This is a genomic window from Vibrio sp. A2-1 (assembly GCF_021728355.1).
GTDB classification, from domain to species: Bacteria; Pseudomonadota; Gammaproteobacteria; order Enterobacterales; family Vibrionaceae; genus Vibrio; species Vibrio splendidus_K.
In genome coordinates this window covers 230,144-271,524 of the sequence record NZ_JAKKCO010000005.1, presented here as the reverse complement: position 1 = coordinate 271,524, position 41,381 = coordinate 230,144, and the positions used below count along the sequence as shown (strand labels likewise).

The following is a 41,381-nucleotide window of genomic DNA, read 5'->3' as shown; positions in this document are numbered from 1 at the left end:
AGGGATGGCTGAGTGGTCGAAAGCACCGGTCTTGAAAACCGGCAACCGTTAATAGCGGTTCTAGGGTTCAAATCCCTATCCCTCCACCACCATTGAAAAGCCCGCTGAGAAATCAGCGGGCTTTTTTCATATTTGTCGTTTAGAAAAACAAAAAAGAGCACTAACGTGCTCTTTATCTGTGACTCCACACCGGCTTGTTATCACTTATAGATAACTAGTCTTGGAGGTATTTACCTTCAGCGACCTGCCAAAATGCTCTAATTAACGGATTTTCTAGCTGCGATCGCTTACAGCACACTCCCAATTCAAACGGATTGATGGGCTCTATTTTTAAGCGGTCGACTTTATCTCTCACAGGGCTGTTGTTGATTACAACGTCTGGCGCGATACCAACCCCACAACCAAGAGCAACCATACTTACGATCGCTTCATGACCTGATACCTGAGCGTAAATGTTGGGCTTTATCTTCATCTTTTTGAACCACGCGTTCGCACGTTCTCGTGCAGTACCTGCTTCTGGGATGATAAAAGGTACTTCATTCCAGTTTGGTTTATCTGATTGCAGCTGCTGGCTAAAACTACTCACACCGGATGGGATGATGACTGACAGTGGTATATCGCTGATGGTTTCGAACTCTAATCTTGAGGGAAGAATGTCTGGCTTCGCTGAGATAGCGATATCTGCTTCATCATTTAAAATTTTGTCGATAGATTGAGCCGGATCGCCTGTAGAGAGCTTAAATTCAATGTACGGATGAATAGCTCTGAATTCTGTTATGAGCTCAGGTAGGTGGCTGTAACTAGCCGTTACCGAGCAAAATATGCGAATTTCACCTTTAAGTTCTTGCTCACCACCTTTCAGGTGAAGATTGTATTGCTGCCACTCTCCAACGATGCTTAATGCTACTGGCAATAGGTGCTTTCCTGCTGGAGTGAGATCAACACTGCGGTTATCTCTGATAAGCAATTCTTGCCCCGTTTCTTCTTCAAGCTTTTGTACCTGACGACTAAGTGCTGAAGGACTGACGTGCATAGCAGCAGCGGTTTTGCTGAAACTTTTGCTATCACATAAATGTATAAATAATTGTAGAGATTTTATGTTCATGTTTTGCGATCGTTTCCATGTTGCATTTATTGCAATAACTAATTGTGAATATATCACTTTCAGCAACGGAGTGTCTGTTTTAGTATGAAGTCATTCGATAGAGAGATATCGACCTTACGGACTTATTTTTAAAGGAGTGCCCTAGAATGGCTAACTATTTCAATACATTAAACCTTCGTGAACAACTTGACCAATTGGGTCGTTGCCGCTTCATGGATCGTGAAGAATTCACGACAGAAGCTGAATATCTTGAAGGTAAGAAAATCGTAATTGTTGGTTGTGGTGCTCAAGGCCTAAACCAAGGTCTGAACATGCGTGATTCTGGCTTAGACGTATCTTACGCTCTACGCCAAGCGGCAATTGATGAAAAGCGTCAATCATTCAAAAACGCTGATGAAAACGGCTTTGTTGTGGGTAGTTACGAAACGCTAATCCCTCAAGCAGATCTAGTTATCAACCTTACTCCAGACAAGCAACATACAAACGTTGTTGAAACAGTAATGCCTCTAATGAAGCAAGGCGCTGCTCTTGGTTATTCTCATGGCTTTAACGTTGTTGAAGAAGGCATGCAATTACGTTCTGACCTTACGGTTGTTATGGTTGCGCCTAAGTGTCCTGGTTCTGAAGTACGTGAAGAGTACAAGCGTGGCTTCGGTGTACCAACACTGATCGCTGTTCACCCAGAAAATGACCCTAAAGGCGAAGGTTGGGATATCGCTAAAGCTTGGGCTGCTGGTACTGGCGGTCACCGTGCAGGTTGCCTAGAGTCTTCTTTCGTAGCTGAAGTTAAATCTGACCTTATGGGTGAGCAAACTATTCTTTGTGGCATGCTTCAAGCGGGTTCTATCGTATCTTACGAGAAGATGATTGCTGACGGTATTGAACCAGGTTATGCAGGTAAACTTCTACAATATGGTTGGGAAACGATCACTGAAGCACTTAAGTTCGGTGGCGTAACTCATATGATGGACCGTCTATCTAACCCAGCTAAAGTTAAAGCGTTTGAGCTTTCTGAAGAGCTAAAAGATCTAATGCGTCCGCTTTACAACAAGCACATGGATGACATCATCTCTGGCCACTTCTCTAGCACTATGATGGCTGACTGGGCGAACGATGACGTGAACCTACTAGGCTGGCGTGAAGAGACAGGTGAAACTGCATTCGAAAACTACCCAACTTCTGACGTAGAAATCTCAGAGCAAGAGTACTTCGATAACGGTATCCTAATGGTTGCTATGGTTCGTGCTGGTGTTGAGCTAGCATTCGAAGCTATGACAGCATCTGGCATCATCGATGAGTCTGCTTACTACGAGTCTCTACATGAACTTCCACTAATCGCAAACACAGTTGCTCGTAAGCGTCTTTACGAAATGAACGTTGTAATCTCTGATACAGCTGAGTACGGTAACTACCTATTCGCAAACGTAGCAACACCACTACTACGCGAGCAGTTCATGCCTTCAGTTGCAACTGACGTAATCGGTCGCGGTCTAGGTGAAACATCTAACCAAGTAGATAACGCGAAGCTAATTGAAGTAAACGAAGCTATCCGTAACCACCCTGTAGAGTACATTGGTGAAGAGCTACGTAGCTACATGAGCGACATGAAGCGTATCGCTGTAGGCGGTTAATTAGTCGCTTAGATACTGATAAATTTGCAGAAAAAGCGAAGCAGTATCACTAACTCCTTACAGGTTGGAGTTATAAATAAGCAACACAACATCTAATAAAAAGGCTTGGTCGCCGTTGACCAAGCCTTTTTGCTTTTAGTAACAAAGTCTTAAAAATCAATCAAATGAACATTGTTTGATCAGTCTTCGTCGACTTTTAGTTCTTGATTGATCTTCAGAAATACAAAAGGGTTGGTGCTTTCACACCAACCCTTTCAGTTTTCTTGCTTTACGCTTACTTGTCGGCAATCTTTGCTTCTAAGTCCGTTAGCTTTTGTTCCATTTCAGTCAGCTTTTGGCGAGTGCGCAGTAGTACTTGTGTTTGAACATCAAATTCTTCACGGCTTACAACGTCTAGCTTGTTCAGTTGGCCTTGGATAACCTGACGAACTTTTTGATCTACGTCTGAACCAAGCTCTTTTACTGGTTGAGGCATAGAATCGTGGATCTGCTTAGCAATCTGCTCTAGTTTTTTTGGATCAAACATATCAATTAAAACTCCTGAATATTTATCACTATTCTATTTAATCACACTTGAGATGTCGCCTATGGCGTACAAAAAAAGGCCACCGAAGTAGCCTTTTTATTGTTATTACGACTTAGTGATTACTTATTATCAGCTAATTCTCTGTGCGCTGCTTTTGCTTCATCGACGCGAGCTAGCTTTTCTAGGTCTTTGTCTTCAACAAATACAGGCAGAGGTTTGTGTTTTTCAGCCAAGTAGCTGTAAATCACAGGCAGTACAAATAGCGTGAAGATAGTACCAATCGCTAGACCTGCAACGATTACGATACCAATACTGAAACGCTGAGCTGCACCCGCACCACTTGCGTACATCAGTGGGATTAGACCCGCGATCATCGCAGCCGTTGTCATCAGGATTGGACGAAGACGAACCTTCGCCGCTTCCATTACCGCTTCAATACGAGTCTTGTGATTGTGTAGCTGTTCTTCTTTTGCTACCTCACAGATCAAGATACCGTGCTTGGTAATCAGGCCGACCAAGGTGATCAAACCAACTTGCGAGTAGATGTTCATCGTTGCCGCACCCCAAGCTAGAGCTATTAGGGCACCACAAATCGCCAGTGGTACAGATACCATGATAACCAGTGGATCTTTTAGAGATTCAAACTGAATCGCCAATACCAAGAAGATGATAGCCAACGCTAAACCAAAGGTCGCGTAAAGTGCGCTACCTTCTGTTACGTATTGGCGTGCTTCACCCATGTAGTCATGGTTATAGCCACTTGGAAGCTTATTGGCAGCTGTGTCTTCAAACCACGCAATTGCATCACCCATTGCAGCGCCTGGAGCCGGTACCGCACCAATCGTAGCCGAGTTCAATTGGTTGAAGTGAGGAAGAGAGCGAGGCTCTGCCACAACATCAATCGTAATCAAACTGCCTAGAGGAACGGCGTTACCATCAGCGGCACGTACGTAGTAGTTGTTCATTGACTCTGGGTTCAAACGGAATTTACGTTCAACTTGAGGAATGACCTCGTAAGAACGGCCATTCAAGTCGATACGGTTTACGTAGCCATCTGACATCATGGTACCGAGTGTGATACCGATATCTTGCATGGTCACGCCGTATGCGCCCGCTTTATCCTTATCAATGTTGATCTTCATGGTTGCTGAGTCGTAGTTCAGGTCGAGATCTGAATACACGAACAGTGGATTTGAAGAGACATCAGCCAGAATGTCTGTGGTGATTTGGAACAAGCTTTCAAAACTGTTTGGCGTTGTAATAACAAACTGAATTGGAAGACCTGAACCGGCACCTGGTAGTTCTGGCATTTGGAATGCAGTTACCGCCATTCCTGGAACGTCTTTCACCAAATTACCAACGCGGTTTGCTACTTCAGACTGGCTTGCTTCACGCTCACTCCATGGAACCATAGATGCGATACCAAAAGCTTGGTTTGCATTAGGCACACCTGTAAATACTTGCGCGTAAGCTACTTCTGGCTGATCAGACAGAATCTTGTTTACGTCGTTCATGGTGTTTTGCATGAAGTCTAAGTTCGCATTCGACGGTGCTGTACCCATCAACATGATTACACCTTTATCTTCTGAAGGTGCTAACTCACTAGGGATGAACTTGAACAACAACGGCAAACTTGCAAATACGATGATAGCAAAACCAATAAATACTGGACGATGTTGCATTACCGCACCAAGCATACGCTCGTAACGGTTAGTCATGCCATCCAGCACGCTGTGAACTTTCTGCTCAAACTTGCTCGGCTCAGCGTGAGCTTTTAGCATTTTTGAACACATCATTGGCGATAGCGTTAGTGCCACGATACCCGAAACAAAAACTGAACCAGCTAGGGTTAACGCAAACTCTTTAAATAGCGAGCCTGTGATACCACCCATCATCGCGATTGGAGCGTATACCGCACCTAGCGTTAATGTCATTGCAATAACAGGGATCGCAATTTCACGAGTACCGATAATTGCTGCTCGGAAAGGGGATTCCCCGAGCTTGATATGCCGGTCGACGTTCTCTAGTACTACGATTGCATCATCTACTACCAGGCCGATGGCGAGTACCATTGCCAGTAGTGTCATCAGGTTCCAAGAGAAGCCCATTGCCTGCATCACCATTGCCACACCAATCAAAGACAGTGGAATAGTCACGATAGGGATCAGTACCGCTCGGAATGAACCTAAGAACAAGGTAATTACGATCAATACGATTAATGCTGCTTCAAGGATGGTCTTAATAACCTCTTGAATTGATTCGTTAATCGCAATGGTTGAATCGTACATTACATTCATAGAGATGTTGCTTGGTAGGTTCTTCTCTAGTTGAGGAAGAAGCTCAAGTACATCTGCAGCGATGTTGATTGGGTTAGCACTTGGTGCCGCGTTAATAGCTGCAACAACCGCTTCTTGACCATTAGCACTTGCGCGGTAAATGTCGTGGCTTTTCTCTAGCGAAACCTTAGCGATGTCGGATAGGCGAATGATCTCACCTTCACCGCTCTTCACTACTAGGTTTTCTAATTCTTCAGTGTTTGATACCTGAGTATCTGCACTGCCGTTGTAAAGCACGAACTCACCGGTCGCTTGACCTGTCGCTGATTGGTAGTTGTTAGCGTTCAGTACCGTCATCACATCAGATGCAGTTAGGCTAACCGCCGCCATTTTTGATGGGTCTAGCCATACGCGCAGTGCGTATTTCATACCACCATATAGGTCAACTTTGGATACACCATTTACCGTAAATAGCTGCGGGTTGATTACACGCTCTAGATAATCAGTAATTTGGCTCGACACCAACTCGTCACTGGTAAAGCCAATGTAGAGTACCGCTGTCGTTGAACCCGTAGACATAGTTACGGTTGGATCTTCGGCTTCTTTAGGAAGCTGAGACCGTACCGAGTTTGTCTTGGCCAGTATGTCTGACAACGCCGCATTCGGGTCGGTGTTCAGCTTCATGTTTACGGTAATCGTAGAACTACCAAGTACAGAAGAAGAAGTCATATAGTCGATATTATCCGCTTGAGCCACAGCCTGTTCGAGGGGCTGGGTGATAAAGCCTTGGATAAGATCGGCACTTGCACCGTAGTAACTCGTGGTTACGGTTACGACGGTATTCGTCATTTCAGGGTATTCACGCACCTGCATTTTGAAGATTGCTTGTAAGCCAAGCAGAGCAATCAAAAAGCTGATGGATACCGCTAGAACTGGACGTTTAATAAAAACATCAGTAAAGCGCATTGTGCCTCCAGTTACAGCTTAGGTGTTTCAGATGGTGGAGTGATTGCATCACTTTCAACAACCTTAACTTTGGCACCGTTACTTAGACGTACTTGGCCAGAAGTTACAACTGTATCACCGGCTTTAACGCCTTCAAGGATGTGTGCGATCTCAGCTGTACGCTCACCTACTTTTACAACATGTTGAGCAACACGTTGAACGCCGTCTTCTTCCGTAAGGATGTAAACATTGTCACCATATAAAGTGAAAGTAATCGCTGTTTGAGGCAAGGTTACTTGGTTCTCTAGCTTAGGCAGAATGATGTTAGCGCGAGCGAACATGCCGCTACGAAGTTGGCCATCATTGTTTGGAATATCCGCTTGAACTTGAATAAGACCACTTTGGATACTTACCGCTGGTTCAATGGCACTGATAGAGCCTTCAAACGGTTTCTCCGGGTAAGCATCAACAAAGATGTCGATAGCCTGACCAACATTGATACGAGAGATATCTGTTTGAGATACAGTAAAGCGTAGGCGCATCACGCTGGTATCTTCTAAACGAACGATATCTGTACCTGATTGCAGGTATTGACCTAGGTACACGTTACGAATACCCACTTTGCCATCGAAAGGAGCACGAATTTCACGGCGTTCGATAGATGCTTTTAGGCTTTCAATATCAGCAGATAGAGAGTAGTAGTTTGCTTCTGCTTCATCGTATGCTTCTTTTGAAATAGAACCTTTCTTATACAGGCCTTGGTAGCGTTTGTATTTTGCTTTTGCCGCAGGCAGGCGAGCTTCAGAACTCTTTAGATTTGCCTTTTCTACGCCAGAATCAAGGCGAACAAGAAGTTGGTCATTTTTAACATCAGTACCAGAACCAAAGGAGATTTGGTCAATAACACCGCTGGTTTCATTCGCTAGCGTGACACCTTGGTTAGGTTCGATGAAGCCGATAGCTTCAATTACTGGAACCCAGTCGATCGGCTGAACTTCAGTAACCGTTACTGGAAACTCTGGTTCAGGGCGGTTGGCCATATACTCAGCAATTTTTTGTTGTTTGAACATGTTGAACCCAATAACGCTGCCGAAAAGAAGTACAGCGATGAGTAACATGAAGAAAGTCCACTTTTTCATTATGGTCAAAACTCCGATCTAGTGTTTAATTATTGCATCCCAACTGGCTTCTATTGCAGATTCTAGTTCTGCCTCGTCGAGTTGGTAAAATCCTAAAGAATGCTTTCGCGCTAGAGATACGCTAGCCGCTAAGCTCAAGCCACCTAATACTTCGTTATTAAGTGGTTTAAACAGTCCTTGCTCTTTACCTTCATTAAATAACAGCTCAACTTGGGCAAACATTTCACGTTCTAGTTCCCTGAAGTTGAGGCTATTTTTGATGGGTAGAGAGTCATACTGAACCCGATTTTTTATCGCGGCTAAGTTCGTTCCTGCTAAGTTCCATATGTTTAACCACATAGTACGATAGCGTTGCTTAATTGGATCCGAATCATTAACCCCTTCTTGAACAGCATCTGCTACCCGTTGAGTCACGAGCACTCGAACATCATCGATCAAGTGGTCTTTATCGTCGAAGTAGCGGTAGATAGTGCCTGCAGCCACTCCTGCTTCTTTTGCTAATTTTTGCATTGAAAGGCCTTGAAAACCGACCTCTGCAATTAGCTTTTCAGCGGCAGAAAGTATTTGTTGGCGTTTATCCTGAGGTGCATGAGTTGTCATCTTTCAATCACCAATGAATGAACGTTCATTCATTATAGCCCAAGAACCATACACATGTGCAACAAAGTTTTACACAAACGCCGTAAAAATCTTGTATAAGAGAACGTAGCATTCGTGCTATTGCAGCATTATTATAGGCGCGCAATTGAATTCGCCCCTCTAGACCAAATTGAGAATCAAATGAGACTGAACCCAAGACAAGATGAAGCCGTGAAGTATGTTTCTGGCCCCTGCTTAGTATTAGCGGGCGCTGGGTCGGGTAAAACACGTGTTATCACCAACAAGATTGCTTACTTGGTTCAAGAGTGTGGCTACAAGGCTCGTAATATTGCAGCGGTAACCTTTACCAATAAAGCGGCACGTGAGATGAAAGAGCGTGTAGGGCAGAGCTTAGGGAAAAATGAATCGAAAGGGTTGATCGTTTCTACCTTTCATACCATGGGGCTAACTATCATTCGCCGCGAGTACAAAGCTCTGGGCCTTAAAGCGGGCTTCTCGCTGTTTGATGACCAAGATCAGTTAGCTCTACTTAAAGAACTAACCGAAACACAGATCGATGGTGATAAGGATCTGCTGCGTTCTTTGATGAGTACAATCTCAAATTGGAAGAATGACATGCTGACGCCAGATCAAGCGAAAGCAAGAGCTCAAGGCGAACAAGAACAGCTTTTTGCATTCTGTTTTGAGATGTATCAGAAACAGATGAAGGCCTATAACGCGCTCGATTTTGATGATCTGATTGCGATGCCGGTATTGTTACTGAAAACCAATCAAGAAGTCCGTGAGCGCTGGCAGTCTCGCATTCGCTATTTACTGGTCGATGAGTATCAAGATACCAACACCAGCCAATATGAGTTGGTTCGTTTATTGGTGGGAGAACGTGGTCGTTTGACGGTCGTAGGTGATGATGACCAATCTATTTACTCATGGCGTGGCGCAAAACCACAAAACTTGGTTCTGCTAGGTGAGGATTACCCGAACCTACGTTTGATCAAACTAGAGCAAAACTACCGCTCGACCAGTCGCATCTTGCGAGCAGCGAATATCTTGATTGCCAACAACCCGCACGTCTATGAGAAGTCACTGTTCTCTGAGATCCCGGATGGTGAAAAGCTCAAGGTATTAAATGCTAAGAATGAAGAGCATGAAGCAGAGCGTATTACCGGTGAGATCATCGCTCACAAGTTTTTGAATCGCACAGAATACAAAGATTACGCAGTGCTTTACCGAGGTAATCACCAGTCGCGCTTGATTGAAAAAGCCCTGATGCAGAACCGTGTACCTTACAAGATCTCTGGCGGTACCTCTTTCTTTGCTAGAGCTGAGATTAAAGACATCATGGCTTACCTACGTGTGTTGGTGAACCCTGATGATGACAACGCCTTCCTGCGTATTGTGAATACGCCACGTCGTGAGATTGGCCCGGTGACTTTAGAGAAGCTAGGCAGTTACGCCAACATGCGTGGTAAGAGCCTGTATGAAGCAAGCTTTGAGATGGGATTGGAACAAACATTGACTGGGCGAGGTTTAGAAAACCTGCGTCGCTTCGGCGATTGGATTGTTCGAATTTCAGATAATGCTGAACGTGGTAATACAGTTGAGGCGGTTCGCTCTTTGGTTCGTGACATTAATTACGAAGATTGGCTCTACGAAACCTCTCCAAGCCCGAAGGCCGCAGAGATGCGAATGAAGAACGTGTCTGATCTTTATAGCTGGATTGTGGCCGACCTCGAAGGTGACAACTATGATAAAGAAGAGAAGACGCTACGAGAGGTTGTTCAACGTTTAACTTTACGCGACATGATGGAGCGCGGGGAAGATAATGACGATGCAGACCAAGTTCAACTAATGACATTGCACGCTTCGAAAGGCCTAGAGTTTCCGTATGTATTCTTGATGGGGGCCGAAGAGGGCATCTTGCCACACCAAACCAGTGTTGATGAAGGTAATGTAGAAGAAGAGCGTCGTCTTATGTACGTAGGGATTACGCGAGCGCAGAAAGAGCTGACTTTTACTAAGTGTCGTGAACGTCGTCAGTACGGTGAATTGATTAAGCCAACACAAAGCCGCTTCCTTGACGAGTTGCCGCATGATGATGTGGAGTGGGAAAGCGTTAAGAAACCACAATCCGCTGAAGAAAGAATGGAAAAAGGACAGGCACACATTGCTAATATTCGTGCGATGTTCAACAAAAAGTAGCGTCTGGTTCTGAAAGCATTAAATAGAGACAAATAAAAAGGTGACCATAGGGTCACCTTTTTTGAATTGGGTATTTTTAATTACAGATCGGTAAATTACAGACCAGCAATCATGTGCTCGATAGCATCTTTGATTTCGTCGTCTGAGCAGTCCATACATGAACCTTTCGCTGGCATTGCATTAAAGCCGTTGATTGCGTGGTTAGCTAGGATATCGCGACCTTGAGCAATACGAGGTCCCCAATCACCAGCATCACCTGTTTTAGGTGCGCCACTTACGCCAGATGCGTGACAAGCGATACAAAAGGTACCGTAAACTGTTGCGCCATCACGAGGGCCTGTTGGTTCTGCGGCTACTGGTTCGCTGCCGACTAGGTAAACTTGACCAACTGGTTTGATGCGTTCAGCAATTGCATCTTGCTCTGCTTCGCTAAGGCCTGAAGCCATTGCGCCAGTTGAAAAGGTTAAAACTGCGATGACAACGCTTAAAATTCGACGAGACATATCCATTAAACTCACTTTACATTCCCAAGGTAAGTACGTGCTTACCAATTTATAGTGTTGGAGGGTGTTTTGGCTTAACCAGCAAAGAGCAACTGTTAAACCAATGTAAATAATGGGTGATTATATCCCGATAAGTTGTTGCAATAAACAACAACTTATAAGCTGTGGCGGGTTGTAGTACTCAAATAAGGGGTTTATCACATATTAACTGTCGAAAAAGAGACCAAACAGAAAAAAAAGTTAAAAAAGTACTAGACGGCATTGGGTGATATACGTATTATTCCACTCCGCCGACAGGGCATGCGCCTGTAGCTCAGCTGGATAGAGCGTTGGCCTCCGGAGCCAAAGGCCGAAGGTTCGAATCCTTTCAGGCGCGCCATCCGGTCTCTTACTTCGGTAAGTGAGAAATTGGCAAAAAAGAAATAATGGTGGCTATAGCTCAGTTGGTAGAGCCCTGGATTGTGATTCCGGTGGTCGCGAGTTCGAATCTCGTTAGCCACCCCATTCTTTCTTTACAAAATATCGGTAGCTTCGGCTTCCAGTGTTGATTCATTATTCCCAAGAATCGATACAAAATTAGTCGGTGAATAGCGCAGCTTGGTAGCGCATCTGGTTTGGGACCAGAGGGTCGGGGGTTCGAATCCCTCTTCACCGACCACTATTTCAATAATCGCTTTTAAGCGGTTATATAAAAAATTAGTGGTGGCTATAGCTCAGTTGGTAGAGCCCTGGATTGTGATTCCGGTGGTCGCGAGTTCGAATCTCGTTAGCCACCCCATTAATTTTGGTAGCTTCTTTGAAGTTCCCAGTTTGAGAAATCAAACAAAACGTCTCGGTGAATAGCGCAGCTTGGTAGCGCATCTGGTTTGGGACCAGAGGGTCGGGGGTTCGAATCCCTCTTCACCGACCACCTTAAGAAGCCTCGTCAGAAATGACGGGGCTTTTTTACGCCTGGAATTTAGATAATTTGAGACCAGAGGGTCGTGGGCTGGATCGCCAGTCCGATCAAATCCCTCTTCACCGACCACCTTAAGAAAGCTCATCAGAAATGATGAGCTTTTTTTCTATCTGGAGAAAAGATAATGGTGTATTCGGGGGCTGGAAGCCCAGTCGCATCAAATCCTTCTTTACCGACCACCTTTAAGAAAGCTCATCAGAAATGATGAGCTTTTTTTCATCTGTAGATCACTAGGCTGGAACCCTAGTGGGGTTCGTCTGATGTTCAAAGAATCTCTCTTCACCGACTACATTAAGAAGCCTCAGTCGAAATACTGGGGCTTTTTTGCATCTGGGATTTATTTAATTTGGGACCAGAAGGCCGTGGACTTGCCGCCAAGCTGATAGATCGCCAGCTCGGTGGTTCGTCAGGCCGCAGGAAGCGCTTCCGCGCCGAATCTCTCTTTATTTACCACAATAGAGATTTCAGTCGAAAGGTTGGGATTTTTGACATCTGTCGTTTCAGTTATTCTTGATTTTGAATACTGAGAGCCTAAATATTTCAACGCCTTGCTTGATGTAGCCTTGGTAAAATCCATATTCTATATAAGGCGATCTCTTGCCTTTTTTCTAGATTATCGCGCCTTTCTAGAGGTGTCTGCTTTATTAAATGAGCTGATCGATATCTAATTTTATATAAAATTCACCGCCAATCATTCGACAAATTAATAGGTTTGGTCTAAAGATTTCTATGAAAAGTGAAATTTGACGCTAAATATGTTCCCTAAGGTCTGTATTTGACAGTTTTCTTTACATCAAGTCGCTCAAAATCGTCTCCATTTTAGTAAGTCTTTCGTTTCACTGGTTGGTATTCGCTGAAATGATGTGAGGGGTAATATATATGGCCAATATGCCTTCATCTGGTTGTTTTGTTTGCTTAAATGATAAAAATTAGCGTTTGTTTCTATAGTGTTAATTGTTTTTTGGAATAATTATTTGTTTTTATTGACTGGTAGTGAGATCTGCTTTTAACCATAGGTTTAACTCTACAAGTAAGTGGTAGTAAGGGGTTTGTGAGTATTTATTATCGACAATAGAATGTTGATTTTTATTACTATATGCTCTCTGGGTGAATAGTTATGTGGTGCTTTTGCTTGTTAAGCGTTTAATGTCGACTTTTTATCCTATTTTTGTTGCTTTTCTGTGAATTATTTGCCAAATTGTCAACCGTATAAAATATCAGAACAATATTCTGGTAAGAATGGATTCAATTTTGCAGACAGGGCAGAGAGCTGCCAAAGCAGTAGAGGTCTGGTAATGTCACTTTTAGAAGTAAAAAATCTTCGTATCGAATACCCATCTCGTCATGGAGTTCACGCAGCAGTAAAATCGCTTTCGTTCAACATTGAACGTGGTGAGATTGTTGGCGTTGTAGGGGAGTCTGGTGCCGGTAAATCAACAGTAGGCAATGCTGTGATCGATCTACTGAGCCCTCCTGGTCGCATTGCTAGCGGCGAGGTATTTTTGGATGGCGAAAAAGTCTCTGGCCTATCTCCTGAACAGATGCGTTCTGTTCGCGGCTCAAAGATTGGTTTTATCTTCCAAGACCCAATGACTTCTCTTAACCCTCTATTCACAGTAGAGCAGCAGTTAAAAGAAACGATTCATGCCAACATGAAGGTTTCGGATCAAGAAGCTTACCAACGCTCATTAGACTTGATGAACCAAGTTGGTATTCCGCAACCAGAAAACCGTTTAAAGCAGTACCCACACCAATTCTCTGGCGGTATGCGTCAGCGTGTTGTTATCGCGATCGCATTGGCAGGTGAACCTGACTTAATCATCGCAGATGAACCAACAACCGCACTGGATGTGTCTATCCAAGACCAGATTTTGGGTTTAATTCGCGACCTATGTATTAAGAAGAACGTAGGTTGTATGTTGGTCACGCACGACATGGGTGTCGTATCTAACGTTACCGATCGCGTAGCGGTTATGTATCGTGGTGATTTAGTTGAGTTTGGCCCGACGGCGAAAGTCCTTGGTACTCCTGAACACCCTTACACGCACAGTCTTATCTCAGCGGTTCCGCGTTCAGATCGTAAACTCGATCGTTTCCCTCTTGTGAGCTACATCGAAGAAGCGCACGAGATGGAACCACTTGATGTGAAAAACCACTGGTTAGGTCAAAGCCAAGATCACCGTGATTACACTGGCCCGTTGTTGAATGTTGAAAACGTCAACTTACGCTTTACCACCAAGGATTCTTTCTTTGAGAGTCGTCGTGAGTACGTTCAGGCGTCAAACAATGTGAGCTTTGAAGTACACGAAGGTGAAACTTTTGGTCTTGTGGGTGAATCTGGTTCGGGTAAATCAACGATTGCTCGTGTGATTGCTGGCTTGTACGCACCCAACTCAGGCAAAGTGACCTTTGAAGGTATTGACCTTACTGGGCTTAAGTCTGAGAAAGAGCGTCGCCCAATGCGTCGCCAAATGCAGATGGTGTTCCAAAACCCATACACATCAATGAACCCTCGAATGAAGATCTTCGACATCATTGCTGAACCTATCCGATTCCATAAGCTTACGCGCAACGAGAATGAAACTCGTCAGATCGTTCACGACCTGCTAGAGCACGTTGGTTTAGGCAAGATGGCTGGAGTTAAATACCCACACGAATTCTCAGGTGGCCAACGTCAGCGTATTTCTATCGCTCGCGCCTTGGCAACTCGCCCACGTCTTCTGATTTGTGATGAACCTACGTCGGCGCTGGATGTGTCGGTACAGGCTCAGATTCTTAATCTATTAAAAGACTTACAAGACGAGCTCAACCTAACCATGCTGTTCATCAGTCACGATTTACCGGTTATTCGTCAAATGTGTGATCGTGTTGGTGTGATGCAAATGGGAGAGCTATTGGAAGTAGCGCCAACAGAGCAGTTGTTCCAATCGCCTCAGCATGAATACAGCAAACACCTAATTTCTTTAATGCCTGAATTTACGGGTTTAAGAGAAGAAAAAGCAGTGGCAAAAGCCGCGATATAAAAATCAGCAGGCTGGAGTTTGGCTTGCTAAAAACAATAAACAGACGCAAATACAACAACTAGGGATCTGGATTCCCGCATGAAGGAGTTATGCAATGAAAACCATGAAAAGCAAATTAGCAGTAGCTTTAATGGCAGCTGGCCTAAGCTTTAGTGCAGCAGCAGCAGATATTACCGTTGGCTACGCAGCTGACCCGGTATCACTTGACCCGCACGAGCAGCTGTCTGGTGGCACACTGCAAATGTCTCACATGGTGTTTGACCCTCTAGTACGTTTCACTCAAGAGATGGATTTTGAAGGCCGCCTAGCATCTAGCTGGGAGCGTGTTGATGATACGACTTTCCGTTTTAACCTACGTAAAGGTGTGAAATTCCACTCTGGTAACGAACTGACTGCTGATGATGTTGTGTGGACTTTTGAACGTCTACAAGCTTCTCCAGACTTTAAGTCTATCTTCACGCCATACGAAAAAATGGTAAAAGTGGATGACTACACAGTTGAGCTAGTATCAAAAGCGGCTTACCCACTAGTACTACAAACAGCAACTTACATCTTCCCAATGGACAGCAAGTTTTACTCTGGTCAAACAGCGGAAGGTAATGATAAATCTGAGCTAGTTAAGCACGGTAACTCGTTCGCTTCGACTAACGTTTCAGGTACTGGCCCATTCATCGTAACTCAACGTGAGCAAGGCGTTAAAGTAACGTTCGAGCGTTTCAACGATTACTGGGACACAGAAACTGAAGGTAACGTAGACAAGCTAACACTTGTGCCAATCAAAGAAGATGCAACGCGTGTAGCAGCACTTCTTTCTGGTGACGTGGATATGATTCACCCAGTAGCACCAAATGATCACAAGCGTGTTAAAAACGCTAAGAACATCGATCTAGTAACGCTACCTGGTACTCGTATCATTACGTTCCAAATGAACCAAAACAGCAACGAAGCACTGAAAGATGTGCGCGTTCGTCAAGCAATCGTTCATGCGATTAACAATGAAGGTATTGTTAAGAAAATCATGAAAGGTTTCGCGACAGCTGCTGGTCAGCAAAGCCCAACAGGCTACGCGGGTCACAACGAAGATCTAGTTCCTCGTTACGATCTGAAAAAAGCGAAAGAGCTGATGAAAGAAGCGGGCTACGAAGATGGCTTTACACTAACTATGGCAGCGCCTAACAACCGTTACGTGAACGATGCGAAAGTAGCGCAAGCGTCTGCGGCAATGCTGTCTAAGATTGGTATCAAAGTTGATCTTAAGACGATGCCTAAAGCACAGTACTGGCCTGAGTTTGACCTATGTTCAGCAGACATGATGATGATCGGCTGGCACTCAGATACAGAAGATTCAGCTAACTTCAACGAGTTCCTAACGATGACTCGTAACGAAGAGACTGGCCGTGGTCAATACAACTGTTCTGGTTACTCAAACCCAGAAATGGATGCGATTGTAGAAGCTTCTAACACTGAAACTGACCCTGTTAAGCGTTCTAAGATGCTGAAAGGCGTTGAAGCAACACTTTACAATGACGCAGTATTCGTACCTCTACACTGGCAAAGTGAAGCGTGGGGCGCGAAATCTAACGTAGGTGCAGCAGACGTAGTAAACCCAATGGTTATGCCTTACTTCGGCGACCTAGTTGTAAAATAATCTAGCTTGCTAGAATCGAGAGCCTGAAGCTTTCAGGCTCTCAATATTATTAAGATATAGATTTAAGTTTCGGTATTTGGTCTTCCTTCAGTCTGGCTAAATACCTTTTTTAAGACTGAATTTTTTGTTGTCTAGTCGCGGATTTCGATTAGACAGTCATGGATAGATAAGGGGCAAGGAATGGTTACGTTTCTGGTCAAGCGCCTGTTTCAGGCACTGATAGTGATGTTTGTGATCAGTTTGGTGGCGTTTGCCATTCAGGATAACCTGGGCGACCCGTTACGTGAGTTAGTCGGTCAATCTGTTTCAGAGGCGGAGCGTCAAGCGCTACGCGATGAACTCGGCTTAAATGATCCCTTCGTTACAAAATATACTCGCTTTATAGGCGCAGCCCTACAAGGTGATCTTGGTACTTCATATTTCTTTAAACGCCCTGCTGTGGACGTAATTTTAGACAAATTGGTCGCGACGCTTGAACTTGTGTTCGGTGCTTCTCTGATTATTGTTTGTCTGTCGATTCCATTAGGCGTTTATTCTGCAATACACCCAAAAAGTTTCTTCACTAAATTGGTCATGGCGGGTAGTAGTATCGGCATCTCGGTACCTGTTTTCTTAACTGCAATCATGCTGATGTATGTGTTCTCTATTGAGCTAGGTTGGCTACCGTCATTTGGACGTGGTGATACTGCAAACTGGTTTGGTTGGGAGTCTGGCTTCTTAACGCTCGATGGCCTTGCACACTTGGTACTGCCGAGTATTGCTCTAGCATCTATCATGCTGCCTCTTTTTATTCGTCTAGTTCGTTCTGAAATGCTAGAAGTTCTAAGTTCTGAATACATTAAGTTTGGTAAAGCGAAAGGCCTAGCGCTAAACAAAATCTATTATCAACACGCATTGAAAAACACCATGCTACCGGTTCTTACTGTTGGTGGTGTTCAGATTGGTACTATGGTGGCATACACCATTCTTACTGAAACGGTTTTCCAGTGGCCTGGCACAGGTTTCTTATTTTTAGAAGCGATCAACCGTGTAGATACACCGCTGATTACCGCATACGTTATTTTTGTTGGTCTTATTTTCGTAGTGACTAACACGATTGTTGATTTGCTTTACGGTGTTATCAACCCAACCGTTAACATCACAGGGAAAGGAGCATAATCATGGAACAGACATCGACAGTGCCGTCTCGCTGGGAACGTTTTAAGCAATCAGATATTGTGTATTACTTCTTACGCGACAAAGTGGCAATGGTGAGTTTCGCCATTTTCTCAATCTTTTTAGTGATGGCATTAGCAGCACCTATTCTAGCGCCAACAGACCCGTACGACGTGACATCGATTGATATCATGGATTCAGAGCTGCCACCATCATGGATGGAAGACGGTGAAGAACGTTTCTTGCTCGGAACGGATGAGCAAGGCCGCGATATTTTATCTACCATGCTTTACGGTTCGCGCTTATCACTGACCATTGGTTTCTTAGCGGTAGGCCTACAACTGACGCTTGGTATCATCATTGGCTTGTCTGCGGGTTATTTCGGTGGCCGTATTGATAGCTTCTTGATGCGTTTCGCTGATGTTCAGCTTTCGTTCTCAACCATGATGGTTGCGATCATTGTCTCGGCTATCTTTAAGGCTAGCTTCGGCAGTGACTTCTATGCGCAATATGCCGTTGTTATGCTGGTGGTGATCATCGGTATTGCTGAATGGCCGCAGTATGCTCGTACGATTCGTGCATCGGTATTGGCTGAGAAGAAGAAAGAATACGTAGAAGCGGCACGTGTGATGGGCTTTAGAGCGCCTCGCATCATGTTCCGTCATATTCTGCCTAACTGTTTATCTCCAATTTTGGTTATCTCTACGGTACAGGTGGCAAATGCCATCATGTCAGAAGCGGCACTTTCTTTCCTAGGTTTAGGCCTTCCGGTAGACCAACCATCACTGGGTGCTCTGATCAGTACAGGTTTTAACTACATTTTCTCAGGAGCATGGTGGATCACAGCATTCCCAGGTGTGCTTTTGATAACATTGGTTCTAGTTATTAACCTATTAGGCGACTGGTTACGTGACGTGTTTAACCCTAAAATTTATAAAGGGTGATAGCTCTGATTGATTTTTAGATAAAAAAGTCACTAAATTAAGAGCCGTAAGCAATTACGGCTCTTTTTTTGCTTAATGGATCTGGAACTTAGTATCATTGATAGTGTCAATAATACTTAAAATGGAATTCATGTTTTATCGACATAGATTCGGTAATAATTAGCCCGTGAGGGTTTAAGTGGTGGTTATGAAATTGACAATGAATGCTGTATGTCGTGCTGTGACGAGAAATTATCGTATGGGGCTTATCGCTGCATCCCTTTTGGTCTCGAGCCAAGTGAGTGCAGAGTCGGTTCTATGTGATGCCACTCAAGCAAGCACTAACCAATTACCACAGCTAGAGCAATCATGTCCGATCGGCAAGGGTGTTTGGGGAAGTAAGGCGCCTAAACGTCATTCAGATAACGAGCTGTTTTGGGTTCAATGTGGCCTGCTGAATAAGCCTTTGTCACTGAACCGAGCAAAGCCCCTATATGAGAAGATCTCGACCAACGTCTGGATGAAGCCTGAAGGCGGAGACTATCGTTGCTTAATCGGACCTTATTCTACCTTCTCTGATGCGAGAAAAGACTTAGCTCAGGTGCGCAAGGTTCCCGGTTATGGTGAAGCCTTTATTCGCATGGTCGATAAGTCGAAAACCTCATCACAGCCTATCGTTGCAAAACCGGCAGAGCCAAAAATGGTTAAGCCTAAGGCCCCTGTAAAACCAAAACCTGCTCCGAAACCTGTGGCTGCGAAGCAAGCGGCAGCGGTAACGAGTGCTGCAGCTATTCAGACGCTACCAAGCGGTAACGCGAATTCAGACAACGATTTGGAAATCGAAATCCGTGTGACAGCCAATGTTGCGGGTAGCCAATATGCGATTCCTTACCTTCTAGACCATCAGCAGCAGTTCTATATGGAACAAGGCAAGCCTTGGAGCCGTCTAGATTACGATAGCGCTGAGTTGGTGTGTAATCAGGTCAACATGAAACTGATGACTGAAAAGCAATGGCAGAGCATCTTGAGCTCAAAGGTTATGGAAAAACAGAACTGGCCAATGCATCTCCCTTATTGGGGCACAGATAAGAAAGGTCTGTTTACTAACGGTAACGTAAATCAATTGAAAGGTTCTTCATTGCTTAATGTGATGTGCGTGAAGTAGCGTTAAGAGTCTTGGAGTTACCGTAGGCCGAAAGGCACAGACAAAAGAAACCCCAGCGATGTGCTGGGGTTTTTTTATGTTAGTCAATTGACATCATTGGTAGGCTATTTACAATGCTGAACATTTTGTCTTTATCAATAGAGTACAGACCGTATTCAGGCGCTGATTGGTAGACTTGGCCTGGTACTTGACCTGGTTCACGGCTCCATTTCATACCGATGTAAAAATCTCCAAAATCACGACCGATATAACGGAAGCGAGTTTTGTAATCCGACATTTCACCCGTTTCTTGTGCTTGTAGTAGTGGGTTGTTTAAATCATCAGCCACTAGAGTCCACTCTCCCGGAGTATGGAAACCTTCTGGCATAACAGAGTCATAGTCATAAGTTGTTTGGTCATAGCTGTACTGGCCAAAACTGTATGTTAGCTGCGTGCTATCATCTTCACCTTCGCTTTCTACCATCAAATCAAATTCAACGATACCTTCGTTTACTTTATTCTCAACAGGCTGAATATGAGCGAATGGCATGTTTGTTGAGTCTAACCAGAACAGTTCATCAGTACCGATCTTTACAAGAATTTGATATTGGGTTTCGCCATTTACTTCCGTTTTCTTTTGGTAAAGCATTTCGTAGCGACTTTCGCCGTCATCTAGCTTTCCATCGCTCAGACTTACAGGCCAGCAATCTTTCTCTTGAGAATCTAAGTATCCAGTTGCATCATCAAGTTCGGACAGCATCTCTATGATTTCACTACCGTCGTCAAGACCTAATCCACTATTTCTGAAGCTATAGCCTATGTTCGCTTCATAAGGCGAATTGTCACCATTCGTTGCGCCCCAGCAGAATTTCAAACCACCAGTTGAGTCGTTCTTCATTAAACTAGCGTAAGCTATTTCACCGTCATTTGGAGCAAAACTACCCATCTTCCACTCTTGGTTGTTGAAGTGTGCTTCCGTAAATCCCAGTTCTGGTGCTGGTGGCTCTATAGGAGCTCCTTCTAATACGTGAGGCATAAGTAATAGAGATTCTTCAGACTCTGCACCATCATTGTCAGTAACAGAGATAGTAATCTTGCCAGCTTGGTTCCATGGGCGATCAGGTGTGCCAGAAATCGTAATGATTAGATTTTCTAGATCTGTATCGCTTGATAGGCCAGGAACGACACCGCCAAGCCCAACGCTTGTACGGCGAATATGACCATCAGCGTCAGTAAATAGGTTGCTAATGTCGATATCTTGAGAGAAAGCCTCCCCCTCTTGCAGGTACCAAGTATCTACTTCTTCCAACTGAAGGCGCGCTTGTTCTGCTTTGTTTAGGACAGGTGCTGTATTGTCCGCTTCAACCGTTACTTTTAGATTTAAAGGGTAAGACAGTGATTGATGAGAATCTTTTGCGAATATTTGGTAATTGAACTCACCTGCTGCTTCGGGCTTTCCACCAATAATACCAGTTGTACTATCAATGTTCAGACCATTTAACTTCCCTGTAAGCTCTTTTAGCTCATAAGTTAAGGTATCGCTTTCAGCATCACTAAAGTTAAGAGACGTATCGATAGGAGCCCAAGCATCACCTTTAATAATAACAACAGGGTTTAGGCTACCATTCTCTTGATCGTGTGCTGGGCGAGAGTTTGGTGTGACAATAGGTGCGCCACCATCTTCAGGTACTTCAACAACAGGAGAAAAATCTTCTAGGTTCTCGGTTGGATCATCGATAATCTTTTTCGTTTCTTCTGCGATAGAATTGGTTAGCTGTAGCTGTTGCTCAACAGAAATGGTTGAGTTGTCGACTAATGTCTCACCTATGACGTTAAGTGCTTCTGCTTCTTGTGATTCATCAGCAATGTAGTCACCAAAAATCAGAGTGTCAGACGCTTCAAGCCCTGAGTCAGTGATTGACTTCACCACATTCTCTCGAGATTGTTCTAGAGTAAGGCTGCTGTTTGCTTCCATTTGCTCAACAACCATATTGGTCATCGGGCTAACAACAGTAGCGCCAGCAGTTGTTGCTAATTCAAAGTCGGAGCTTACTAAGCCGCGAGTTTTATCGATAGTTTGACCAGCAATGGCTTTAATAAAAACAGCTTTGTCTTTGTACTCATTTGGAAGAGTAATTTCACCGTTTTCATTGGTGTTGCTATCAAGCTGTTTATCTTCTGAATCTAGTTTTAGGTTGCCGTTTGTATCAATCCAAACTTGTGCATTTTCTAAGTAACCATCGATGGCAGTAATCACGATACCGCCTGGGGTTGCTTCGTCAGATGAACCACCATCTGAACCGCCACAACCTGATAATGCAATAGCCACTGACGCTGCTAGTAAACTAACCTTCTTCATTCTTTCCATCCTTACCGAGTGAAATCTATTATTTTTTTGAAGTTATATAAAAACGGGCTAGTTTTTACAGCTTGTATTCGGTAGGTGCAAGATACGAAAATTAATAGAAAATCCGTAAAAATTGTCATTAAAAACAATTTGTGGAATTGGTTATTTGCAATGTGTATGTTCGGGGTTGATCGTATTGGTTGTGGGAATGAAAACCCCGCCGGAGCGGGGTATTGACATCAATGTGTTCCGTTAGTCTTTGTTAGAGATGCCTGTCCATTCAATGTTGAATTTAACTGCTTCTAGGTATTCGCTATCGCTGTCTTTTACCTTACCAATTACGCTGTATACGTTATTAACAGTTAGTGCTGGTAAGTCAAAGTCAACAGATGCATAGTTGACGCCGTTTTCTTCATTTGTGTAGCACTCAATCGGTGTGCTATTGAACTCTTTAGATTGCAGTGAATCAATATCTTCACCTGTGAAGTAAAAGCCTGAGAAGAATTCTTTAACGGTTTTACATGTAAAATCATTGTTTGGAACATCAAAGTATAAATTTGCGTCCATAGTACCTTCATCACCGTTACTTATATCTTCAGTTAGCGATAAAGTAATAACGCCAAGGTTGTAAGTTATGTCTGCTTCTGCTGGTAAGTAAGCGTTAAAGCCGCGCTCATCACCTGACATTTCAGATGTCACATTGATGCGCTTTTCGATGTCTGCTTTATTGCTGAAATATGTGTATCGTTCTGCTGAATCTTCAGTAGAGTCTTTCATTCGGTGAATGATTGTTTTAGCACCAGTAGAAATATCATCTGCGTCTTCAAACACTTCGACTTGGAAGGTTTCAACTAGGTTTTGTCCATCTTCTACGAACTCAAATGTCGCAAAAAGCTTACCGTCGATAACTTCGTAAGTTGCATTTTCAGTTTGAGTATCAGCAGCAGAACAGCTTGTTTTATTTGCGATGCTTCTTACGTTGCCTAGTACAATGCCGTCTTCAAACTTGATTGAATCACACCAGATGCTTGCGTAGTTCTGCTCATTTTCACCGTTTGAACTACCGTGCTCTAGCATGTACCAAGTCTTACCTTCTAGAGGGTGAAGGTCTGGTTCTGGAACCACACCTTCAGCGACTTTAGGTATCAACATTTCTTGGTAAGCTGCAGCGCCTTCGTTATCAACACCACCAACCATGAATGCTTCAGAAGCGTCAGCAGCCGTTGCTTTGGTTGGCGTACCCGAAATGGTAATGATTGGGTTCGTACCTTCTTGTGGAGATACAGTTAGCCCTGGGATTGTCATAGCACCAGTACGGTAAGAAACAATGTCACCATCTTTGTCTGTGAATAGGTTTACAATATTGATGGTTTGTTCGAATGGAACGCCAACCTCTAGCTGCCAGTTGCTAATTTCAGCTTGTAAAACATTATATTCCGCATGGTCAACAGTAGGAACTTGGTTCGCAGCTTCAATTTTAACGTTGAAAGTCGCGATCGCAGAGCCAACGACTTCCGGTGTTAAGTCTTTATCTTCTGCCGTTAAAGTAACTTCAAAGTCACCAGAAGCATTGATGTAATCTGATGCGAATAGAGTCAGAGTATTATCTGTTAGAGTGACAACAATACCGCTTGCTGCTGGGATGTTGTGAGTAACAACTGGTGTGATTAGGTTTTGGTCTTTATCAACAAATAAGCCCGTTATATCAAGAACGATATTTGATGAGCTACCATTCTCTTCTAGTATTGAGATTTTACCTTGCTCTGTTTCTAAAACGCTTGCTGTTACAACCAGCTTATTGTTGGCTACAACAACAGGGTCAAGATCGTCACCAGGAGCTGCATTATCTCCAATAACTGGTTTTAAATTGTTGTCTGCTAGTTGTGCTGGAGTTAGCGTATCAACGATCGCATCTGCTTTTTTTGCAAACTGCTCGGATTTTTCTACATAAGTAGTAGGGTTAGCCGCTTTCGATTCCGTTAGGATCTGTGCTGTTTTGTGTAGTTCAGCATTTGCATCAGCACCTGAAACGAAATCAGAGTAAGGGTCGATAGGCGCTTCTTCTGTGCCACCTAAAGCTGTGCTAACAATCGCTACTGCTTCTTCTTCAGTTACTGGCGCAGCGTCTGTGCCTTTTGCCATTTCAATCGCAACTAAATCGGTAATTGGAGAGATTACATCCGATGAAGTTGGAGCTCGGAACACAAGCTCATGAGCCATTGCTTGAGCTGGGTGATCCATATCGATTGTGTATTTGCCCGCGTATTTGCTGCTATCGTGGTTCGCAAGTGCAGTTTGCACTGCGCCGCTAGGTGTTAGTGTTTGAAGTGCTAGTGCACCTGAAACGTCGCCAGATATCTCAATTTGGCCTTGGTCGTTAGTAAGACCGAAAATAACGTCAGATCCAATGTCCAAAACGCCATTGTTGTTTTTATCATCAAACACAACCGCTTGGTTAAAGTAACCATCAAAACCTGTAATTGTTACACCGCTCGGAGAAGGCGAAGTTGAATCACCATCTGAACCACCACAGCCTGTTAGGGCGAAAGCCACTGACGCTGCTAGTAAACTAACTTTTTTCATGTCATATCCTTTGTAAAGAGCTCTAGCCAAGCTCTGTTTGCTTATTGTTTTGAGTTTTATATTTCCCTGGTGAATGTTTTACTGGGTATAGATCGTTTTATCAACACACGTAAATTCTGAAAAAATCCATAAAATATATTTGATTTTATTTATAGGTTTCGAGTTTACGACTGTCGTTATCAAGCGGATGTCGAAGGAACGGTGAGTTATGAAATGATGTAGGGGTTACATTGGGTTAGTATGCGGTGTTTGGTTATGAGAAACGCTTCCAATCGGATACTGAAACTGTGATGACCATGTATTGTAAAACCATGGTTGATGGAGTGTGTACAGATTACGTAACAGAACAAAAAAATGCGACCTTACCTGAAGCCGATACTTATATATTCAGTACCGGCTTACAGGCTCTTTGGAACTTCTAGGCGTTAGGGTCTAGATATTGAACATTGAGTTTGATCTCTTCGACTTTATGACGCCACTCAGTTTTAGGGCGAAGGATTATGCTAAAGACTTCCCCATGCTTGAATTCATCGAATTCGAGAAAGTCGACATCAAAGTAAGAGTATTGAAGGTTGCCCAATGGCTGCTCATCACACTCGATAGGTTCATAGGCCTCACCGATGGTTTGTCCGATGATCTCACCGTACACCCCTTGCCCGCCGATAGAATAGTGATCAAACTTGTTGAGTAAATCTTCGCAAATAACCGTTGTATTGTAAGACTGTATATTGAGGTCGCCATCCATCTTGTCCGGCCAGGTGGGGTCTTTTAGTTGGTAATTACCAATGTGCATGCCATACCAACCAAGGTAGTATTGGCCATCGTTGGCGAGATACATGTAGTTCTGCATAGTCATCTGCAGCGCTTCTAAGCCTGTTGTGGTATTTATACGCTGTTCTATTTGAGTTTTTGAGGCGAGCGTATAAGTTTCATAGTCATTGTTCATTTTCACTTGTGCCACATGAGCGGTGGTGAAAGTAGGGTGACTTGGGTACGTCTCTAAGATTTTCCAGCTCATGTCATTGTCAAATATTGACTGGGTGCTAGAGGCGATAATAGTGTCGTCATCAACATAATAACTCCCCACTTTCCTCAGTTCATATTCATTTGGGCAGGTGGTTAAGGTGTTCGAAGATGCGAAGAACACTTCATCATTGATGAACTTAAAAGCTTCGCAGTATACCTTTTCATAATTGTAAGTTTTGCCTGCAAATCGATGGCTGGTTTCCAGTCGATACCAAGTTTCACCAATCAAAGGGTGCAAGCCATCTTCCTCTAGCCCTGAAGAGATTGAAGGGAGAGAAAAGCTGGTCGTAACCCATGCATTCTCTTCTGAACCATGGTAATTATCTTTGGCGCGAGCAATAAGCTGAGTTGGCGCCTCACCTGCTTTCGGGGTGCCTTGGATGCTTGTCTTTCCACCGAGATTCGAAACAGAGAACTTCGGATGATTAACGGCGATTTGTGTCGTCAGTAGGTCATCATCAGGATCTTCAAATAGTCCTGTAATATCAACCGAGTGGTTAATCGGAGAGTTTTCCGTTAAGGGCCATTGATTGATTTCGTGTTGAATACTCTGTTGGATCGCTGAGTTTACTTGTGGTTTTTGATTGCGGTCTGTTCGTTCGCCTTCATTTGACACAATCAACGTTTGAGTAACAGTGTCAATTGGTATGGATTCTTCTCGTAAAAACTCAGGCTCTACGGTGGCAGTCAATGCAGAGGTAGCCACGACCTTGAGCGCCTGTTTTGGTTTACTTTCAATGAAAGTCTTTAGGGATGCTTCTGAATCATTCGATGGAGTGGAAGCTGCCTCGTTTGAGCCAGTCCTAGAGAACGCCGGGTAGGATAACGATGACTTGGTTTCTTTTAACAATGACTGAATGGACGGTTCTTGCGAAGCTAACCATGATGGAAGCCCAAACAAACTACTACACCCAACTAACACAGCAAGAGATACACGTTTTTTCATGCGTTATACCAATTTGCTCTGTAGCCAACAGCGAGAGAACTTAAGATCTTTCTCAATCAGGCTTGCACTACATTCTAGGAGCTCGCTGATCTCTCTATTTTTCAGACCCATTAAGTACTTGAGCTTGAGGGCTTGAGACTGCCGAGGATAATGAATACTGAAGTTATCTATCGCTTTATTCATGATCATTAATTGCTCGAACTTATCGTCTGGGCTGTCGCTTTGTATGGTTATCTGTTGGCGTTTTTTTGCCTGAAGGTGGCGAGCATTATCGATTAAAATCTGACGCATCACTTTTGCAACCATAAGGAAAAAGTCTTTTTTATTTTTGATCGATTGAAGGTCAGACGAGGAGATCTTCAAGTAAGCGTCATGAATCAAAGCAGTCGTGCTGTTCATGCTGTCGCTCAGTACTTGATTATTAGCACCATATTTTTGGGCGCTGCGAGACCGTTCTTGTTGAGCAATGTGTCTTAGTTGTAAATAAGCAAATTGATATAAATCGGTTTCGGCACTTTTATCGCCGGATTGCCATTGTTGGATGACTTGTGTGATATCTGGAGTTGCAGTAGCCATTAGCTGTTAGACCTCACCTTGGTAAATTCGGAAACGGATAAGGTGCTGATATTATGTGATTTGTCAGGGTTTAGTGAGATTTTTTGTTTGAATCTGTAGAGTATGCCTTGATCCCAATCTTGACCTGCAGGTAAATATTCCCATGCGGTGAAATGCTGCTGTGGTACTGAGTCATACCAACGCACGGTGACATTCATCTGGGCAAGAGAAGTTGTAGGCTCTGGGTTAGTTAGCCACCACATATCTCCAAATTTTTCTGTAACCTCTTGCGTGTATTGCTGGTGGTTTGTTGAGCATGTCTCAGTGTCGCTTGGGCCAAGAAAAATGCGTTTATCTTTAATGAGTAGGCACTCATTTATGATGTCGGCTTGTTGATATTGAGTATGTTGCCAAACACCTTCATATGGGATGTGATTGCCGCGATCATTGGTGTAGGTAAACCAAATCATCTCAGCTTTGTTTGAATGACGGATGTGGTCTTTCTGTCCTAAACCTTGGGTTTTTTCCATCAATAGCTCAGTTTCTGTATCAAAATCCAATGCAACGGTACGGTACTTCCAGTCCCCTTCATCGTTGTAGTCTTCAATTGAGAATCCACTCAAATCATGGCGTGTGCAGCCTTTTTGAGCGCAACTGGTAAAGCCTGTCCAACCATCGCTGTTGGATAATGGCTCGCGAATGATCTTCTGGGGTGTCTGGTAAGGGCGTAGGTTACATCCGTTAAAATAGTCGCCGGTTCCTGGGAACTGAATTAGTTCTGTGTCTGTGATTTGGTAACTAAGTTCTCCAATTGGACCTTTGTATTTTGGATTAGTGTGGTGAGCTAAGTCGTAAAAGCAGGCGCGTCCGGCATAGTCTTTCTTGGCAATAATAATGTTATGAAGCACTTTATCTTTCGGAGAAAAAATGATTTCCTCCGAGGCAAAGTTATTCTTGATGTATTCTTGGCTCTGGTTGAGGTGTCTTGCAGCTTCTTTGACTGAAACAAGGTCAATGCCTAATTCTTGAGCATCTAAGTAGCTTAAGTCGAGATTTTTGAGCTTCTTTTGAAACTCTACGTCAGATAAAACTTTACTCGCTAAGATGATTTCATCACGGTGTTCTGGCGTGTCATCGAGTGACAGCAGTAAGCGGGTCATATTGATGCTGCGGCTTGGACGTGTCGATGACAAGGTAGGGGTGATGATTTCTTGCCCTGATAGTGTCGTCAATAGGTAGCCGGAGTTATCAGTGCCAATAAAAAAGCTGACGATATCACCTGAATTGTATTGGAATGCCCCTTTATCAGTGGTGCCCGAAAGATTGGAGCTGGTTTCGTAGTAAAGTCCTGATACTGGGGAATCAATAAAATACCCGGTGAGAGGTTCGCTACCATTAGCACGAATGTAAAGGCTTGTTGAATAGAGAGTTATCAGTAGGAGAAGTATTTTTTTCATAATTAATTATTTGATGACTTTTCTTTATTTTTGTTAATCACGGACTTTTCAGGTGATGGCGTCAGCATGGCTAATAGCATTTTTTGTTTAACGTCTTTGGGTAAATCAGGGTTTGATAATATCCGACGTCTAGTGAGTTCAAGCATCGTGCCTACTGACATTTTTGCTGCATCACTGCCTTTGGCATGAAACAGCAGGCTCGTCACTTCATACATCATCTCTTCCGCGACTAGCTTTTCTTTTTGTAGCTGGACATTCTTATGGAATATCGCTGTTGAAAATGTGGCGCCTGACAGCAGTAATAGGATTGTTAGAGCACTCTGCACCGGACGCCGCTTTAAGAGCTTTGCTAATGAATAGAGCGGCTGCTTCTCTCTCAAAGAAATGGGGCGGAACTCTAAGATACGTACTATATCTTGGCGCAATTCACTTACGCTGGCATAGCGACGATAAGGTTCGTGGTTTGTCGCTTTTTCTACAATTAGATTAATATCTAAGTTTGAAGAAGAGTCAAAAATCAATGCTAGAACCTTACCCAGTGAGTAAATATCACTTTGTTGAGTTAAGAAGTGACCTTCAATCTGCTCTGGGCTGGCATAGGCCTTGCTGTAGGCTGTTAGTATGGAGGCATCTGAGCTTTGGTGAGGTGCAGGTTGTTTGACCTTTTGGGTTAGATTGAAGTCGAGAATCTTAGGTGAACCCAAAGGGTCAATTAAGATATTTTCAGGCTTGAGATCAGCATGCAGTACTTGTTTCTGATGGGCATGTTCAATTGCTGAACAAATTTCTTTAAATAAACTGAGCTTTTGTTTTTCACTGAAAGAACGATTCTGTAAGTACAGAGAAAGTGTTTCCCCTTCAACCCGTTCCATCACAATGTAGACCGACTCTTCGTAGACTCCGCCGTCAAACACTTTGGCTATACATGGATGGTTTAAATGTGCGAGTAATTGCGCTTCTTGGAATAGAGCATGCTCACCTAAAATATGTGAAAGAGCTGGCTGTATGAATTTGATCGCTAAGTCTTGTTCAAAGGTCCTATCTGCTCGACTGGCTGAGTAGACAACTCCCATACCACCGCGACCGAGCTCATGAGATATATAGTATTTATCTACTAAGGTGTCGGTGAGGCTAAGTTCGGATCCTGTTGCTTGTTGTGCGTGAAAGCCGAGCAGTGATGTGATCTGCTCTGAGGATACTTCGTTAATGAGAGGAAGTATTTGCTGATATAAGCTGGGTTGTTCTTGCTCTAGTCGCTCTAAATAGAGACTTTTTTCCGCGTCGGAGAGATCCATGAGGTGATAAAAAACCTCAGTAGAACTACTGCTTTTATTTTGCACAACTGATCTTTTTTATGTTTTTTATTATGCGCGCATTCTATAAGAATTTTAGATGCTTTTTCGATATTTTTATCAATTGCATATGAAAAAATGAGCTAACGAGTCGCATTTTTGAGAAATGTTCAGGGAAAAATGATGTGTGATCTTCTCCCCAAAGTTTGGTTCTTGATTATTTCTCAGAGACTCATAGGAAATAGTTGGTTAAAGGTTCGCTTTATGAAGGTGGACTATGCAAATTGCTCTCTAACCTTATTTGTTTCGTATTGCCATTGACTCACATAAATGAGGTTATAAAGATATGAAATTGAATAAGTGGTTAGAGGGCGTATCCCCTCAATTCGAAGCGGGTGGTAAGTATGAAAAATGGTATCCAGTGTATGAAGCGTTCGCCACCATATTTTATACGCCCGGCAACGTAAACCGAGGCCTGACCCATGTTAGAGACAGTATCGATCTCAAACGAATCATGATTCTGGTTTGGCTAGCGACCTTCCCAGCCATGTTCTGGGGAATGTACAACGTCGGGCATCAGAGTGTTTCGGCGCTAACATCCAGTTATCAATTGAATGAACTCGCCTCTCTGATTGAGAGTAGTTGGCGCTTGTCGTGGGCATTTGGGGATGCACAATCATTGATGGCAAGCGGTTGGGGTAGTCAGATGCTGCTCGGTGCTCTTTATTTTTTACCCGTTTACGCCACGGTTTTTGTCGTCGGTGGTTTCTGGGAGGTGTTGTTCGCTGTCGTTCGCAAGCACGAAGTTAATGAAGGCTTCTTTGTTAGCTCGGTGTTGTTTGCACTAATCCTCCCGCCAACCATTCCGTTATGGCAAGCCGCATTAGGTATCACTTTTGGTATTGTTGTCGCCAAAGAGTTGTTCGGCGGAACCGGTCGCAATTTCCTCAACCCCGCACTTGCAGGTCGTGCGTTTCTCTACTTTGCCTATCCGGCCAACATGTCGGGAGGCTTAGTATGGGTGGCAGCTGACGGCTATTCAGGCGCGACGCCGCTCAGTCAATGGTATGAAGGTGGTAGTACTTCGCTAATCAACAATATGACTGGCGAGGCGATCACCTGGATGGATGCATTTGTCGGTAATATTCCGGGGTCGATGGGTGAGGTTTCTTCACTGTTGATTATGCTGACTGGTTTGATTCTCATTTTTATGAATATAGCTTCTTGGCGTATTGTTGCTGGAGTCATTATTGGCCTTGTGGTGACTTCTAGTTTGATGAACTGGATCGGATCCGAAACCAATTCTATGTTTTCGATGCCCTTCTATTGGCATTTTGTTTTGGGAGGTGTCGCCTTTGGTACGTTCTTTATGGCGACCGACCCTGTATCAGCAGCCTTCACCAATAACAGTAAATGGGCTTACGGGATTCTTATCGGTGTTATGACGGTAGGTATTCGAGTGCTTAATCCTGCTTATCCAGAGGGCATCATGCTAGCCATCTTGTTCGCCAACCTGTTCGCTCCACTGTTCGACTTTATTGTCAAAGAGCAAAACATTAAACGTAGGCAACAACGAACATCGCGTTGATTTGAGTGTAGAGAGAAGTTACTCCCAATAAGAAAGGCTTGCATCGATGCAAGCCTTTCAATTTTTATCACGATTGATTTGAAGTTGATTTAACTCCACTTCAAATCAATCTCGAACGGTTGTGTGTTGCCACAATGCTCGCCGCACATTTCATCATAAGCGCTGTTATGGATAAGCGTCGCCGATGCTACACCTTGGTCACTAAAGTGGTCACGCGCCTGATTGACGCTCAAAAACTTCATTGGGTGCTGGTGGTTGTCTTTGATCAATTGCTTGTGCTCGCCAATGATTTGGTAAGCCAAGTAGATCCCGCCTTCAAATGATTCAATTAGTAGATTCATTACAAACTCCATTACTGTTCTAGATAGGTCTTCGTTTTTGTATCTACGTTGATGGTTGTTTGAAGGTTCATTTGGGGTAAAAATGAAAAAAACCAGAAGCACAGCTTCTGGTTTATCTAGTGGCAATCGAATCAACCACGAGGTCAATTGATTTTTGTTGTAACGCCGAAGCCTTGAATAATTTCGTCAACACATATTATCTTCATCTCACAAGATGCGAAATTAAAGAGAAAGATCGTAAATTTAATTTCAATAAATTGGGTTGTGATGCGTGTTTATTTTTTTCGTTAACCAGAAGCGAGAAAATTTTAAGTCTTTTTCAATTAAGCTATCACTGCAGGTTAGAAGTTGGCTAATTTCTTGAGTTTGAAGACCCATAAGGTATTTCAACTTGAACGCTTTTGATTGTCTTGGGTAGTTTAGAGTGAAGTGATCAACCGCTTTATCCATAATGATTAGTTGTTCGAAATGCACTTGTTCTGGATGGTTCATGGATGCAGGTTGTTGGCGTTTTTGTGCCTGTTGACGTCGAGCATTATCGATGAGTATTTGTCGCATTATTTTTGTTGCCAGCAATAAAAAATCGCGAGTGTCTTTTATTGATTGGGTATCGGCAGAAGAGAGCTTTAGGTAAGCGTCGTGAACCAACGCCGTTGTATTGTTGATACTGCTCCAGGATACCCAACAGCTTTGTTCATGTTTGCTTATACTTCTTTTTCGTTCATCTTGGGCGAGTGTGTAAAGGTGTGAGTAAGCGAAATGATAGAGTTTTTGTTCAGCCCCTTTATAGCCTGCTTTCCAATCGCTCACGATCGATTCGATGTCGGTTAGTTGGTTACTCATATTTAGCAGTTTCCTTTTTTTGATTCTGAGCGAGCAGCCTGCGGGGTGATTATTTGTAATAGCTTCACCTTTGTTTTTGTGGGTATGTCTGGGTCTCCTAAAACAGCGTTGTGCGTATGCTTGAGTACCGCATTGATTGATGCTTTCGTTTTATGGCTTTCTTTTATTTGAGAAAGTGTCCGGACAAATTGTTTTGTGACTCTCTCTGATGCTCGTTTTTCTATTTGAAGCTGTTGGCTTTTTTTAATTAAAGGCGCGTAGAGCCCTACACCGCATGAGATAAGTACTGCAGACAAAGCACATTGAATTGGATGGCGCTGGCATAGTTTCAGGGCGGAGTAGAATGGTTGATCTTGATGTGCTGTGATCGGACGACAAGCGAGCAGCTGCTTAATGTCGCTGTATAATTCATTGGTACTCGAATAGCGCAGTAAGGCGTGGCGTCGTGTTGCCTTTTTAATTATGCAGCGGAGGTCACCCTGACTTATCGGTAGTTTAGGAAACATGAAAGTTAAGATCTTTCCTAGAGCGTAAATATCACATTGGACAGTGGGTGGGCTTCCGCTGATTTGCTCTGGGCTAGCGTAGTCATGGCTGTAGGCATTGATTGTGATTGGGAAAGCAGACAATTGGTCACTGATTCCTCTCATTAAATTAAAGTCGAGTATCTTCGGGTGACCTTCACAATCGATTAATATATTTTCTGGCTTTAAATCGGTATGCAGAACTTGGTGTTTGTGTGCGTGTGAAATGGCAGAGCATATTTTTAAAAATAGACTGAGTTTCTTTGTTTTATTCAGTGAATACGTAGCAAGGTATTCATTGAGGGTACACCCTTTTATGTGCTCCATTACGATATAAACAGAGCCCTCATAGGTTCCTCCATCCATCACTTTGGTTATATTTGGGTGATTCAACGTCGCAAGTGCTTGTGCTTCTTGAAATAAGTACTCTTTATCTATGAGGTGAGACAGTGTTGGTTGAATGAGTTTTATGGCAAGATTTTGATGGAATGTCTTGTCGACTCGAGTGGCAGCATAGACAACACCAATACCCCCACGACCTATTTCGTAAGAAAGGTGGTACTTATCAATATATGTATCAGACAAGTTCGCTTTTTTGTTTGTAGATTGGAGGGCGCCTACACCGAATATGCGTGTAATAGGCTCTAGCTTTGAGGTGCAGATAAAGGGATAAATCTTGTCATATAATTCGACTTGATGTGTTTTTAATTCTTTTAGATATTTTGTTTTTTCTACCTCAGAAAGATCCAATAATTGATAGAAAAGATCGGTTATATGGGTGTTGGCTACTGACATTGTCGCTTGTTCAAGAATTATTATGAACGGGATTCTATAAGTACAAGCTATAGATTTTGCTGAGATTTGACAATCTTTTATAATTTTTTACATATCAGTGTGTTGTGCGTTCTTTTTTTGTTCAAACTGGTTAATAAAAAGCAGGCCTAAGCCTGCTTCTGTCTTCAATCTTATAATTTGCGATTAACGCATCGTTACGAACTCTTCGCTGCCTGTTGGGTGGATAGCCACAACAGAGTCGAAGTCTGCTTTGGTTGCGCCCATCTTCATTGCAACGCCGAAGCCTTGAAGCATTTCATCAACAGTGAAGCCGATGCCGTGCAGGCCGACTACTGTCTCTTCTTCACCAACACATACAAGCTTCATCTTACAAGGTTGACGGTGCTTGGTTACTGCTGTGTACATTGCAGTGAAGCCAGACGTGTAAACCTTGATGTTGTCTTTGCCGTACTTCTCTTCAGCTTCTTGAGTCGTTAGACCGATCGTGCCGATAGGTGGGTGGCTGAATACAACAGTAGGCACTAGCTCGTAGTCCATCTTAGCGTTCGTTTTGCCGTTGAATAGGCGCTCAGAAAGCTGACGACCGGCTTTAACCGCGACAGGTGTTAGCTCGATGCCGCCTTCCATGATGTCGCCAACACAGTAGATGCCAGGAACATTTGTCGTTTGGAACTCATCTACCTTGATGTAGCCGCGGTCGTTGGTTGCAACACCCGTTGATGCTAGGTTGATAGCGTCAGTCGCTGGGTGGCGACCGATAGCCCAAATTAGGTGGTCAACGTTTTGAGTGTTGCCGTTCTCTAGGTGCAGAGTCAGAGTACCGTCCGCTTCTTTCACAACTTCTTTAGGTACAGAATGCGTGTGAAGTGTTGGGCCTTCCGCTTCCATTACTTCAACCAATGTTTCGATGATCATTGGGTCAAAGCTACGAAGTGGTGACTCTTTACGACAGAACAGGTGTGTTTCTGTGCCAAGTGCACTTAATACGCCTGCGATTTCTACCGCGATGTAGCCTGCGCCGATAACCGCAACACGCTTTGGTTGCTCCATCAGGTCGAAGAAGCCGTTTGAGTCGATACCGTGCTCTGCGCCAGGGATGTTTGGAATAGTTGGACGACCACCCACTGCGATCAGAATGTGATCAGCTGTGTAGTGCTCACCGTTAACTTCAACAGTCTTCTCATCGACAAACTTAGCAAAGCCTTTGATTACGTTTATTTTGTTGTTACCCAAAACGCGATCGTAAGATTCGTGGATACGTCCAATGTACGCTTGGCGGTTTTCAACCAGCTTGCCCCAGTTGAAGCCTTTTACTTCAACGTCGAAGCCGTAGTCTTCTGAATATAGGTTGATCGCTTCAGCAACTTGAGCACCGTGCCACATAACCTTTTTAGGAACACAACCAACGTTTACACAAGTACCACCAAGGTCTTGAGCTTCGATAAGTGCAACTTTTGCACCGTGCATTGCTGCGCGGTTAGCTGATGCGATGCCGCCTGAACCGCCGCCGATACAGATGTAATCAAAATGAGTCGCCATTACTTTCTCCATTTATTGAAGGCTGTGGGTACAGTGAGCGCACTGAACACCTACGTCCTATAGATTCTTAAATTGTCTAATTATTATATTGAGGGCAGATCGGTTGAACTCAATCTCCCTGTTTAAAATTTATTCGTGTACGTCACAGTCTGTTGAAGATTCTGCAAACTATGACGTTAAGTTCGAGATTACTCGGGTACGATCCACTCTACTTTGAAGTGACCGGTCGCCGGCGCAATTGCTTCCTTCAAGAATGGAAGAATTTCGTTCATTTGGCTTTCTAGCTTCCAAGGCGGGTTGATAACAATCATGCCTGATGCTGTCATGCCACGCTCGTTGGTGTCTGGTGATACGCCAAGTTCGATTTGTAGAATCTTGCTAATGCCTAAGCCTTCAAGTCCTTCGATCATGTCTTCGATATCACAGCGGTTTACCACTGGGTACCAAATTGCGTAGATACCGGTTGCCCAGCGCTTATGGCTCTGAGCAATCGCAGTCACAACATCACGATACTCTTTTGCAAGCTCGTAAGGCGGGTCGATCAGTACTAAACCACGACGTTCTTTTGGTGGCAGGCTACCTTTCAAGCGCTTAAAACCATCTTCTTTATAGATAGATACCTGACGATCGCGGTGGAACTCTTGCTCAAGCAGCGGGTGATCGGCCGGGTGAAGCTCAGTCAGTACCATGCGGTCTTGGTCACGCAGGTGTGCACGTGCAACACGTGGTGAACCTGGGTAGAAACGCAGTTTTTCGCCATTGTTGAGTGCCGAGATAGAGTCAAGGTAGCTTTGAATGTCTTCAGGAAGTTCTGTTTGTTCCCAAACGCGTGCAATACCTTGTTTGTATTCGCCCGTTTTTTCAGACCATTCATGCGTTAAGTCGTAACGACCTACACCAGAGTGAGTGTCATGATAAACAAAAGGCTTATCCTTCTGTTTCAAAGAATTAAGAATAAGGCTCTGTACGATATGCTTTACTACGTCGGCATGGTTGCCCGCGTGGAAGCTGTGGCGATAACTTAACAAATTAAACTCTCGTAACACTCTCGAATTAGAGTGTGGTTAGTGTAGGTGGGGTTAGTTTGACTATTATAACCCCCAATGGACCATAAATTCTCGAACAATTCAGAAGCAGTCGCTAGCAATATGCAGTTAGTTATTGGTTCTACTATTGAAATTTGCCTTGTTGGGCACTATTTAATAACTATTCGCAGGTGATTTTTTTAGGGCGAACTTTAGCCTGATGACTGTAAGACGACCTCATTATAAAAAAGACGAAAGTCTTCAAAGCCAAAGGAATGTTTATATGTCCAATCCGCTATTAACCTTCACGGACTTACCTCCGTTTTCACAAATCAAGCCTGAGCACGTTAAGCCAGCGGTTGAGCAAGTGATTGAAGAGTGTCGCAACAAGATAGAACAAGTACTTGAAGGTAATACTTCACCAAGCTGGGACAACCTCGTTGCTCCGATTGATGAAGTGGATGATCGTCTAGGCCGCATTTGGTCACCAGTAAGCCATATGAATTCTGTGATGAACAGCGATGAGCTGCGTGACGCTTATGAGAGCTGCCTGCCGGTACTTTCTGAATACGGTACTTGGGTTGGCCAACACAAAGGTTTGTTCGAAGCGTACAAAGCGATCAAGGCGAGTGAGGCATTCTCGGCACTCGACCAAGCTCAACAAAAAACCATTACCGACGCGCTGCGTGATTTTGAATTATCAGGCATTGGCTTACCAGCTGACGAGCAGCACCGCTACGGCGAAATCAGTAAGCGCCAGTCTGAGTTAGGCTCTCAATTCTCAAACAACGTGCTTGATGCCACCATGGGTTGGAGCAAGCAAGTAACAGACGTGGCTGAACTGGCCGGTATGCCTGAATCGGCACTGGCGGCAGCACAAGCCGCGGCACAAGCTAAAGAGCTGGAAGGTTACCTACTGACTCTGGATATCCCTTCATACCTACCAGTGATGACGTACTGTGATAACCAAGCGCTACGTAAAGAGCTGTACGAAGCTTACGTAACTCGCGCTTCAGATCGCGGTCCAAATGCAGGTAAGTGGGACAACACTGAGATCATCACTGAACAACTTAAGCTGCGTCACGAGATCGCTCGAATGCTGGGTTTCAGCACCTACAGCGAAAAATCACTGTCGACTAAAATGGCAGAAACGCCAGACCAAGTACTTGGTTTCCTTAACGACCTAGCAGTAAAAGCCAAACCACAAGGTGAGCGCGAAGTAGAAGAGCTACGTCAGTTTGCTGAGAAAGAGTTTGGTGTCTCTGAGCTAAATCTGTGGGACATCGCTTACTACAGCGAGAAACAAAAACAGAACCTGTTCGAGATCTCTGATGAAGAGCTTCGTCCATACTTCCCTGAATCAAATGTGGTTTCAGGTTTGTTTGAGGTGTTGAACCGCGTATTTGGTATGTCGGTGACAGAGCGTGAAGGCGTGGATACTTGGCATGAGTCGGTTCGCTTCTTTGACATCTTTGATGCGACTGGAACATTGCGCGGGAGCTTCTACCTAGACCTATACGCACGTGAACACAAACGTGGCGGCGCATGGATGGATGACTGCCGTGGTCGTCGCATGACTGAATCTGGCGAACTACAAACGCCGGTGGCTTACCTAACGTGTAACTTCAACAAGCCAGTCGGTGATAAGCCTGCGCTATTTACTCACGATGAAGTAGTGACGTTATTCCACGAATTCGGTCACGGTATCCACCACATGCTGACGCAAGTTGAAGCGGGTGCGGTTTCTGGTATCAATGGTGTGCCTTGGGACGCGGTTGAATTGCCAAGTCAGTTCTTAGAGAACTGGTGTTGGGAAGAAGAAGCGCTGTCGTTTATCTCTGGTCACTTCGAAACAGGTGAAGCTTTACCAAAAGAGATGCTAGAGAAAATGCTAGCAGCGAAGAACTTCCAGTCTGCAATGTTTATCCTGCGCCAGCTTGAGCTTGGCTTGTTCGATTTCACTCTACACACTGAATATGACCCAGAAGTCGGTGCTCGTGTTCTTGAGACACTAGCGGATGTGAAGTCTAAGGTGTCAGTACTGCCAAGCCTAGATTGGAACCGTTTCTCACACAGCTTTGGTCATATCTTTGCTGGTGGCTACAGTGCAGGTTACTACAGCTACCTATGGGCAGAAGTGCTATCGGCAGATGCGTTCTCAGCATTTGAAGAAGAAGGTATCTTCAACACTGAAACGGGTAATCGCTTCCTGAACAACATCCTTGAGATGGGTGGCAGTGAAGAACCTATGGAGCTGTTTAAACGCTTCCGTGGTCGTGAGCCACAAATCGACGCGATGCTGCGTCATGCGGGAATCAACGCGTAATTGCTATCATTTCCGTAACTGCGGTAGTTGCTTAGCTTTATTGCGAGTTAATTAGCTTTGTTACGAGTTAATAGCGAAAAGAGCCTCTAGTTAGAGGCTCTTTTTTTGTCTGTATATCATCTTAAATAAGACCAATAGGCGTTATGGATTGACGTTACGATTGATCGGGTTCTGCAATGAAATCAATGTCTCTGTTGATTGCACTTCATCGATCGCTTGCAGCTTATCAATCAATACAAATTGCAGCTCTTCTATCGATTTACACATCAACTTGACGAAAATATTGTAGGCGCCGGTGGTGTAGTAGGCCTCAACCACCTCATCTAAAGCATTGAGTTTGGCAATGGCTGAATGGTAATCGCGGGCCGCATTGAGGTTGATGCCAATAAAGCAACAAACGTCGTAACCTAACTTCTTAGTGTTTACCACCACTTCTGTACGCTCAATAATATCAGCCGCTCTCATTTTTTCTATTCGAACGTGAATTGTCGCAGGGCTAACATCGAACTGCTTGGCCATTTCAGCATAAGGCGTGCGCGCGTCTTCCATTAAAGTTTTTAGAATGGCACGGTCTAGGTCATCCAGGCGAGCGGTGGTAGTGGACATGCGGAATCCTTAGATTGAATGAAATCAGACTAGCTAGAGTACACATCATAGCCAAGGGTGATAATATTAGCAGCAACTATAGTGTTAGGGTGAATTCAGTGCGATTTTCGTTGTTATTAATTTTGATGTGTTGGAGTTTTTTTACTTCAGCACAAACAAAAGATGTGTTGGTTATTCACTCTTACCATCAAGGTTTTTTTTGGACGGATGATTTCCATAAAGGGCTGGCTGAAGAACTCGATCGAGATGGGTTGTCTTACCGGGTTGTTTATCTCGATACCAAGCGAACTCAAAACGCTGAATACTTAGAGCGAATCTATCAGCTATACCGCATCAAGCTGTCACATGAAGAGTTTGCCGCTGTAGTCGTCAGTGATAATAACGCCCTCAATCTGATGAAACGCTTAGCGCCCGAACTCAATGGCACGCCTGTTATTTTTGGCGGCATCAACAATTTCTCTCCACAGATGATAGAAGGCTTGCACGCGACTGGTATCACTGAAGATATTGATATGGCGAGCAATATCGAGTTGATTAAGCGACTGCAATCGACGGTTAAAAAAGTATATGTGGTCACCGACCATTCGGTAACGGGTGAAGCTATTCGCGCCCAAGTGGGTTTGTTCCTACAAAATCGTCCTGATTTTTCTGGGCTGGTGGAGCAATATACGCCTGATTCTTATCAAGAACTGATGACGTTCGCGCAACGCGCTGATCTAACCAAAAGCTTGTTGTTCTGGGCCTACTACCGCGACATCAATGGTCGTGTCAGCAGCAAAGAAGACTGGCGTCAGCTCAACAAAAAAACTCAGATGCCATTGTATATTGTGCATGATTTAGGACTTGGGTTTGGTGCGATTGGTGGCGTGATCCACAGTGGAGAAACGCAAGGACGAGACACTGGGCGAGTGCTACTGAATGTGCTCGCTAATCCGGATAAACCGCTGCCCCAAGTGGTTGCTGGCGCGCCAGAAATCAAACTCGATTACCAACAAATATCTCGTTGGGATTTGGGCGCAGAGAATGAAGCGGCGGTGACTTTTCTCAACAAACCTAAGTCATTTTTAGTGCGCTATCGAGATGAAATTCGCACCATAGGTTTGCTGTTTTTGATTATGTCGTGTGTCATCGCGACCTTGGTGTATTACCTCAATCGCCTTAAGAAAAGTGAGCGTACCAGCCGACAAAGCCAACTGTTATTGGAGTCGATATTCGACCAAAGCCTGCAGTTCATGGGGATCATTGATAAGGGCGGTGTATTGCTGTCGAGTAACAGTAAACTGCATGAGCTGCTTTATAACCAAGGCTATAAATTGGGAACATCTCTTCAACATCACCAACACTGGGAAGACTCGGCTAGGCAGGTGTTGAAGGAGTATTTCATCTCTCGAGAGGAACATCAGGTTTTACGATTTGAAGCGGAAGTGTGGTGTCGTGATCGTGGTGCGATGGTGTTAGATATCTCTTTAAAGCCTATGCCGGGCAGTGAAGAGGATGATGTTCAGTTCTTATTTGAAGCTCGTGATGTTACTTCGGGTAAGCTCGCGGAGAATAAGTTGTTCCAGCGTGAAGCGAATCTCAAGCTGTATTACGACAAACAACCCGTGATGATGATTACGCTCGATGGCAATAATCGCATTCAACAAGTGAACCAGTTTGCTGAGCAGTTACTAGGTTACCCGCTAGACCAGCTACTAGGTCATCGTCCTAGAGAGTTCTATGTCGATGAAAACTCAATGATCCCGCGTCATATCTTATTGCAACCACAACATAAGATTCGTGGCGTATGGCGTCGTGATATTGAATATCGCCA

General features: G+C 44.0%; 29 protein-coding genes and 5 tRNA genes (1 of these 34 cut by a window edge). 16 read left to right on the top strand and 18 right to left on the bottom strand.

Annotated features, from left to right (window positions below):
- Positions 1 to 214: 214 nt before the first annotated feature.
- A complete protein-coding gene (gene ilvY / locus L3V33_RS17745; RefSeq protein ID WP_114634160.1) occupies positions 215 to 1,105 on the bottom strand; it encodes an HTH-type transcriptional activator IlvY in 891 nt (296 codons plus the stop codon).
- Positions 1,106 to 1,251: 146 nt separating this feature from the next.
- Between ilvY and ilvC the strand changes: the two genes are divergently transcribed.
- Positions 1,252 to 2,736, top strand: a complete 1,485-nt coding sequence (ilvC, locus tag L3V33_RS17740) for a ketol-acid reductoisomerase (protein WP_054548023.1) — start codon at positions 1,252 to 1,254, stop codon at positions 2,734 to 2,736.
- A 274-nt stretch (positions 2,737 to 3,010) separates the two neighbouring features.
- Here the strand turns inward: ilvC and L3V33_RS17735 are convergent, their stop codons facing one another.
- The 4 genes from L3V33_RS17735 to L3V33_RS17720 form a co-directional block, all read right to left on the bottom strand.
- On the bottom strand, positions 3,011 to 3,262 hold the full coding sequence (locus L3V33_RS17735; RefSeq protein WP_004735787.1) for an accessory factor UbiK family protein: 252 nt from the start codon (positions 3,260 to 3,262) through the stop codon (positions 3,011 to 3,013).
- A 119-nt stretch (positions 3,263 to 3,381) separates the two neighbouring features.
- Complete coding sequence (locus L3V33_RS17730; RefSeq protein ID WP_054548022.1) at positions 3,382 to 6,504, bottom strand: multidrug efflux RND transporter permease subunit; 3,123 nt, start codon at positions 6,502 to 6,504, stop codon at positions 3,382 to 3,384.
- 11 nt (positions 6,505 to 6,515) lie between these two features.
- Complete coding sequence (locus L3V33_RS17725) at positions 6,516 to 7,622, bottom strand: efflux RND transporter periplasmic adaptor subunit (protein ID WP_065207387.1); 1,107 nt, start codon at positions 7,620 to 7,622, stop codon at positions 6,516 to 6,518.
- Positions 7,623 to 7,640: 18 nt separating this feature from the next.
- Entirely contained in the window at positions 7,641 to 8,222 is a 582-nt protein-coding gene (locus L3V33_RS17720; protein ID WP_017076482.1) for a TetR/AcrR family transcriptional regulator, read from the bottom strand.
- 180 nt (positions 8,223 to 8,402) lie between these two features.
- Here L3V33_RS17720 and rep point away from each other — a divergent pair, with 180 nt between their 5' ends.
- A complete protein-coding gene (gene rep, locus L3V33_RS17715) occupies positions 8,403 to 10,421 on the top strand; it encodes a DNA helicase Rep (RefSeq protein ID WP_017076483.1) in 2,019 nt (672 codons plus the stop codon).
- 95 nt (positions 10,422 to 10,516) lie between these two features.
- Here the strand turns inward: rep and L3V33_RS17710 are convergent, their stop codons facing one another.
- Positions 10,517 to 10,930 (bottom strand): cytochrome c5 family protein, encoded by a 414-nt coding sequence (locus L3V33_RS17710; RefSeq protein ID WP_054548019.1) that lies wholly within the window; start codon positions 10,928 to 10,930, stop codon positions 10,517 to 10,519.
- 296 nt (positions 10,931 to 11,226) lie between these two features.
- On the opposite strand from L3V33_RS17710, the gene L3V33_RS17705 reads away from it, so the two are divergent.
- The 10 genes from L3V33_RS17705 (at position 11,227) to L3V33_RS17660 (ending at position 19,796) form a co-directional block, all read left to right on the top strand.
- A tRNA-Arg gene (locus tag L3V33_RS17705) sits at positions 11,227 to 11,303 on the top strand.
- 49 nt (positions 11,304 to 11,352) lie between these two features.
- A tRNA-His gene (locus L3V33_RS17700) sits at positions 11,353 to 11,428 on the top strand.
- A 77-nt stretch (positions 11,429 to 11,505) separates the two neighbouring features.
- Positions 11,506 to 11,582: transfer RNA gene (locus L3V33_RS17695), tRNA-Pro, on the top strand.
- 44 nt (positions 11,583 to 11,626) lie between these two features.
- Positions 11,627 to 11,702, top strand: a tRNA-His gene (locus L3V33_RS17690).
- Positions 11,703 to 11,757: 55 nt separating this feature from the next.
- Positions 11,758 to 11,834, top strand: a tRNA-Pro gene (locus L3V33_RS17685).
- A gap of 1,343 nt (positions 11,835 to 13,177) precedes the next feature.
- Entirely contained in the window at positions 13,178 to 14,905 is a 1,728-nt protein-coding gene (locus L3V33_RS17680) for an ABC transporter ATP-binding protein (protein ID WP_004735537.1), read from the top strand.
- A gap of 94 nt (positions 14,906 to 14,999) precedes the next feature.
- Positions 15,000 to 16,553 carry an ABC transporter substrate-binding protein gene (locus L3V33_RS17675; protein WP_054548018.1) on the top strand — a complete coding sequence of 518 codons (1,554 nt, stop codon included), beginning with the start codon at positions 15,000 to 15,002 and terminating at the stop codon, positions 16,551 to 16,553.
- Between the two features lie 180 nt (positions 16,554 to 16,733).
- Positions 16,734 to 17,711 (top strand): ABC transporter permease, encoded by a 978-nt coding sequence (locus L3V33_RS17670; protein WP_004735540.1) that lies wholly within the window; start codon positions 16,734 to 16,736, stop codon positions 17,709 to 17,711.
- Between the two features lie 2 nt (positions 17,712 to 17,713).
- Positions 17,714 to 18,652 (top strand): ABC transporter permease, encoded by a 939-nt coding sequence (locus L3V33_RS17665; protein WP_017089048.1) that lies wholly within the window; start codon positions 17,714 to 17,716, stop codon positions 18,650 to 18,652.
- 187 nt (positions 18,653 to 18,839) lie between these two features.
- Positions 18,840 to 19,796 carry an SPOR domain-containing protein gene (locus L3V33_RS17660; RefSeq protein WP_237290925.1) on the top strand — a complete coding sequence of 319 codons (957 nt, stop codon included), beginning with the start codon at positions 18,840 to 18,842 and terminating at the stop codon, positions 19,794 to 19,796.
- Positions 19,797 to 19,875: 79 nt separating this feature from the next.
- Here the strand turns inward: L3V33_RS17660 and L3V33_RS17655 are convergent, their stop codons facing one another.
- Positions 19,876 to 22,134, bottom strand: a complete 2,259-nt coding sequence (locus L3V33_RS17655; protein WP_171328696.1) for an Ig domain-containing protein — start codon at positions 22,132 to 22,134, stop codon at positions 19,876 to 19,878.
- Positions 22,135 to 22,374: 240 nt separating this feature from the next.
- The gene (locus L3V33_RS17650; RefSeq protein WP_069595468.1) at positions 22,375 to 24,705 is read right to left on the bottom strand and encodes a hypothetical protein; all 2,331 of its coding nucleotides are present in this window, start codon (positions 24,703 to 24,705) and stop codon (positions 22,375 to 22,377) included.
- Between the two features lie 245 nt (positions 24,706 to 24,950).
- On the opposite strand from L3V33_RS17650, the gene L3V33_RS17645 reads away from it, so the two are divergent.
- Positions 24,951 to 25,127, top strand: coding sequence for a hypothetical protein (locus L3V33_RS17645; RefSeq protein WP_186732986.1), 177 nt, complete (start codon positions 24,951 to 24,953; stop codon positions 25,125 to 25,127).
- Here the strand turns inward: L3V33_RS17645 and L3V33_RS17640 are convergent.
- The 4 genes from L3V33_RS17640 to L3V33_RS17625 are packed head-to-tail and all read right to left on the bottom strand — an operon-like array spanning position 25,124 to position 29,984.
- Complete coding sequence (locus L3V33_RS17640; protein ID WP_237290924.1) at positions 25,124 to 26,677, bottom strand: hypothetical protein; 1,554 nt, start codon at positions 26,675 to 26,677, stop codon at positions 25,124 to 25,126. The two genes, L3V33_RS17645 and L3V33_RS17640, sit on opposite strands and share 4 nt — an antisense overlap.
- A 3-nt stretch (positions 26,678 to 26,680) precedes the next feature.
- A complete protein-coding gene (locus L3V33_RS17635; RefSeq protein ID WP_145565116.1) occupies positions 26,681 to 27,253 on the bottom strand; it encodes an ECF-type sigma factor in 573 nt (190 codons plus the stop codon).
- Positions 27,253 to 28,689, bottom strand: a complete 1,437-nt coding sequence (locus tag L3V33_RS17630; RefSeq protein WP_237290923.1) for a chromosome partitioning protein ParA — start codon at positions 28,687 to 28,689, stop codon at positions 27,253 to 27,255. Before L3V33_RS17630 ends, L3V33_RS17635 begins: the two co-directional genes overlap by 1 nt.
- A gap of 2 nt (positions 28,690 to 28,691) precedes the next feature.
- Positions 28,692 to 29,984: a serine/threonine-protein kinase gene (locus L3V33_RS17625; protein WP_237290930.1), complete on the bottom strand. Its 1,293-nt coding sequence runs from the start codon at positions 29,982 to 29,984 to the stop codon at positions 28,692 to 28,694.
- Between the two features lie 343 nt (positions 29,985 to 30,327).
- Between L3V33_RS17625 and L3V33_RS17620 the strand changes: the two genes are divergently transcribed.
- Positions 30,328 to 31,569 carry an NADH:ubiquinone reductase (Na(+)-transporting) subunit B gene (locus tag L3V33_RS17620; protein ID WP_237290922.1) on the top strand — a complete coding sequence of 414 codons (1,242 nt, stop codon included), beginning with the start codon at positions 30,328 to 30,330 and terminating at the stop codon, positions 31,567 to 31,569.
- An 89-nt stretch (positions 31,570 to 31,658) separates the two neighbouring features.
- On the opposite strand, the gene L3V33_RS17615 is transcribed toward L3V33_RS17620, so the two are convergent.
- From L3V33_RS17615 to L3V33_RS17595, 5 genes are all read right to left on the bottom strand, one after another.
- Entirely contained in the window at positions 31,659 to 31,910 is a 252-nt protein-coding gene (locus tag L3V33_RS17615) for a DUF6482 family protein (protein ID WP_171313169.1), read from the bottom strand.
- Between the two features lie 249 nt (positions 31,911 to 32,159).
- On the bottom strand, positions 32,160 to 32,753 hold the full coding sequence (locus tag L3V33_RS17610) for an ECF-type sigma factor (protein ID WP_237290921.1): 594 nt from the start codon (positions 32,751 to 32,753) through the stop codon (positions 32,160 to 32,162).
- Positions 32,754 to 32,755: 2 nt separating this feature from the next.
- Complete coding sequence (locus tag L3V33_RS17605; RefSeq protein WP_237290920.1) at positions 32,756 to 34,072, bottom strand: serine/threonine-protein kinase; 1,317 nt, start codon at positions 34,070 to 34,072, stop codon at positions 32,756 to 32,758.
- A 183-nt stretch (positions 34,073 to 34,255) separates the two neighbouring features.
- Entirely contained in the window at positions 34,256 to 35,611 is a 1,356-nt protein-coding gene (gorA, locus tag L3V33_RS17600; protein ID WP_237290919.1) for a glutathione-disulfide reductase, read from the bottom strand.
- Between the two features lie 188 nt (positions 35,612 to 35,799).
- The gene (locus tag L3V33_RS17595; protein WP_237290918.1) at positions 35,800 to 36,639 is read right to left on the bottom strand and encodes a 23S rRNA (adenine(2030)-N(6))-methyltransferase RlmJ; all 840 of its coding nucleotides are present in this window, start codon (positions 36,637 to 36,639) and stop codon (positions 35,800 to 35,802) included.
- Positions 36,640 to 36,919: 280 nt separating this feature from the next.
- Between L3V33_RS17595 and prlC the strand changes: the two genes are divergently transcribed.
- On the top strand, positions 36,920 to 38,962 hold the full coding sequence (gene prlC, locus L3V33_RS17590; protein WP_237290917.1) for an oligopeptidase A: 2,043 nt from the start codon (positions 36,920 to 36,922) through the stop codon (positions 38,960 to 38,962).
- 141 nt (positions 38,963 to 39,103) lie between these two features.
- Here the strand turns inward: prlC and asnC are convergent, their stop codons facing one another.
- Positions 39,104 to 39,568, bottom strand: coding sequence for a transcriptional regulator AsnC (gene asnC, locus L3V33_RS17585; RefSeq protein WP_065207378.1), 465 nt, complete (start codon positions 39,566 to 39,568; stop codon positions 39,104 to 39,106).
- 125 nt (positions 39,569 to 39,693) lie between these two features.
- Here asnC and L3V33_RS17580 point away from each other — a divergent pair, with 125 nt between their 5' ends.
- Positions 39,694 to 41,381: the 5' portion of an EAL domain-containing protein gene (locus tag L3V33_RS17580; RefSeq protein ID WP_237290916.1), read on the top strand. It continues 1,423 nt past the right edge of the window; the window shows 1,688 of its 3,111 coding nt (coding positions 1–1,688); its start codon is at positions 39,694 to 39,696; its stop codon lies beyond the right edge, outside the window.

What these genes read in the sequence shown, in the direction of transcription:
- ilvY (WP_114634160.1), bottom strand. Translation starts at nt 1,105, where the DNA reads ATGAACATAAAATCTCTACAATTATTTATACATTTATGTGATAGCAAA.
- ilvC (WP_054548023.1), top strand. Translation starts at nt 1,252, where the DNA reads ATGGCTAACTATTTCAATACATTAAACCTTCGTGAACAACTTGACCAA.
- L3V33_RS17735 (WP_004735787.1), bottom strand. Translation starts at nt 3,262, where the DNA reads ATGTTTGATCCAAAAAAACTAGAGCAGATTGCTAAGCAGATCCACGAT.
- L3V33_RS17730 (WP_054548022.1), bottom strand. Translation starts at nt 6,504, where the DNA reads ATGCGCTTTACTGATGTTTTTATTAAACGTCCAGTTCTAGCGGTATCC.
- L3V33_RS17725 (WP_065207387.1), bottom strand. Translation starts at nt 7,622, where the DNA reads ATGAAAAAGTGGACTTTCTTCATGTTACTCATCGCTGTACTTCTTTTC.
- L3V33_RS17720 (WP_017076482.1), bottom strand. Translation starts at nt 8,222, where the DNA reads ATGACAACTCATGCACCTCAGGATAAACGCCAACAAATACTTTCTGCC.
- rep (WP_017076483.1), top strand. Translation starts at nt 8,403, where the DNA reads ATGAGACTGAACCCAAGACAAGATGAAGCCGTGAAGTATGTTTCTGGC.
- L3V33_RS17710 (WP_054548019.1), bottom strand. Translation starts at nt 10,930, where the DNA reads ATGGATATGTCTCGTCGAATTTTAAGCGTTGTCATCGCAGTTTTAACC.
- L3V33_RS17680 (WP_004735537.1), top strand. Translation starts at nt 13,178, where the DNA reads ATGTCACTTTTAGAAGTAAAAAATCTTCGTATCGAATACCCATCTCGT.
- L3V33_RS17675 (WP_054548018.1), top strand. Translation starts at nt 15,000, where the DNA reads ATGAAAACCATGAAAAGCAAATTAGCAGTAGCTTTAATGGCAGCTGGC.
- L3V33_RS17670 (WP_004735540.1), top strand. Translation starts at nt 16,734, where the DNA reads ATGGTTACGTTTCTGGTCAAGCGCCTGTTTCAGGCACTGATAGTGATG.
- L3V33_RS17665 (WP_017089048.1), top strand. Translation starts at nt 17,714, where the DNA reads ATGGAACAGACATCGACAGTGCCGTCTCGCTGGGAACGTTTTAAGCAA.
- L3V33_RS17660 (WP_237290925.1), top strand. Translation starts at nt 18,840, where the DNA reads ATGAAATTGACAATGAATGCTGTATGTCGTGCTGTGACGAGAAATTAT.
- L3V33_RS17655 (WP_171328696.1), bottom strand. Translation starts at nt 22,134, where the DNA reads ATGAAGAAGGTTAGTTTACTAGCAGCGTCAGTGGCTATTGCATTATCA.
- L3V33_RS17650 (WP_069595468.1), bottom strand. Translation starts at nt 24,705, where the DNA reads ATGAAAAAAGTTAGTTTACTAGCAGCGTCAGTGGCTTTCGCCCTAACA.
- L3V33_RS17640 (WP_237290924.1), bottom strand. Translation starts at nt 26,677, where the DNA reads ATGAAAAAACGTGTATCTCTTGCTGTGTTAGTTGGGTGTAGTAGTTTG.
- L3V33_RS17635 (WP_145565116.1), bottom strand. Translation starts at nt 27,253, where the DNA reads ATGGCTACTGCAACTCCAGATATCACACAAGTCATCCAACAATGGCAA.
- L3V33_RS17630 (WP_237290923.1), bottom strand. Translation starts at nt 28,689, where the DNA reads ATGAAAAAAATACTTCTCCTACTGATAACTCTCTATTCAACAAGCCTT.
- L3V33_RS17625 (WP_237290930.1), bottom strand. Translation starts at nt 29,984, where the DNA reads ATGGATCTCTCCGACGCGGAAAAAAGTCTCTATTTAGAGCGACTAGAG.
- L3V33_RS17620 (WP_237290922.1), top strand. Translation starts at nt 30,328, where the DNA reads ATGAAATTGAATAAGTGGTTAGAGGGCGTATCCCCTCAATTCGAAGCG.
- L3V33_RS17615 (WP_171313169.1), bottom strand. Translation starts at nt 31,910, where the DNA reads ATGAATCTACTAATTGAATCATTTGAAGGCGGGATCTACTTGGCTTAC.
- L3V33_RS17610 (WP_237290921.1), bottom strand. Translation starts at nt 32,753, where the DNA reads ATGAGTAACCAACTAACCGACATCGAATCGATCGTGAGCGATTGGAAA.
- L3V33_RS17605 (WP_237290920.1), bottom strand. Translation starts at nt 34,072, where the DNA reads ATGTCAGTAGCCAACACCCATATAACCGATCTTTTCTATCAATTATTG.
- gorA (WP_237290919.1), bottom strand. Translation starts at nt 35,611, where the DNA reads ATGGCGACTCATTTTGATTACATCTGTATCGGCGGCGGTTCAGGCGGC.
- prlC (WP_237290917.1), top strand. Translation starts at nt 36,920, where the DNA reads ATGTCCAATCCGCTATTAACCTTCACGGACTTACCTCCGTTTTCACAA.
- asnC (WP_065207378.1), bottom strand. Translation starts at nt 39,568, where the DNA reads ATGTCCACTACCACCGCTCGCCTGGATGACCTAGACCGTGCCATTCTA.